This window comes from Flavobacterium sp. AC105 (genome assembly GCF_979258495.1).
In genome coordinates, this window is record NZ_OZ409860.1 from 3,459,658 (window position 1) to 3,517,328 (window position 57,671).

45 protein-coding genes (2 of these 45 only partly in view) are annotated in these 57,671 nt (G+C 34.2%); 24 read left to right on the plus strand and 21 right to left on the minus strand.

Features of this window, described 5'->3' with window-relative positions:
• The 3 genes from ACZ0AH_RS14150 to ACZ0AH_RS14160 form a co-directional block, all read right to left on the minus strand.
• Nucleotides 1-525: the 5' portion of an outer membrane protein assembly factor BamD gene (locus ACZ0AH_RS14150; protein WP_463476441.1), read on the minus strand. It extends 270 nt beyond the left edge of the window; 525 of the gene's 795 nt are visible here — the first part of the coding sequence; it begins with the start codon at nt 523-525; its stop codon lies beyond the left edge, outside the window.
• 135 nt (nt 526-660) lie between these two features.
• Nucleotides 661-1,542: a 4-hydroxy-tetrahydrodipicolinate synthase gene (gene dapA / locus ACZ0AH_RS14155; protein ID WP_463476442.1), complete on the minus strand. Its 882-nt coding sequence runs from the start codon at nt 1,540-1,542 to the stop codon at nt 661-663.
• 15 nt (nt 1,543-1,557) lie between these two features.
• Entirely contained in the window at nt 1,558-2,070 is a 513-nt protein-coding gene (locus tag ACZ0AH_RS14160) for a DUF6913 domain-containing protein (protein ID WP_463476443.1), read from the minus strand.
• Between the two features lie 47 nt (nt 2,071-2,117).
• On the opposite strand from ACZ0AH_RS14160, the gene ACZ0AH_RS14165 reads away from it, so the two are divergent.
• Nucleotides 2,118-2,897 carry a 5'-nucleotidase C-terminal domain-containing protein gene (locus ACZ0AH_RS14165; protein WP_463476444.1) on the plus strand — a complete coding sequence of 260 codons (780 nt, stop codon included), beginning with the start codon at nt 2,118-2,120 and terminating at the stop codon, nt 2,895-2,897.
• 102 nt (nt 2,898-2,999) lie between these two features.
• Nucleotides 3,000-3,911: a bifunctional metallophosphatase/5'-nucleotidase gene (locus tag ACZ0AH_RS14170; protein ID WP_463476445.1), complete on the plus strand. Its 912-nt coding sequence runs from the start codon at nt 3,000-3,002 to the stop codon at nt 3,909-3,911.
• Here ACZ0AH_RS14170 and ACZ0AH_RS14175 read toward each other — a convergent pair.
• The 9 genes from ACZ0AH_RS14175 to rpsF all read right to left on the minus strand — a co-directional run bounded on the left by ACZ0AH_RS14175 (nt 3,897) and on the right by rpsF (nt 27,573).
• Nucleotides 3,897-4,592: a lysoplasmalogenase family protein gene (locus tag ACZ0AH_RS14175; RefSeq protein ID WP_463476446.1), complete on the minus strand. Its 696-nt coding sequence runs from the start codon at nt 4,590-4,592 to the stop codon at nt 3,897-3,899. The two genes, ACZ0AH_RS14170 and ACZ0AH_RS14175, sit on opposite strands and share 15 nt — an antisense overlap.
• Complete coding sequence (gene ligA / locus ACZ0AH_RS14180; protein ID WP_463476447.1) at nt 4,579-6,585, minus strand: NAD-dependent DNA ligase LigA; 2,007 nt, start codon at nt 6,583-6,585, stop codon at nt 4,579-4,581. The genes ACZ0AH_RS14175 and ligA overlap by 14 nt, the downstream gene beginning before the upstream one ends.
• Nucleotides 6,586-6,830: 245 nt before the next feature.
• Entirely contained in the window at nt 6,831-8,765 is a 1,935-nt protein-coding gene (locus ACZ0AH_RS14185; RefSeq protein WP_463476448.1) for an OmpA family protein, read from the minus strand.
• Between the two features lie 11 nt (nt 8,766-8,776).
• Complete coding sequence (locus ACZ0AH_RS14190) at nt 8,777-9,709, minus strand: PorP/SprF family type IX secretion system membrane protein (protein ID WP_463476449.1); 933 nt, start codon at nt 9,707-9,709, stop codon at nt 8,777-8,779.
• 42 nt (nt 9,710-9,751) lie between these two features.
• A complete protein-coding gene (locus tag ACZ0AH_RS14195; RefSeq protein WP_463476450.1) occupies nt 9,752-24,574 on the minus strand; it encodes an Ig-like domain-containing protein in 14,823 nt (4,940 codons plus the stop codon).
• Nucleotides 24,575-25,810: 1,236 nt separating this feature from the next.
• Nucleotides 25,811-26,284, minus strand: coding sequence for a DUF6495 family protein (locus tag ACZ0AH_RS14200; RefSeq protein ID WP_463476451.1), 474 nt, complete (start codon nt 26,282-26,284; stop codon nt 25,811-25,813).
• A 139-nt stretch (nt 26,285-26,423) separates the two neighbouring features.
• Entirely contained in the window at nt 26,424-26,864 is a 441-nt protein-coding gene (gene rplI, locus ACZ0AH_RS14205; RefSeq protein ID WP_463476452.1) for a 50S ribosomal protein L9, read from the minus strand.
• 65 nt (nt 26,865-26,929) lie between these two features.
• Entirely contained in the window at nt 26,930-27,226 is a 297-nt protein-coding gene (gene rpsR, locus ACZ0AH_RS14210) for a 30S ribosomal protein S18 (protein ID WP_002987043.1), read from the minus strand.
• A gap of 5 nt (nt 27,227-27,231) precedes the next feature.
• On the minus strand, nt 27,232-27,573 hold the full coding sequence (gene rpsF, locus ACZ0AH_RS14215) for a 30S ribosomal protein S6 (RefSeq protein ID WP_007810575.1): 342 nt from the start codon (nt 27,571-27,573) through the stop codon (nt 27,232-27,234).
• A gap of 177 nt (nt 27,574-27,750) precedes the next feature.
• On the opposite strand from rpsF, the gene ACZ0AH_RS14220 reads away from it, so the two are divergent.
• The gene (locus tag ACZ0AH_RS14220; RefSeq protein ID WP_026729423.1) at nt 27,751-28,449 is read left to right on the plus strand and encodes a LytR/AlgR family response regulator transcription factor; all 699 of its coding nucleotides are present in this window, start codon (nt 27,751-27,753) and stop codon (nt 28,447-28,449) included.
• Nucleotides 28,450-28,451: 2 nt separating this feature from the next.
• Here the strand turns inward: ACZ0AH_RS14220 and priA are convergent, their stop codons facing one another.
• The 5 genes from priA to nadC form a co-directional block, all read right to left on the minus strand.
• On the minus strand, nt 28,452-30,902 hold the full coding sequence (priA, locus tag ACZ0AH_RS14225; RefSeq protein WP_463476453.1) for a replication restart helicase PriA: 2,451 nt from the start codon (nt 30,900-30,902) through the stop codon (nt 28,452-28,454).
• Nucleotides 30,903-31,021: 119 nt separating this feature from the next.
• A complete protein-coding gene (bla-B1-FLAV, locus tag ACZ0AH_RS14230; protein ID WP_463476454.1) occupies nt 31,022-31,780 on the minus strand; it encodes a subclass B1 metallo-beta-lactamase in 759 nt (252 codons plus the stop codon).
• An 18-nt stretch (nt 31,781-31,798) separates the two neighbouring features.
• Nucleotides 31,799-32,230, minus strand: coding sequence for a DUF2147 domain-containing protein (locus ACZ0AH_RS14235; protein WP_463476455.1), 432 nt, complete (start codon nt 32,228-32,230; stop codon nt 31,799-31,801).
• 1 nt (nt 32,231) lies between these two features.
• Entirely contained in the window at nt 32,232-33,155 is a 924-nt protein-coding gene (locus ACZ0AH_RS14240; protein WP_463476456.1) for a YihY/virulence factor BrkB family protein, read from the minus strand.
• Between the two features lie 69 nt (nt 33,156-33,224).
• Nucleotides 33,225-34,082 (minus strand): carboxylating nicotinate-nucleotide diphosphorylase, encoded by an 858-nt coding sequence (nadC, locus tag ACZ0AH_RS14245; RefSeq protein ID WP_463476457.1) that lies wholly within the window; start codon nt 34,080-34,082, stop codon nt 33,225-33,227.
• 218 nt (nt 34,083-34,300) lie between these two features.
• On the opposite strand from nadC, the gene ACZ0AH_RS14250 reads away from it, so the two are divergent.
• The 9 genes from ACZ0AH_RS14250 (at nt 34,301) to rlmH (ending at nt 42,167) form a co-directional block, all read left to right on the plus strand.
• The gene (locus ACZ0AH_RS14250; RefSeq protein ID WP_463476458.1) at nt 34,301-35,623 is read left to right on the plus strand and encodes an esterase/lipase family protein; all 1,323 of its coding nucleotides are present in this window, start codon (nt 34,301-34,303) and stop codon (nt 35,621-35,623) included.
• A gap of 175 nt (nt 35,624-35,798) precedes the next feature.
• Nucleotides 35,799-36,899, plus strand: a complete 1,101-nt coding sequence (locus tag ACZ0AH_RS14255) for a DNA alkylation repair protein (protein ID WP_463476459.1) — start codon at nt 35,799-35,801, stop codon at nt 36,897-36,899.
• Between the two features lie 27 nt (nt 36,900-36,926).
• Entirely contained in the window at nt 36,927-37,682 is a 756-nt protein-coding gene (locus tag ACZ0AH_RS14260; RefSeq protein ID WP_463476461.1) for a YwqG family protein, read from the plus strand.
• Nucleotides 37,683-37,909: 227 nt separating this feature from the next.
• Nucleotides 37,910-38,791: a pirin family protein gene (locus tag ACZ0AH_RS14265; RefSeq protein ID WP_463476462.1), complete on the plus strand. Its 882-nt coding sequence runs from the start codon at nt 37,910-37,912 to the stop codon at nt 38,789-38,791.
• 2 nt (nt 38,792-38,793) lie between these two features.
• Nucleotides 38,794-39,189 carry an OsmC family protein gene (locus ACZ0AH_RS14270; protein WP_463476463.1) on the plus strand — a complete coding sequence of 132 codons (396 nt, stop codon included), beginning with the start codon at nt 38,794-38,796 and terminating at the stop codon, nt 39,187-39,189.
• A 6-nt stretch (nt 39,190-39,195) separates the two neighbouring features.
• On the plus strand, nt 39,196-39,480 hold the full coding sequence (locus tag ACZ0AH_RS14275; protein WP_463476464.1) for a GNAT family N-acetyltransferase: 285 nt from the start codon (nt 39,196-39,198) through the stop codon (nt 39,478-39,480).
• A 230-nt stretch (nt 39,481-39,710) separates the two neighbouring features.
• Complete coding sequence (locus tag ACZ0AH_RS14280) at nt 39,711-41,129, plus strand: amidohydrolase family protein (RefSeq protein WP_463476465.1); 1,419 nt, start codon at nt 39,711-39,713, stop codon at nt 41,127-41,129.
• A gap of 166 nt (nt 41,130-41,295) precedes the next feature.
• On the plus strand, nt 41,296-41,598 hold the full coding sequence (locus tag ACZ0AH_RS14285; protein WP_463476466.1) for an antibiotic biosynthesis monooxygenase family protein: 303 nt from the start codon (nt 41,296-41,298) through the stop codon (nt 41,596-41,598).
• 95 nt (nt 41,599-41,693) lie between these two features.
• Nucleotides 41,694-42,167 (plus strand): 23S rRNA (pseudouridine(1915)-N(3))-methyltransferase RlmH, encoded by a 474-nt coding sequence (gene rlmH, locus ACZ0AH_RS14290; RefSeq protein WP_029269532.1) that lies wholly within the window; start codon nt 41,694-41,696, stop codon nt 42,165-42,167.
• Nucleotides 42,168-42,208: 41 nt separating this feature from the next.
• Here rlmH and ACZ0AH_RS14295 read toward each other — a convergent pair whose 3' ends face one another.
• Together ACZ0AH_RS14295 and folP are read right to left on the minus strand one after the other, a co-directional pair.
• The gene (locus tag ACZ0AH_RS14295) at nt 42,209-42,841 is read right to left on the minus strand and encodes a hypothetical protein (RefSeq protein WP_463476467.1); all 633 of its coding nucleotides are present in this window, start codon (nt 42,839-42,841) and stop codon (nt 42,209-42,211) included.
• Between the two features lie 155 nt (nt 42,842-42,996).
• Nucleotides 42,997-43,821, minus strand: a complete 825-nt coding sequence (gene folP / locus ACZ0AH_RS14300) for a dihydropteroate synthase (RefSeq protein ID WP_463476468.1) — start codon at nt 43,819-43,821, stop codon at nt 42,997-42,999.
• A gap of 230 nt (nt 43,822-44,051) precedes the next feature.
• Here folP and ACZ0AH_RS14305 point away from each other — a divergent pair, with 230 nt between their 5' ends.
• The 5 genes from ACZ0AH_RS14305 to tpiA all read left to right on the plus strand — a co-directional run bounded on the left by ACZ0AH_RS14305 (nt 44,052) and on the right by tpiA (nt 48,319).
• Nucleotides 44,052-44,591: a DUF1599 domain-containing protein gene (locus ACZ0AH_RS14305; RefSeq protein ID WP_463476469.1), complete on the plus strand. Its 540-nt coding sequence runs from the start codon at nt 44,052-44,054 to the stop codon at nt 44,589-44,591.
• 83 nt (nt 44,592-44,674) lie between these two features.
• Complete coding sequence (locus ACZ0AH_RS14310; RefSeq protein ID WP_463476470.1) at nt 44,675-45,796, plus strand: BT_3928 family protein; 1,122 nt, start codon at nt 44,675-44,677, stop codon at nt 45,794-45,796.
• Nucleotides 45,797-45,935: 139 nt separating this feature from the next.
• Complete coding sequence (locus ACZ0AH_RS14315; RefSeq protein WP_463476471.1) at nt 45,936-46,604, plus strand: dienelactone hydrolase family protein; 669 nt, start codon at nt 45,936-45,938, stop codon at nt 46,602-46,604.
• Between the two features lie 402 nt (nt 46,605-47,006).
• On the plus strand, nt 47,007-47,507 hold the full coding sequence (locus ACZ0AH_RS14320; RefSeq protein ID WP_463476472.1) for a TlpA family protein disulfide reductase: 501 nt from the start codon (nt 47,007-47,009) through the stop codon (nt 47,505-47,507).
• Between the two features lie 59 nt (nt 47,508-47,566).
• On the plus strand, nt 47,567-48,319 hold the full coding sequence (gene tpiA / locus ACZ0AH_RS14325) for a triose-phosphate isomerase (protein ID WP_463476473.1): 753 nt from the start codon (nt 47,567-47,569) through the stop codon (nt 48,317-48,319).
• A gap of 137 nt (nt 48,320-48,456) precedes the next feature.
• Here the strand turns inward: tpiA and ACZ0AH_RS14330 are convergent, their stop codons facing one another.
• Nucleotides 48,457-50,793, minus strand: a complete 2,337-nt coding sequence (locus ACZ0AH_RS14330; protein ID WP_463476474.1) for a hypothetical protein — start codon at nt 50,791-50,793, stop codon at nt 48,457-48,459.
• Nucleotides 50,753-51,883, minus strand: coding sequence for a hypothetical protein (locus tag ACZ0AH_RS14335; RefSeq protein WP_463476475.1), 1,131 nt, complete (start codon nt 51,881-51,883; stop codon nt 50,753-50,755). The genes ACZ0AH_RS14330 and ACZ0AH_RS14335 overlap by 41 nt, the downstream gene beginning before the upstream one ends.
• Before the next feature lie 112 nt (nt 51,884-51,995).
• Between ACZ0AH_RS14335 and prmA the strand changes: the two genes are divergently transcribed.
• The 7 genes from prmA to ACZ0AH_RS14370 all read left to right on the plus strand — a co-directional run.
• Entirely contained in the window at nt 51,996-52,829 is an 834-nt protein-coding gene (gene prmA, locus ACZ0AH_RS14340) for a 50S ribosomal protein L11 methyltransferase (protein ID WP_463476476.1), read from the plus strand.
• A 57-nt stretch (nt 52,830-52,886) separates the two neighbouring features.
• Nucleotides 52,887-53,162 (plus strand): ATP-dependent Clp protease adaptor ClpS, encoded by a 276-nt coding sequence (locus ACZ0AH_RS14345; RefSeq protein WP_463476477.1) that lies wholly within the window; start codon nt 52,887-52,889, stop codon nt 53,160-53,162.
• A 131-nt stretch (nt 53,163-53,293) separates the two neighbouring features.
• Nucleotides 53,294-54,793 carry a WG repeat-containing protein gene (locus tag ACZ0AH_RS14350; protein ID WP_463476478.1) on the plus strand — a complete coding sequence of 500 codons (1,500 nt, stop codon included), beginning with the start codon at nt 53,294-53,296 and terminating at the stop codon, nt 54,791-54,793.
• 101 nt (nt 54,794-54,894) lie between these two features.
• Nucleotides 54,895-56,193: a sterol desaturase family protein gene (locus ACZ0AH_RS14355; protein WP_463476479.1), complete on the plus strand. Its 1,299-nt coding sequence runs from the start codon at nt 54,895-54,897 to the stop codon at nt 56,191-56,193.
• On the plus strand, nt 56,171-56,857 hold the full coding sequence (locus ACZ0AH_RS14360; protein WP_463476480.1) for a lysoplasmalogenase: 687 nt from the start codon (nt 56,171-56,173) through the stop codon (nt 56,855-56,857). Before ACZ0AH_RS14355 ends, ACZ0AH_RS14360 begins: the two co-directional genes overlap by 23 nt.
• A 125-nt stretch (nt 56,858-56,982) precedes the next feature.
• Nucleotides 56,983-57,435: a 2-dehydro-3-deoxyphosphooctonate aldolase gene (locus tag ACZ0AH_RS14365; RefSeq protein ID WP_463476481.1), complete on the plus strand. Its 453-nt coding sequence runs from the start codon at nt 56,983-56,985 to the stop codon at nt 57,433-57,435.
• Between the two features lie 23 nt (nt 57,436-57,458).
• Nucleotides 57,459-57,671 carry the 5' portion of a hypothetical protein gene (locus ACZ0AH_RS14370; RefSeq protein ID WP_463476482.1) on the plus strand. The gene runs 111 nt beyond the window's last position, so only the first 213 of its 324 coding nucleotides appear in the window; the start codon lies at nt 57,459-57,461; its stop codon lies beyond the right edge, outside the window.

The following is a 57,671-nucleotide window of genomic DNA, read 5'->3' on the forward strand; positions in this document are numbered from 1 at the left end:
AATTGTATTGTATCCTTTAGCATTTTCATATGCTTTTTTCTCTAATTTACCGTTTAATACTTTTACAGCATCATTAGCCTGAACAATATATTCAGAGTTTGGATAATTATCTATAAATGTTTGTAATTTTTCTAAAGCTTTTACTGTATCAGTTTGATCCAAACTATAAACCGGAGCTAATTTTGAATAACTATAAGCACCTAAAAATGCTGCTTCCTGAACTTTTTCGCTTCGTGGATATCCGGAAACAAAACTTTCAAATTGATACCCTGCCAAATAGTACTGTTTTGTTTTATAGTAAGATTGAGAAAACATATAAAATAGCTTTTCTGCCTGAGGCTTACCTCTATATGTAGGTGCTAATTGTTCAAAAAGACGAATCGCCTTTGAATATTTTCCTGCCTCGTACATTTTTGTTGCTATATCAAACTTTGCCGCAACATCTTCATTTTTTAATGCTTTTTGGTAATCACTACAAGAACAAAAAAGGACAACAACAATTAATAGAGATACTATTTTTTTCATTTTCTTACTTTTATTATGATTTCTTAGACAATATGCCAAAGCAAAATCACACCGAAGTTCCGGTGGCAAATTTAGTTATTAATTTAGCTACTACAAAATATTTTTTGGTATAATAAAATACCGGCAATCTTACTCTTATTTAATGCTGTTTTTAACAAATTCATTCAATCTGTCTGCTAATGAATCGTCAACCGTTACTAATGGCAAACGCACTACATTCTCAGCAATACCAAGGGCTTGAAAGACTTGTTTGATTCCTGCAGGATTTCCCTGCTCGAAAATCATATCAATACAATCTGATAAAAAGTATTGTGTTTTAAATGCTTCATTTACTTTTCTGTTTAATCCTAAACGGATCATTTCTGAAAATTCCTTCGGAAAACCTTGTGCTATAACCGATATTACTCCTGCTCCACCAGCCAAAACAATTGGTAAAGCGATCATATCATCTCCTGAAATTACAAGAAAATCTTTTGGTGCCTTTTTGATCAATTCCATTGCCTGCACAACATCTCCTGCGGCTTCTTTTATTGCTACAACATTGTCAAAATCATTTGCAAGACGAATTACCGTTGACGGCAACATATTGCTTGATGTTCTTCCCGGAACATTATATAAGATTACAGGTATTGGAGATGCCTCGGCAATAGCCTTAAAATGCTGATAAATTCCTTCTTGTGTTGGTTTATTATAATAAGGAGAAACTGAAAGTATGGCATCAAAAGCAGTGAAATCACCTGTTTTTAATTCCTCAACAATCTGCATGGTATTATTTCCTCCAACTCCAAGAACCAACGGCAATCTTCCTTTATTAGTATCAATTACAGTTTTTATAACCAATTCTTTTTCGGCTTGTGATAAGGTAGCATTTTCTGCTGTTGTCCCCATAACCACAAGATATTCAACTCCTCCGTCTATCGAAAAATTAACAATGCGCTGCAAAGCTTCGATGTCAATTGAAAAGTCTTTTTTAAATGGAGTTACAAGCGCAACACCAGTTCCTATTAATGATTGCATATTTTAATTTATAATTTATTTTATACTTTTTAAATACTTAAACAATTCGAAAACGAAAAGTCTGTAATTTTCTATAGTGGTGTTAATCATCCAACGGTTTAAATTTTTATTGACTGATGCAAATCCCACTTTAAACTTCGCTTTTGACTGGCTGGTTATCATCATCAAAATTGGTTTTTCGAGATCATAATAACTAATCAAAAGGTCAAATTCTGTTTCAATAAATTCATTCAAAAAAACTTCTGTAATCTTTCCCTTCCAATTAATTTGCTTTTTACCAAAAGTTGGTCTTGAATACGTTTCTTTAATGTTAAATTTATTTCTATACGCAACAACTTTTAGGTTCTCAGGAGCTATTCCTTTTGATAATATTTCGTTTATCAAACCATTCGAATGGTTAAACTCGCTCTCATCAATCAGTAAACCAATTGTTTGTATATTACTAGTAAACACTTCGTTTTTGACATTATGCAAGTTATTTTTTAATGATTTTTTTACAAAAAATTCCTTTATATAATTTAAAAACATAGTACTTTTACCAGATTACAAAATTAATTATTTAAGTCGCATTTAAGATGGTAAAACTAAAAAAGTATAACGGATTTTTAAAACTTTTTGTTATATTCTTAACACTTTTTTTTATATTTTCTTGCAGTCAAAAAACATATAATTTGACGAAGATAGAAGGAAAACAACTTCCGATAACGGAAAAAGGTGCACAAACTCCTGAAATTGAAAAATTTATTAAACCCTATCGCGATCATATCAACAAAGATTTAGACAGCGTTTTGGCGTATTGTCCTGAAACTCTTGATAAAAGTACCGGGAAATGGCAAACAAGTATTGGAAACTTATTATCTGATGTTTGTTTGAAAAGAGGAAATACGGTTTTTAAAGCCCGTGAGAAAAAAGATATTGATATCTGCCTTTTAAATCATGGCGGAATCCGAGCTATTTTGCCTAAAGGAAATGTTACGACAAGAACGGCTTTTGAAATTATGCCTTTTGAAAACAGCCTGGTTGTTATTGCCTTAAAAGGGGAACAAATCCTGGAAATTGCTTCTTATATAATTAAGGAGAAAAAACCACAGCCTTTATCCGGAATGACTTTTACGGTTACTAAAGAAAATACGGCTAAAAATATCCTGGTTCAGGGAAAACCAATTGACACCAATAAAATTTATTATGTTGTTACCAATGATTATTTGGCAAATGGCGGCGATAGTATGAATTTTTTCCTGAAAGGTGTTCAGACCTATGATTTGAATTATAAAATTCGAAATGCCTTAATTGACTATTTCAAAGAAGTTGACACAATTCCGATGATTAAAGACGTCAGAATTACTGAAGAATAATTCAATTAAAAAATACGCCACGAATTTAAACAAATATTGATTCGTGAAACTCGCGGCAAAAAAATTAGCAAATTATAATATCGTTTCGCAAAAACACATACAATGAAAAGAAGAGAATTTATCGAAAAAACAGCTGCAAGCACTGCCTTATTAAGTTTAGGTTTATCATTAAGCAGTTTTGAAACTAACGATATTAAACACTTAACGATTCTGCACACGAATGATGTGCACAGTCATATAGATCCTTTTCCTGCAGATGATCCCCGTAATCCAAATATGGGCGGTGTATCTCGTCGTGCAACTCTTATTGAATCGATTCGTAAAGAGAATCCAAATGTACTTTTATTAGATGCGGGAGATATTTTTCAGGGAACTCCTTATTTTAATTATTACGGAGGTGAACTTGAGTTTAAATTGATGAGCATGATGAAATATGATGCATCAACTATTGGAAACCATGATTTTGACAATGGTCTTGATGGTTTGTATGCACAAATGCCTCATGCAACTTTCGAATTTATCAACTCTAATTATGATTTTAAAAATACGGTCATGAACGGACTTGTAAAACCATACAAGATTTTTAATAAAAACGGAATTAAGGTTGGCGTTTTTGGTGTAGGAATTGAACTTGCGGGTTTGGTGGATAAAAAAATGTACGGAGAAACGGTTTATAATAACCCTGTTGAAATTGCTCAGGATATGACGCAATTATTAAAGAAACAAGAAAAATGTGATTTGGTAATTTGCCTTTCGCATTTAGGATATAAATACAGGGATGAGGAAAACAAAATTTCTGATTTGAAATTTGCTGCTTTAACGCAGGATATTGATTTGATTATTGGCGGACACACGCATACTTTTCTGGATAAACCAACTATTGTTAAAAACAAAGCCGGTCAGGATGTATTGGTGAATCAGGTAGGTTGTTACGGAATTAATTTAGGCCGAATTGATTTTTACTTTGATAAAGACAAAGCACATACGCATCAGGGAAAATCAATTATTGTATAATACTTTTTTTTTGACTTTTGCTTTTACAAGAAAATATTCGACCATAAAATAGTATCCAAAAATTTGGGTTACATCCCGAATTAAAACCAAAACTATCGAGTGAGAAAAATATTCATTGAAGATGTAAAAGATGTCTGAGAAGATATAGCTAATTGCCATTAAAGACATTAATAATGTTATGTAAGTGCCTTTTGTTATATAACTTACAAAAGAAAAATAACTCATGATGCTTAAGACAATTCCGTAAAAAGTATACGTAAAATTAAACTTTCGCATATTTTCGACTTGCAAACTTAAGACCGAAACGAGTAAATAAACAATAAATAGTACAACTATAAAAACTGGCAAAATATCTTTTTTTGCCAGTTTTATTTTTTCATGTTCCCATATAAAGATTTTCAGAATCAGGATGTAAACGATTAAGAAGCTTACTACTCCGCCAATTTCTGAAATTTCAACAGCCATTAAATCAAAGACCTGACCTACAAAACAAAACAGAAAAATTAAACCTTCCGTTTTTCCTATTTTATATTCGCTGCTAATCAAAAAATAAAAAAAGATTGCCGGAAGTACGATGGCTTTGGCATAAGTTGCCAGAAAATCTTGTTCCGTCCAATCAAAAATGATTGTAAACAGTAATGCTAAAAAGAATAAAATTAACGACGGTTTATTCGCTTTCATTCAGTTTGGTTATAAATTCATCCTCAGATAATATTGGGATGTTTAGTTTACTGGCTTTTTCTAATTTGGCCGGGCCCATATTGTCTCCCGCAACAACGAAATCAGTTTTTGCAGAAATGGAACTTCCTACTTTTCCCCCGTTATCTTCGATGGTTTTCTTTAATTCATCTCTTGAAAATTGAGCAAAAACACCTGAAACTACAAATGTTTTTCCGATAAATTTCTCTGTGGCATTTGGATTAATTTTTTCTACAATTTCAAATTGAACACCATAACTTTTTAAGCGCTCAATTATTTTTTTGTTTTCTTCATTCTCAAAAAACTCGATTACACTTCTGGCAATTCGTTCTCCAATTTCATCAACCAGAATCAAATCCATTAAAGAAGCCTGACTTAATGCGTCAATATTTTTATAATGTTTGGCTAATTTTTTGGCCACGGTTTCTCCGACAAAACGGATTCCGAGTGCAAACAATACACTTTCGAACGGAATTTCTTTAGATTTCTCCACTCCGTTTACTAAATTTTCAGCAGATTTTTTTGCCATTCTTTCTAAGTGCAAAATATCTTCAACTTTCAATTCATATAAATCGGCATAATTGTGCACTAAATTATTTTTGAAAAGAAGTGCCACGGTTTCTCCGCCAAGACCTTCAATATCCATTGCTTTTCTGGAAATATAATGCTGGATTCGCCCGATAATCTGCGGAGGACATCCATAGAAATTTGGACAATAATGGTTGGCTTCACCTTCGGTTCGAACCAATTCTGTCTGACATTCCGGACAATGGGTAATATATTTTGTAACTTCTGAATCTGCTGGACGCTGTTCTAAATCTACGGCAATAATTTTGGGAATAATTTCGCCTCCTTTTTCAACAAAAACAGTATCATTTACTCTAATGTCTAATTTTTCTATCTGATCCGCATTATGCAAAGAAGCTCTTTTTACAATTGTTCCTGCCAATTGTACAGGTGCTAAATTTGCAACCGGTGTAATTGATCCGGTACGGCCAACCTGATATGTAATTGAATTTAGTTTGGTCGAAACCTGTTCTGATTTAAACTTATAAGCAATTGCCCAACGTGGTGATTTTGCTGTATACCCCAGCTCTTCCTGATGCTGAATACTGTTTACTTTAATAACGACACCATCAGTTTCATAAGGCAATTTAGGACGATGTGAATCCCAATAATCAATAAAATCGAAAACTTCCTGCATATTATTGACTAATTTTGCTTCGGTTGGTACTTTAAATCCCCATTTTCTGGCAGATTCCAGTCCTTCAAACTGAGACGAAAAAGGCAAATTGTTTCCGGTTACAAAATACAATAAACATTCTAAAGGGCGTTTTGCAACCTCAGCGCTATCTTGTAACTTTAAACTTCCGGAAGCTGTATTTCTTGGGTTTGAATAAGGTGTTTCTCCTATTTCGATTAATTCTTGGTTCATTTTTTCGAAACCGGCAAATGGAAGAATAATTTCTCCGCGAATATCAAATTTCTCCGGATAATTTCCTTTTAATTGCAGCGGAATTGATTTTATGGTTTTGATGTTGTTTGTAACATCATCTCCCTGAAATCCGTCTCCGCGGGTTAATGCCTGAACTAATTTTCCGTTTTCGTAGGTAATACTTATTGAAGCTCCGTCGTATTTTAATTCGCATGTATATTGCAGATCAACGTTTCCTAGTACTCTTTGAATACGAATTTCCCAATCCAGCAAATCTTCTTTTGAATAGGAATTATCAAGAGAATACATTCGGTATTGATGTGCAATTGTTTTAAAATTTTTGGTTATTGCTCCTCCTACTCGTTGTGTTGGTGAGTTTTCATCAAAAAATTCAGGGTGTTTATTTTCTAAATCTTGTAATTCTTTTAGCTTAATATCAAAATCATAATCTGAAATTGTGGCATTATCAAGTACATAATAATTGTAATTGTGTTGATTAAGTTCGTCTCGTAAAGCTTGAATTGTCTCTTGAATACTCATAAAATAATAAAATGATGCGGATTGTAATTTAGAATAACTGAATATCAAAATTAGAACTATTTTTTTTCAAAAACATAAAAAACCAAAAGTTTTATAAAATCAAAAATCAAGTTGCAAAAAGATGCAACTTGATTTTCTCCTTGTCCATTATTCTTAAAAAGAAATAAACAAAACCAACTTCCAAATGGTTTCTGCGTTCTATACTTTTATCCTGATTATCAAATAATTAGAACTAAAATATAAGACTATTTTTGAATAATGATAAAGTCTGAACGTCTATTTAACAAATATTCTTCCTCTGTACATTTCACCCCATTTTTACATTTGTTTATTGGTCGGCTTTCGCCATAACCAATAGCGCTTTCAATTCTTGAAGCGTCAATGTCTTGCGAAACTATATAATCGCGCGTTGATTTGGCTCTGTTATCAGAAAGTTTCAGGTTATAGGCGTCTTTTCCTCTGGAATCTGTATGAGATTCAATTTTAATTCTGATGTTAGGAAATTTTTTCATGATAAAAACCACTTTCGTCAACTCTTCGATCGCTAAAGGTGTGATGTCGAATTTGTCATAATCAAAATAAATTGGTTTAACATCGACTTTTTCAACTCCTTTCTTTTTAACTACCAAATCATCGTAATTACTAAGTTCAAAGTTTACATCTTTAATTTCGCCTTCGTTTTGCATTGTGGTTTCAACGGTTTTTTCGTCGCTGCTATAATTGGGTTTTGCCGCAATCATTTTAACTACTTTTCCACATGGAACTACTATGGCATATTTACCTTCGTAATTTGTTGTTGTCTCTCCCAGAATATCACTATACGAATTATACGCCATAACGGAAACATCAGAAAGCGGCAATTTTGTTTTTCTATCTACAGCAATCCCGGAAATGCTTTGATTGCAAACCGGTTTTCCTTTTATAAAGGAGTAAATATCATCGTCTCCTTTTCCGTCTGCTCTGTTTGAAGATACATAACCATAAGCATCTGTTTTATCAATTACAAAAGCAAAATCATCTTTGTTGCTGTTTATTGGTGCGCCTAAATTTTGTGGTGTTGTAAAGTTTCCATCTGCCAAAAATGTGCTTTGGTAAACGTCTAAATCTCCCCAGCCATAATGTCCATCCGAAGAAAAATAAAGTACTCCGTTACGGAAAGACGGGAAAACTTCGTTACCAATTGTATTGATTTTTGGTCCAAGGTTTAAAGGCGAACTCATCGTTCCGTCTGCAGCAATTTTTACAACATACAAATCAGTTTCGCCAAAACCTCCCGGCATATCTGATGCAAAGAAAAGCCACTGGCCATCGTCGCTTAAGCAAGGATGTCCAACTGAATAGTCGTTACTGTCAAAAAATACTTTCTGCGGATTTTGCAATTTATTATCAACAATATCTCCTTTTATAATCTGGAAATTATTGACTTTGTCCTGATCAATTACCAATTTATTTTTCTTTACAATATTGGTCGAATAATACATTGTTTTTCCGCTGGCATCAAAAGATGCGGTTGCTTCGTGATATTTGGTCATTACATTTGGAATAAATACTGTTTCGTTAAACAGGCTTCCGTCTGCAGGATTTCTTTCGGCAACATACAAATTCAGAAAAGGCTGATTGTTCCAGGTATATAATTTCTCACTGAATTTTGTAGTATCTCTTGCGGAAGTAAAAACAATTTTATCGCCAAAGAATGTTGCTCCAAAATCAGATTTACTGGTATTGATATCTAAATTTTTTATGGTATAAAGAGATTTTGTTTTTGCCAGACTATCCATTTGTGCTTTCTGCTCTACGTAATGGTTAATCTCTTTTTTATCTCCTTTTTTATTCAGATATTCTTTTGTGATTTTATCTGCTTCATCATAATCCATAACCGCTTTCATGGTCTGAATGTAACGCAGATAGTAAATATCAGTTAAATTATTGCCTTGTACTTCATATAATTTTTTATACCATTTTAGTGCATTTCTTGCATCGGAAATAAAATAATACGAATCGGCAGCGTTTTTTAAAGTCTGTGCTGATGGATTTTTTATGTTCTGTAAAATTTCTTCATAGGCTTTTGAAGCATCCAAATAGGAATAATTTCTGAACAAGGCATCGGCTTTCTTTAAATTAGTCTGAGCAAAACTAAACGTCATGCTCAAGACTAAACTTAGGATATATAATTTTTTCATAGGTTTTAGATTTAGAAGAATCGAGGAGATTTAATTTTGCTTTCACCTTTATTGAACTGATACTTCAAGATGATTTCGTGAGATCCATCATTGTATTTGTTCAATTCGCTTACGGTATAATCGAAAGCATATCCGATGTAGAAACTTTTTGATATTTGAAAACCTGCCAATATACTGATGGAATCATCTGTACGATAAGCGCCTCCGATAACAAATTTTTCTGCAATCATAAAATTCGCCGATACATCAGCAGTAAGTGGCGCTCCACTCACTGCTTTTACTAAAAATGCCGGTTTAAATTTCAAATTCGGACTTAAGTCGAAAACATAACCTCCCATTAAATAATAATGCATACGATCAAAATCTATAGATTCCTGAACGTCATCATAATAATCATTTTGAATAAAACTTGGAATCGAGAATCCTAAATACCATTTATCGGTATAATAGTAAATCCCTGCTCCTACGGCTAATTTCATTTGGTTATCAATGTTCTGGTTTAACAAAACATCATTATTATCATAATATCTTCCTTTTGACCAATCTATATTCAACATTCGCATACCTGCTTTTAAACCAAATGCTAATCTTTTTTCATATCCCAAAGGAATTGAATAAGAGAAGTTTCCGTCAAGATAAAGCTCGTTTGACGGACCAATTTTGTCGTTAACGACACTTAGTCCTAAACCAATCTTTTCGTTAGCAAGCGGTGCGTGAATAGAGAATGATTGTGTTTCTGGTGCCCCAGAAATTCCAACCCATTGAGAACGGTGTAAAAGTGTTGCTTCTAATGAGCCCGTAGACCCAGCATAAGCTGGATTTACGGCCATTGCGTTGTACATATATTGTGTGTACTCCGGATCTTGCTGCGCACTGGCGCAAAATGTGATAAAAGAACATATTAAAATCAAATACGTTTCTAGTGGTTTTATATATAGTTTCATAACGATACTTATTTAGTTTAATTAATTAGATTAATAGAAAGCTTATCTCATGATAGATAACCATCCTTTTTTAACCGTTCCATCTCCAATGGTAATCACATAAAAATAAGTACCTGTTGGCAACATATCTCCTCTATTAACAACTCCTGATACATTTGCAGTTCCGTTCCAGTCATTTTCATAATGTTCTTTACTATAAACCAATGAACCATATCTGTTGTAAACTTTTAGTTCATTATTTGGATAGGATTCGATACAATCGATTCTGAAAAGATCATTACTTCCATCATTATTTGGAGTAAACTCATTGTAAACTGTCAAACAAATTGGCTCTACAAAAGCAGAAGCTGAATTATTTGAAGCATCAACATCTAATGGAGTTGAGATTTCGATAGTGGCGACATTCATGTAAGTACCGCTTGATAAAACTTCTGCCACAATTGTCAGGGTAACACTTTGTCCTGCAGCCAGTGTTGGAATTGTCCAAATCTGAGTTGTTGGATCGTATGTGCCTAAAGTTGTGTTAGAGCTTACTAAATTGTATCCACTTGGAATTAACTCACTAACTAAAGTATTTATAAAACTACCTTCGCCAACATTGTTCACTGTTACCGTAAATGTTACCTCATCGCCAAAATTTGGTGCAGGATTACTCACTGTATTTGTGATCGTTAAATCTGAACATGTCGCAACAATTACACCTAATGTTTTAGTTGTAGTTTCGTTGCAGGTATTGGTATAAGTAACCGTAACGTTTCCTGCTCCAATATCAGACCATGAAACTGTTGCAGATCCGTCTGCAATACCTCCGCCAGAAATAATTGTTCCGTTGCTAACTGACCAAACATAGTTTGATTTTCCGTTTGCGATTGAATAAGTTACTCCCTGGAAAACACATGGAGTATCATCTGTAGTTGTAAGTTGTACTAAAGCGTCGTTTTCGAAACTAATAGTTATACCTAAACGTGTAGCGCTATCACAGCCATTTGTTGTATTATTCAGCGCTGCTGCATAATAAGTTGTTGCTGTAAGCGGTGTATTTGCTGCTAATGGTGTTCCGCCAGTTGCAGAAGTGTAAAACACTACGTTAGGTTCATTTACCAATATATTGGCTAATGTTGGTAATGCAGATAAACAGAATATTTGTGCTGTTCTTGGCGTAGTTACAACTAATGGTGTATTTACATTTACCACGACTGCTAATCGAACAGGATTTTCGCAACCTGCAATATTAGAAACAGCTCCATAATAAGAACCTGTAGCCAAAGCTGTAGTTGCAGGAATTATAGCTCCTCCTGTTGGAGTACTATACCAAACCACATTTGCTTCGTTTACCTGAATATCTGAAACTTTTGGACTATTTACTGAACAGAAGTTTTGAGTTGCTGCATTCGTAGTTGGTGTTGGGCTAGGATTTGTAATCGTAACTGTAACCAACAAACGAGTTGAACTTTCACATCCTAAAGGATCTATTATGTTTCCATAATAAACTCCAGAAGTCAGTGGCGTCGTTGCAGGAATCACTGTTCCTCCAGTTGAAGCCGTGTACCAAACCACATTACTTTCGTTAACCTGAATATTCGCAACAGTTGGAGCATTTACAGAACAGAAAGTCTGAGCTGTATTGTTCGTAGTAGGATTCACTGTGTTTCCTACTTTAACAGTCACTTTTAATCTGATACTGCTTTCGCAACCCGTTACCGGATCTTTTATAGCTCCAAAGTAATCTCCGTTTGCTAATGCTGTAGTCGAAGCAATTGCTGTTCCTCCTGTTGCAGCACTATACCAAACTACGTTAGCTTCATTTACCTGAATGCTGGCAACTGTTGGATTATTTCCTGAACAGAAAACCTGAGCAGCAGATGTAGTTGTTGGTGTTAACGGATTTGTTACACTAATAACAACTTCTAATCTTACGGAGCTTTCGCAATTTGTAGCCGGATCATGTATTGATGCAAAATAAGAACCGCTTGTTAAGGCTGTAGCCGATGGAATAATTGTTCCGCCAGTTGCAGCTGTGTACCAGACTATAGTTTCTGTTGCCGGAGTATTAACCTGAATACTGGCAACTGTTGGCGCATTTACTAAACAGAAATCCTGAGTCGTATCTGCTGTAGTTGGTGTTCCAGGATCAGTTACACTAATTGCGATTGCTAATCTTACGGCGCTTTCACAATTTGTTGCCGGATCAAGAATCGTAGCAAAATAGTTTCCTGTTGTTAAGGCTGTAGCCGATGGAATAACGGTTCCGCCAGTTAAAGCTGTATACCAAACTATAGTTCCCGTTGCCGGAGTATTTACCTGAATACTGGCAACCGTTGGCGCATCTATTAAACAGAAATCTTGTGTTGCATCTGCTGTAGTTGGTGTTCCAGGATCTGTCACACTAATGGCGATTGCCAATCTTACATTGCTTTCACAAAGCGTTGTTGGGTCTTTTATAGCTGCATAATACGTTCCGGTTGTTAAGGCTGTAGCATTTGGAATCAAGTTTCCACCTGTCAAAGCATCGTACCAAACTATGTTCGTAGCAGGTGTAACATCGATTGTCGCGAATGTTGGCGCATCAATTAAACAGAAATCCTGAGTAGTTTTGGTAATTACTGGTGTTCCTGGATCAGTTACGTTTATGTTGATCGCTAATCTCACATTGCTTTCACAATTTGTAATCGGATCTTTTATGGATGCATAATAAGTTCCGGTAGTTAATGCCGTTGCATTTGGAATTAAATTCCCTCCTGTCAACGCATCGTACCAAATGATATTCGCGGCAACTGCTGGAGTAACATCGATTGTTGCAAAAGTTGGCGCATTTACCAAACAGAAATCCTGAGTGGTTTTAGTGATTACTGGTGTTCCAGGATCTGTTACGCTTATGTTGATCGCTAATCTCACATTGCTTTCACAAAGTGTTGTTGGATCTTTTATCGCGGCGTAGTATATTCCTGTTGTCAATGCCGTTGCATTTGAAATTAAATTTCCACCTGTCAAGGCATCGTACCAAACTATGTTTGTCGCAGGACTTACGTCAATTGTTGCAAAAGTTGGCGCATCAATCAAACAGAAATCCTGAGTCGTTTTAGTGATTACCGGTGTTCCAGGATCAGTTACACTGATTGCAATTGCTAATCTCACATTGCTTTCACAACCTGTTGTTGGATCTTTGATCGCTGCGTAGTATGTTCCTGTAGTTAAGGCTGTAGCATTTGGAATTAAATTTCCTCCAGTTAAGGCATCATACCAAACAATATTTGTCGCTGGACTTACGTCGATTGTGGCAAATGTTGGTGCATCAACCAAACAGAAATCCTGAGTTGTTTTGGTGATTACCGGTGTTCCAGGGTCTGTTACGCTGATATTAATCGCTAATCTCACATTGCTTTCGCAACCTGTTGTTGGGTCTTTGATCGCTGCGTAGTATGTTCCTGTAGTTAATGAAGTTGTTGCAGGAATTAAATTTCCGCCAGTCAACGCATCATACCAAACAATATTTGTTGCAGGAGTAACATCGATTGTAGCAAATATTGGTGCATCAACCAAACAGAAATCCTGAGTAGTTTTCGTAATTACTGGTGTTCCAGGATCTGTCACGCTGATATTAATCGCCAATCTCACATTGCTTTCGCAAAGTGTAGTTGGATCTTTGATCGCTGCATAATAGGTTCCGGTTGTTAACGCCGTTGTATTTGGAATTAAATTCCCTCCTGTCAAAGCATCGTACCAAACTATGTTCGTAGCAGGTGTAACATCTATTGTGGCAAATGTTGGCGCATCAATCAAACAGAAATCCTGAGTAGTTTTGGTGATTACCGGTGTTCCTGGATCAGTTACGCTGATTGCAATTGCCAATCTTACATTGCTTTCACAACCTGTTGTTGGATCTTTTATTGCCGCGTAGTATGTTCCGGTTGTTAAGGCTGTAGCATTTGGAATCAAGTTTCCTCCTGTCAAAGCATCATACCAAACGATATTTGTAGCTGGACTTACGTCGATTGTAGCAAAAGTTGGCGCATCAATCAAACAGAAATCCTGAGTTGTTTTGGTGATTACTGGTGTTCCAGGATCTGTTACTCTAATGGCGATTGCCAATCTCACATTGCTTTCGCAACCTGTTGTTGGGTCTTTTATCGCGGAGTAATAAGTTCCGGTTGTTAACGCTGTAGCATTTGGAATTAAATTCCCTCCAGTCAAAGCATCATACCAAACAATATTCGCGACAACTGCTGGACTTACGTCAATCGTTGCAAAAGTTGGCGCATCAATCAAACAGAAATCCTGAGTCGTTTTGGTAATTACCGGTGTTCCAGGATCTGTAACGCTAATGGCGATTGCCAATCTCACATTGCTTTCACAACCTGTTATTGGATCTTTGATCGCTGCGTAGTATGTTCCGGTTGTTAATGCCGTTGCAATTGGAATTAAATTTCCTCCTGTTAAAGCATCGTACCAAACAATATTTGTAGCAGGACTTACGTCGATTGTTGCAAAAGTTGGCGCATCAATCAAACAGAAATCCTGAGTCGTTTTAGTGATTACCGGTGTTCCAGGATCAGTTACACTGATTGCAATTGCTAATCTCACATTGCTTTCACAACCTGTTGTTGGATCTTTGATCGCTGCGTAGTATGTTCCTGTAGTTAAGGCTGTAGCATTTGGAATTAAATTTCCTCCAGTTAAGGCATCATACCAAACAATATTTGTCGCTGGACTTACGTCGATTGTGGCAAATGTTGGTGCATCAACCAAACAGAAATCCTGAGTTGTTTTGGTGATTACCGGTGTTCCAGGGTCTGTTACGCTGATTGCGATTGCCAATCTCACATTGCTTTCACAAAGTGTTGTTGGATCTTTTATCGCGGCATAATAAGTTCCTGTTGTTAAGGCTGTAGTGGCTGGAATTAAATTTCCGCCTGCCAAAGCATCATACCAAACGATATTTGTCGCTGGACTTACGTCGATTGTGGCAAATGTTGGTGCGTCAACCAAACAGAAATCCTGAGTAGTTTTAGTAATTACTGGTGTTCCTGGATCAGTCACGCTGATATTAATCGCTAATCTTACTGCACTTTCACAAAGTGTGATCGGATCTCTTAAAGCTGCATAATACGTTCCGGTTGTTAATGCCGTTGTTGTTGGAATTAAATTTCCTCCTGTCATAGCATCATACCAAACTACATCAGCTACATTTGCCGGACTAACGTCGATTGTTGCGAACGTTGGCGCATCAATCAAACAGAAATCCTGAGTTGTTTTGGTGATTACTGGTGTTCCAGGGTCTGTTACGCTGATCGCGATTGCCAATCTCACATTGCTTTCGCAAAGTGTTGTTGGATCTTTGATCGCTGCGTAGTATGTTCCTGTAGTTAAGGCTGTAGCATTTGGAATTAAATTTCCGCCTGTCAAAGCATCGTACCAAACAATGTTCGTAGCAGGAGTAACATCGATTGTTGCAAATGTTGGCGCATCAACCAAACAGAAATCCTGAGTGATTTTGGTAATTACCGGTGTTCCAGGATCGGTCACGCTAATTGCGATTGCCAATCTTACATTGCTTTCGCAAAGTGTTGTTGGATCCTTGATCGCTGCGTAATAGGTTCCGGTAGTTAACGCTGTAGTATTTGGAATTAAGTTTCCTCCTATCAAAGCATCATACCAAACTATGTTCGTAGCAGGATTAACATCGATTGTGGCGAATGTTGGCGCATCAACCAAACAGAAATCCTGGGTTGTTTTGGTGATTACTGGTGTTCCTGGATCAGTCACGCTAATCGCAATTGCCAATCTCACATTGCTTTCACAACCTGTTGTTGGGTCTTTTATAGCGGCGTAGTATGTTCCGGTTGTTAACGCCGTTGCATTTGGAATTAAATTCCCTCCAGTCAAAGCATCGTACCAAACAATATTCGCGGCAACTGCTGGACTTACGTCAATCGTTGCAAAAGTTGGCGCATCAATCAAACAGAAATCCTGAGTCGTTTTAGTGATTACTGGTGTTCCTGGATCAGTTACGCTAATTGCAATTGCTAATCTCACATTGCTTTCACAACCTGTTGTTGGATCTTTTATTGCTGCGTAATACGTTCCTGTAGTTAATGCCGTTGCATTTGGAATTAAATTTCCTCCAGTTAAGGCATCATACCAAACTATATTTGTTGCTGGACTAACGTCGATTGTAGCAAATGTTGGCGCATCAATCAAACAAAAATCCTGGGTTGTTTTGGTGATTACCGGTGTTCCAGGATCTGTTACGCTGATCGCGATTGCTAATCTTACGTTGCTTTCACAACCTGTTGTTGGATCTTTTATTGCCGCGTAATATGTTCCTGTAGTTAATGCCGTTGTTGCAGGAATTAAATTTCCGCCTGTTAAAGCATCGTACCAAATAATGTTTGTTGCCGGACTTACGTCGATTGTAGCAAAAGTTGGCGCATCAATCAAACAGAAATCCTGAGTGGTTTTAGTAATTACTGGTGTTCCTGGATCAGTTACGCTGATATTAATCGCTAATCTTACATTGCTTTCACAAAGCGTTGTTGGATCTTTTATCGCTGCGTAGTATGTTCCTGTTGTCAATGCTGTAGCATTTGGAATTAAATTTCCGCCAGTTAAGGCATCATACCAAATGATATTCGCGGCAACTGCTGGAGTAACATCAATTGTTGCAAATGTCGGTGCATCAACCAAACAGAAATCCTGAGTAGTTTTCGTAATTACCGGTGTTCCAGGATCTGTTACGCTAATGGCGATTGCCAATCTTACATTGCTTTCGCAACCTGTTGTTGGATCTTTTATTGCAGCGTAGTATGTTCCGGTTGTTAACGCTGTAGCATTTGGAATCAAGTTTCCTCCTGTCAAGGCATCATACCAAACTATATTTGTTGCTGGACTTACGTCAATTGTTGCAAATGTTGGCGCATCAATCAAACAGAAATCCTGAGTTGTTTTGGTAATCACTGGTGTTCCAGGATCTGTTACACTGATTGCGATTGCTAATCTTACGTTGCTTTCACAAAGTGTAGCTGGATCTTTAATCGCTGCGTAATATGTTCCGGTTGTTAATGCCGTGGCATTTGGAATTAAATTTCCGCCTGTCAATGCATCATACCAAACTATATTGGCAGCAACTGCTGGACTTACGTCGATTGTGGCGAATGTCGGCGCATCAATCAAACAGAAATCCTGAGTCGTTTTGGTGATCACTGGTGTTCCAGGATCTGTAACACTTATATTGATCGCTAATCTTACATTGCTTTCACAACCTGTTGTTGGGTCTTTTATAGCTGCATAATAAGTTCCTGTTGTAAGTGCCATTGCATTTGGAATTAAATTCCCTCCCGTTAAAGCATCATACCAAACAATATTGGTCGCTGGACTTACGTCGATTGTTGCAAAAGTTGGCGCATCAATCAAACAGAAATCCTGAGTGGTTTTGGTGATTACTGGTGTTCCAGGATCGGTTACGCTGATTGCAATTGCCAATCTTACATTGCTTTCACAACCTGTTGTTGGATCTTTTATTGCGGCGTAATATGTTCCGGTTGTTAAGGCTGTAGCATTTGGAATCAAGTTTCCTCCTGTCAAAGCATCGTACCAAACAATATTTGTTGCTGGACTTACGTCGATTGTAGCAAAAGTTGGCGCATTAACCAAACAGAAATCCTGAGTAGTTTTAGTAATTACTGGTGTTCCTGGATCAGTCACGCTGATTGCGATTGCCAATCTCACATTGCTTTCACAACCTGTTATTGGGTCTTTGATCGCTGCATAATAAGTTCCGGTTGTTAATGCCGTTGCATTTGGAATCAAGTTTCCACCAGTTAAAGCATCATACCAAACAATATTTGTCGCTGGACTAACATCAATTGTGGCGAATGTTGGCGCATTTACCAAACAGAAAGCCTGAGTAGTATTGGTAATTACTGGTGTTCCCGGATCAGTTACACTGATCGCAATGGCCAATCTCAAATTACTTTCACAAAGCGTAGTTGGATCTTTGATCGCGGCGTAATATGTTCCGGTTGTTAAGGCTGTAGCATTTGGAATTAAATTCCCTCCAGTCAAAGCATCATACCAAACAATGTTTGTAGCTGGACTTACGTCAATCGTTGCAAAAGTTGGTGCATCAATCAAACAGAAATCCTGAGTAGTTTTGGTGATAATTGGTGTTCCTGGATCTGTCACGCTAATATTAATCGCCAATCTTACATTGCTTTCGCAAAGTGTTGTTGGATCTTTTATTGCGGCGTAATATGTTCCGGTTGTTAAGGCTGTAGCATTTGGAATTAAATTTCCTCCTGTCAACGCATCGTACCAAACGATATTTGTTGCTGGACTTACGTCGATTGTAGCGAATGTTGGCGCATCAACCAAACAGAAATCCTGAGTTGTTTTAGTTATTACTGGTGTTCCAGGATCTGTTACACTGATTGCGATTGCCAATCTAATATTGCTTTCACAAAGCGTAGTTGGATCTTTTATAGCTGCGTAGTATGTTCCGGTTGTTAAGGCTGTTGCAATTGGAATTAAATTTCCTCCTGTTAAAGCATCGTACCAAACAATATTTGTCGCTGGACTTACATCGATTGTAGCAAATGTTGGTGCATCAACCAAACAGAAATCCTGGGTTGTTTTAGTAATTATTGGTGTTCCAGGATCAGTCACGCTGATATTAATCGCTAATCTTACTGCACTTTCACAAAGTGTGATCGGATCTCTTAAAGCTGCATAATACGTTCCGGTTGTTAATACTGTTGTTGTTGGAATTAAATTTCCTCCTGTCATAGCATCATACCAAACTACATCAGCTACATTTGCCGGACTAACGTCGATTGCTGCGAACGTTGGCGCATCAATCAAACAAAAATCCTGAGTTGTTTTGGTGATTACTGGTGTTCCAGGATCAGTTATAATTACAGTAGCTGTTTGAAGCGTACCCGCAAGATTCTCACAAGTTGTATCACTTGAAACGCCCACAAAATAAGACATCGGACTCATGGCAAGAGTTATTCCGGTTGCTGTTAAAACACCCGTTGTACTAATTGCATAAGTTACTCCGCCAATAGTTGCGCCATTTGTAATAGGCTGCGTTTTATTCATATCTAAATACCAGTAAAATACCGGATTTGTCAATAAACTTGCTGTTGGTGTTAATACTACAGGTAAATCATGACAAATAGATACATCAGAAACTGAAAGATCATTTTGATCTGACGGTCTTAATATTGTAAACGTAATTTGTTTTCTGTCGGCTGCTGCAGTTTCACAATAGTTATCTCCGCTAACACCTACAAAATAAGTATAAGTTCCCGGAACCAAACCATTTACAACTAATTGAGCTGTTGTTTCTCCCGGAATTGCTTGTGCAGTTGTTCCGTCAAAACTATACCACTGATAAACCGGATTTGTTATTACAGGGGTTCCGCTTAAACTTGTGTTTAAGGTAACTGTTCCTGATGGAGAACAAATTGTAGTTGCTGTACCTCCGTTTAAAGTTATATTATTTAAAGTATTTACAGGGCTGGAAGCTCTTACTTCAACTGTAACCAATCCTCTTGCAAATGCTTCACAACCGTAACGTACGGGCTGAATATAATATTTGTAAATTCCGGCTGGCAAAGTCATTGGAACTGTATAAGTAATTCCGCTGGCCACTATATTTCCTCCTGTAGGAGCATCATACCAAACATACGTAGAACAAGCTTCTTCAGGTATTTGGAGCGTGACATCTGTTCCGGGACAAACCGTTACTTTGTTATCAGGATCTCCTCCTATAACCTGAGTATTTGCTACTCGTTCTACAGTATGAACTCTTAAGAAACTCAATACTCCAGCAACTCCTCCCAAACGAATTCTAACTCTGTCATAAGATTCTGATGGTGATGATACAAGTGCCACAGCCATTGTATTTCCAGGTAATAATCTTAAACTTAATAAAGTGCTTGTATTTTGAATTGGAGCTCCAACAGCAACATTACCTAAATAACGCTGAATGCTGAATCCGGTTAATAAATTAACATCTAAAAGTACTGCTGGTTTTGAAATTACAATTCTTAAAGTATCAGTTACAACAGATGGTGTTTTAAATTGTACAGTTAAATCGGCTGCAGCCAATGCGCCAACGCCACTATACATGGTAGCGAAAGTTGTAATATCATTATCTGCTACGTTGAAGGCATCACTTACTCCAACTGTTGAAGTTACTGCTCCAACAGGAAGCCCTAAGTCTATAGCTCCATAAAATATATCCTGAATATCTCCAGGTGTACAAGTTACGGTTGGAACCGATTTATTATAATAAGCTTCAAATACTTTTGTGTTTTGAGCCACACTTAAAAGTGATGCTGAAACAATTCTTATTCCATCATAATCTTGAGGACCAGTTCCGTTTGCAGGAACAAAAGTATATTCAAATGAATTATCTCCTGATAAAAGATTTAATAAAGTTCCTGAAACAGATTGCATAGTTCCAATATCAACTGGATTTCCTAAACCATCTCTTTTTGTTCCAATTACACTTAAACCCTGTCCAAGAGCTACTGCACTGCTTGCTGAACCTAATTTAATAGTTAATGGAGTTCCTTTTGGAATTGTAGTAGCCCATTGCAAACTTTGCCAGGTCGTTCCAACTCCTAAAAGTCCTAGTCCGGTTGTAATAGTTGAATAGGTTTGAGGATTTCCATCCACTGCAGCACCACCATTCGTAACTCCACCGGTTACAATAGAACCTGAAGTTTCTGAATTAGCGTATACTCTTTCTGTTAATGATTGACAAGTATTTGGATCTGTTACATTTATAGAAAGTGTTCCTGTTCTGGTACAAGTACCCAGAGTCGCAACTACAGTGTAAGTATAAATGCCAGGCGTATTTAACGGACCCGTTGTAAACACAGGACCTGTTAAAGCATTTCCTTGTGGATCAAACCAAGCTAATGTACCGTTTGATGTTGCATTTAAAGTAACATTTGTACCCGGACTTACTGATTGTGACGGATCAACAACCAAAGTTGGCAACGGATTAATCGTTACTGTTACCGGTTGTTTTACCGATGGACAAGTAATACCGTTCACCTGTGCCTGAACTGAATAAATCCCTCCTATAGTAATATTTGCTGCAGCATCTGCAGTTATTACATTATTTGAAGGATCAAAGAAGGTATAAGTCGTATTTCCAGTGGTATCAAAAGTCGGAATAGCATCTTTTAAATTTGCAGTTCCACAACCTACTAACGGAGATGTTACTGCCAGAGTACTGGTTGTTGGATAAGTAACACTTACTGGTTTTAAAGTTCCTGCCTCATTCTCGCAAGTACCTGCATTAACTACAGAAACAAAATAAGAATATGGTGCTCCTGCGGCAGTTAATCCGGTTACGGTTAAAGCAGAAGTTGTTGGATTAATAGCATAAATTTCCCCAACCGGACCTGTACCTCCATTAAGTATTGGAGTCGTTTTAGTCTGATCTGTATAATATTTAAATTGTGCTCCTGCCAAAACAGATGTTGGTAACAATACTATTGTTCCGTCACAAGCAGCTTCCTGCGGACTTGCAATTATAATATCGCTGGCCAAAGCTAAAGGGTTTACTATAACTGTAACAGGCTGACGAACACTATTTATACAGCCTCCGCGTGTTGCTTCTAAATAATAAGTTGTAGTTGCTGTTAAATTTGGTGTAGTATAAGTTGGCAAAGCCGAAAGTTCAGTTCCCGCAACCGCTGCATCATACCATTTAAATGTTTCTCCCACTACAGTCGAAGTTGCCGTTAATGCTGCTTGTTGACCAGCACAAATTGGAGATGCATTTCCTGATATTGAAGCATTTTTATATCTATAAGAAGCTCCGTAAATATCTAAATTTGTTGCCACAGTAGCCAAACCTCCCAATTGAACTTCAACATCTGTAAAATCAGCTGATGTTACAAAACTTGCTCTAAAACGAGTTGGTGATAATAATTGAACATTTACTAATGATCCAATATTAACCTGATCATTATTTGCAGTTAATCCGTTATAGCTTCTTAAACTTATATAAGAAAGAGCTGTGACATCAACAATTCCGGCTGGAATTCCTAATTCAACATCTATAATATCTCCTGCTTTTCCAGGTGTTGCAAAAGTTAGTGTTTGACGAACATAATCATCAACTAAACCAAGAACAACAGTAAGACGTGATGCAGTCGCATCATTACCGTCTGAAGCAAAAGCATCATCTGTAGAACCGCATAACAAACATCCTGTTAATCCTCCTTTGGTGACATTCTGGTCATTTACCTGTAAACAAGTTGTAATTGGTGCCGGAGGAATTACAACGACATTAATTACAGCTCTTGAACTACTGGTACAACCCGCGGCACTTCTGGCAGAAATATAAAAAGATTGATTTGCTGTTAAAGCTGGTGATGGCGTATAACTCGTAGAATTGGCTAATAAAAGTGTACCTCCCGTAGCCGCATCATACCAATCATAAATTTCGCCAACCACAGGACTTGAAACTTGTAAGGTTACAACTTGTCCTGACGGAATTACTACCGTAGATGACGCAACTGTTGGAACTGCCGGTAACGGATTAACCGTAACATTTACAGCAGTACGCGTTGCAGTTAAACAGGTTCCAATACTCGCTTCAACATAATAACTTGTATCTGCAGTTAAGTTTGGAGTTGTAAAAGAAGTACCCGTAAATACCAAATTACCGCCCGAAGCAGCATCATACCAATTATAAATTGTGCCAACAACCGGAGCCTGGACATTTAACGTTACCGTTTGTCCGCTGCAAATTGCCGGAGCCGAAGCTGTAATAGTTGGTGCTACAGGATTGTTTACCAATACTTGTACTGCGAAACGCTCACTATTTACACAACCATTTCGGGTAATTTCTATATAATAGGTTGTTGCAGTCGTTAAAGTTGGAGTTGTAAAAGCTGCCGTAGTAGCAAGTTCATTTCCTGCAGTTGCAGCATCAAACCATTTTATAGTTTCACCAACTGCAAGACTAGCCGTTAATGTAGTAGTTTGTCCACCACAAATTGTTTTAATACCTGAAACTGTTGGTGCTTTATAATGATAACTTGCCTGATAAATATCTACACTTGTTAAAACAGTTGCCAATCCGGCCAATCGAATTTCGACGCGATCAAAATTTGCACCGGCCACAATACTGGCTTTAAAACGATTACCTGATAACAATTGTAAATTTACAAGAGCATTATTAATGGAAACCCTGTCATTATTATAAGTTGCTCCGTTATAAGTTGCTAAACTAACAGAACCCAGTAGTGCCAGATCGGCAATTCCACCTGGTAATGCCAACTCAACATCAACAATATCTCCTGCTTTACCAGGATTATTAAATTGAAGTGTTTGCTGATTCCAACCGTTTATTAAACCAACCGGAATCGTAAGTCTTGCAAATGTATTTATATCTCCGTCAACAGAGTTATTTGGATTTGTATTTCCACACAACAAACACAAACCATTTTGAGTAGTTTGTTGACTATTTGCTTCCAGACAGCCACCTAATGAGGCTGGTTGAACTGTAACAAGCACAGGAACTCTTGATGTACTCACACAATTTCCTGTAGCACTTTGAGCTTCTACATAATATGTTTTTGAAGCTGTTAATATAGGTGTTGTAAAGGTTGGCGAATTAATAGCAACCGGAGTTCCGCCTGTTGCATTTTCATACCAATTTAAAACAACTCCTGGCTCAGAAGTTATTGCCGTTAAAGTTGCATTTTGACCTGATTGTATCGTTACACTTTGTGTTAATACTATAGGAATTGAAGGAACCGGTACTGATATTACATCAACTTGCGTTCTCGCAGGACTTAAACAAGTACCAATAGAAGCTTCTACATAAAAACTAGTAGTTCCAACAGGAACTGTTGGAGAATAAGAATTTCCCGTTGCTAATGCAATGCCGCCACTTGAGGCAGAAAACCATTTATAAGTCGTTCCCGGAATCGGATTAATAACAGATAAAGTCGTTTGTTGTGTTGCTCCAGTCGAACATATTGCAGTTCCTGAAGTACTTATCGCCGGCGCAATAGGATTCGACACATTAATAACAACCGGAACACGTTCGTTACTTTCGCAGCCAGCAGCTCTGGTTACTCCTATATAATAAGTTGTATTAGCTGTTAAATTAGGAGTAGTAAAAGAATTGCCACTTTGAAGCACAGTTGTTGAAGTTGGCGAATCATACCAGGTTAATGTCGTTCCTGCTACCGGAGTAGCATTTAAGGTTATCTGATTTCCAGAACAAACAGTTTGGCTTAAACCACCGGCAACTGTAGGTTTAGCAAATTCTAAACGTACATCATAAATTCTAAAATTGTTTAGTACTGAAACAACCCCTCCTAACAAAAATTGAACCTGATTCGCATCACCTGGCAAGGTAAATTTTACCACGCCAATTGAAGTACTATTTGTCAACAATGTTAAGTTCAGTAATGGATCATTAATTGGTACACTTGCCCCCACAGGTGTACCATTTAACATCGCCTGAATTCTAACAGTAGACAATAAGGACAAACTAAGTAAGCCCGGACCACTACCAACATAAATCGCGACCTGATCTCCGGACTTTGCGGTCTGGTTTAGTGTCATAGTCTCCTGAACATTACAGGTAAGGAGCCCGACATCGGTCTTTAAGTTAGTAAAGGTCAATAAATTTGGATCATTGTCGTAAGCTGATGTTGGATTATCAATGCTTGCACCAATGCAAAGACCACCAATACTATTAGTGTTGCTTATTGGTCGACAAAATGTTTGTGCGAAATTTTTATTGCAGAAAAGCAGTAAAAAAAACAGCCACAATAATCTCTTCTTAATGATGAGATCATAAAAAGTAGAATTTTTTTTCATAATTTGGAAGATTAGAAAATGGACAATAAAACACCTCTTGCACAAAGCTTGTGAGCTTTGGCAATTAAAAAATCACTATAAATCAAATAGTTAACTAAATTTAAAATCTTACCGGCTAAGACTTAAAATTTAAATTTTAGTAAAAAATCATGTTGTGTTGAGTATATTATAATATACTCCAGAGCACTTTTTATTCGATTTGAATAAAAAATATCTCAAAACTTTTGGGGAATACTGATCCGAATCAGTCTTCCAGAAGGAGTGATTTGTTGCAAGCCTAATTTTCATAAAAGAAAATTTAAGTTAGGTTCCGGGGGGATTTTTTAAAATATAGAGTATGTTTCAACACTTATAGAAAGTTGATTAGGCGATCTATAAATTTTGGTTATTTAGAATTACTTCTAAAAGTTAAAACATGAATTTTAATAAGGAGTATTATTAAGGCTTAAAATTAAACGCAAAATACTCTGACTCAATAAACCGTCAACAGTGGTTTGAAGAGAAAGACTGACGTAATACTGTTTTTTGAAAAATAAGTTTGCAATTGAGCCCGAATTAAATTTTAGAATAAATTCAATCGTATGCAAGACTATAGAATATAAAGTCAAAATAATATAAACACTTAATGCAAACTCGATAAAGAAAGTAAATGTCAACTCCATAAGCAAAACCATTTAGTTATTAAAAAACTTCAACTCTAAAAATTGTAATAAATTAAAAACAACACTTCATCTTATAATTCTTAAAACAGAAATTCAGATTGCTTTTTTTAGTTGTTTTTACAAAAAGGCAAAAACATTTTGTTTAACCTTTTGTTAACTAAAATTAAGAAAAAGTAAAATATAAAACAAGAATAAATTTCTTATTTTTTTATTTAAGAAAATTATTTTCATTAAAAAAAACAGTTAAAGCATCATAAAATCCCTTGTTATATAAGGAAAAATGAGATGTTATAAATATCACAAAAAAAATAAATGTTTTTTACGAAATTAATAAAAAGTAAGTTAATTACTACTTTTGTAACTTTGTAACCGATTTAAAACCAATACAATAGTCTTAAACAGAAAGGAAATAAGCAATTTTCACGTAAAATTCATTTTTCTTTGATTATTCTAAAAAAACACGTAGAAATACGGGTATAAAAAAATAAAGAACATTAAACAAAAGTTAAAAAAACGAAAAAAGGGTAAACAATTGATTTCACCTGTTTACCCTTTTAGAATTATTTAAAGAAACTTACGATTCAATAATCGTATTAATTTGCGTGAATAATTGTCCATCACTTAAAAAAGCGCCCTGCTGGATCAATTCAAAAATAGAAGCATTTCTATCCTCTGTAAATACCTTCTTGCCTACTTTCATCTCTATGTTCTCCGTAAACATATTATCGCTCAGCCATTGCAGACCATCTTTAGTCAAAAAGTCGGTTTCAGAAACAAGTGATTTTAAAACGATAGATTGCACATCTTTTTCAAAACATTTAAATAAGAAAATATGGTTCTTAGAAAAATGTTCTAAATATTCTGCCCTGGACAAAACACCTTCCCAGATTAAATCTGAAAAAACATCCAGTTCCTGCTCCGCAACTTCAGGTTTATTTATTTTAAGAGAATCCCATTCTGCTTTATCAATCGTTTGTGTGGCTAAAAAATTAGCAAATTCTGCATGCAATTCGTCAAATTGCTCTTTTGTTAATCTTGCGTATTTCATTTCTTATTAGGCTTTATAAGTTATATTATAAACTTTAAGCAAAAACACTTAGTGCAAATGTCCATAAGTCTAATTCATAACTTCTTTAAACAAAAAAAATCCCGATTCGCATCGGGATTTTATATAATACTTAAAACTATTACTTTTCAGCGATAATTTCGTATGGTAAATCAACGATAACATCTCTGTGTAAACGGATGCTGGCAGAATATTTTCCAGTACGTTTAACAATACCGCTAGTAATGAATTTTCTATCAATAGCGTTACCTGATTTTTCTAAAGCTTCAGCAATGTCGATGTTTGTGATAGAACCAAAAAGTTTCTCTCCACCAGCTTTTGCAGTAAGTTTAATTTCAAGAGCTTTTAAAGTTTCAGCTAATGCTTTTGCATCACCAACAACTTTAGCTTCTTTGTGTGCTCTTTGTTTTAGGTTTTCAGCCAATACTTTCTTTGCAGAAGGTGTAGCCAATTGCGCGAATCCTTGAGGAATTAAAAAGTTACGACCGTAACCAGCTTTAACTGATACTACATCATCTTTAAATCCTAAGTTTTGTACGTCTTGTTTTAAAATAAGTTCCATGTTGTTGTCCTTATATTTTAGAAGTTAGGTTCTGCTTAACAGAAACCAGCGACTAGAGTTTTTAATTATTTTAATAAATCGGCCACGTATGGCATTAAAGCTAAGTGACGGGCTCTTTTTACAGCTACAGAAACTTTTCTTTGGTATTTCAATGAAGTTCCGGTTAAACGGCGAGGAAGAATTTTTCCTTGCTCATTAACGAATTTCAATAAGAAATCAGCATCTTTATAATCGATATATTTGATTCCTGATTTTTTGAAACGACAATACTTTTTAGTTTTGTTAGTTTCAATGTTTAAAGGCGTTAAATATCTGATATCTCCGTCTTTTTTTCCTTTTGCAGATTGCTCTATTGTAGACATAATAATTAAGCTTTAGTAGATTTTAATTTGGCTCTTCTTCTTTCAGCCCATGAAATAGCATGTTTGTCTAAACTTACAGTTAAGAAACGCATAACTCTTTCGTCACGTCTAAATTCAGTTTCAAAAGCAATTAGAACTTCTCCAGCTACTTTGAATTCGAATAAGTGGTAAAAACCACTTTTTTTGTTTTGGATTTCGTAAGCCATTTTTTTCAGACCCCAATCCTCTTTCGATACCATTTCAGCTCCTCTACTAGTAAGAAATTCTTCAAATTTCGTTACTGTTTCCTTCACCTGAACCTCAGATAAAACGGGATTTAAAATGAAAACAGTTTCATAATGATTCATAAATACAATATTTATTTGTTAAAATTGGGTGCAAAAGTAACCATTAAATTTAAATATACAACATCTTTTTTCATTTATTCGATATAAAGTAAAAAATCATCGCTCAGTTTAGGTTTTTTTTCAAAAATATAATACATTTACTATTGCTATCCTGAATTTATTATAAATTTAATTGTTATGAAACTAAACTGTGTTGTTGTAGATGATAGTTCTATACAGAGGACAATTATTGCGAAATTAGTCAATAATCACCCGGGCTTGCATTTGATTGGGGACTTTTCTAACGCAATAGAAGCAAAAAGTTGTATCTCTTTGAATAATATTGATCTCATATTTCTCGATATAGAAATGCCTGTTATTAACGGTTTTGACTTCCTTGACGGACTAAAATCAAAGCCTCAGATTATTTTTATCACTTCTAAAGCCGAATATGCTTTAAAAGCTTTTGATTATGACGCTACCGATTATCTTCAAAAACCAATCGCTGTAGATCGCTTTAATGCTTCTGTAAAAAGGGCAATTGATATGCATCTCCTTAAAAAAGAAGTTAAAGAAGAAGAAGGCGAACATATTTTCATCAAAAGCAACCTTAAAAAACTTAAAATTTTTACCGCTAAAATCAAATGGATTGAAGCGTTTGGAGATTATGTAAGAGTGGTTACCGAAGATGACAGTAATCTGGTACTTTCGACAATGAAATCTTTTGAAAATGATCTCTCAAAAGATAAATTTATCCGTGTACACAAGTCTTATATTATTAATATCGATAAAGTAGAACGCTTTAACAGCAAATTTGCAGAAATAGGTATTACTAAAATTCCCCTTAGCCGAAACAAAAAAGAAGATTTAGTAAAAGCATTGTCAACCTCATCGTAATTTTAATAAAAATCGACATTGGCAATAACTTTTATAGCTCTGTAAGGAGCAACTGCTTCAAAACTATTTAACATTTTCTGAATAGTTTTTTTTGTGCTTCCTAATGGCAGATTTTGCGGAATCTTAATTAATATAGTTCTTATATATTCATTTCTGATTCTGCTGATCGCTGGTTCTTCAGGCCCTAAAACCGGCATATTCAGGTTTTGACTTAAAACCTGATACAGCCACATAGATCCTTCCTTTAATTTATCAAAATCACAGTGCTTTAAAGTCAGCTTTATAATCCTGAAATAAGGCGGATATTTATAGATTTGGCGATCGTATAATTGCTCCTTATACATACCTATATAATTATGCATTGTAACCTGCTGTATAGTATTATGATTTGGATTATAGGTTTGAATTACTACTTTTCCTTGTTTTTCTGACCTGCCGGCTCTTCCTGCGACCTGCGTCATCATCTGAAAACTTCGCTCAAAAGCCCTGAAATCAGGATGATGCAGCATATTATCAGCATTCATAATCCCAACCAGACTTACGTTATCAAAATCCAATCCTTTGGCCAGCATTTGTGTTCCTACCAAAATATCAATTTCCCTGTTTTTAAAGGAATCAATAATTTTCTCAAAACCAAATTTCCCACGTGTCGTATCCTGGTCCATTCTTCCGGTTTTCGCTTTCGGAAAAAGAGCTATTAATTCCTGCTCAATTTGCTCTGTTCCAAAACCCTTTGTAGTCAGATCGATACTCGAACAACTATGACAATGCGTTGGTTTTGCAATCGAATAACCACAATAATGGCAGCGCAATTGATTTTTATGTTTATGAAAAGTAAGACTTACATCGCATTGCTGGCAATGTGGTACGTGCCCGCAAGTCATACATTCTATTATAGGAGAATATCCTCTTCTGTTTTGAAACAAAATGATTTGTTCACCCAAAGACAAAGCTTCGGTAATTTCTTCGATTAAAAGATCGCTAAAATGCCCCGTCATTCTTTTTCTGAAATGCTTGTCTTTCAAATCAACCAAAACAATTTCAGGCATTCGAACATTATTATAACGTTCGGTTACGTTAACCAAACCATATTTGTCGGTTTGCGTATTAAAATAGGTTTCAATACTTGGAGTTGCAGAGCCTAAAAGCACTTTGGCCTTATGAAAATTAGCCAAAACAATAGCTGCATCCCTGGCATGATATCGTGGGGCAGGATCAGTTTGCTTAAAAGTCTGTTCATGTTCTTCATCAACAATTAGCAAACCCAAATTAGCAAAAGGCAAAAACAAAGCCGACCTCGCTCCTATTACAATCTGTGCTTTGTCAGCATTTTCAAGTGTTTGTTTCCAAACCTCAACTCTTTCGTTATTACTATATTTTGAATGAAAAACAGCTACTTTGTCTCCAAAATGAAGTCGCAAACGAGAAACTAATTGCGTTGTAAGTGCAATTTCCGGCAACAAATACAAAACTTGTTTTCCTGTAACTAAATATTCTTCAATTAGTTTTATATAAATCTCTGTTTTTCCGCTTGACGTAACACCATGAAGCAGGCAAACTTCTTTTTCTATAAAACTTTCTTTTATGGATGCAAAAGCTGTTTCCTGGGCTTCACTTAATTGTAACTGATTTTCAGAAGCTTTTCCTTCAAAAGAAACACGATCGTGCTGCAAAAGATATTCTTCAAAAATTTCTTTATCAATTAAAGCTTTTACGATTGCTGAAGTTGAATTTGAAAACTCAACAAGTTTTTTTACTGTAATAGGTTTCTTTTCAGAAGCCATAATCTGAAAATAAGCCAAAACTATTTCCTTTTGTTTATGGGCACTTTTCAGTACTTCCAGCAATTCTCCAAGACCATTCTCTGATTCGTATTTTGCATGCAATTTTACATACCGAACCAATTTTGGCTTGTAACTTTCTTTTATTTCTTCTTCTAAAACAATAATATCTTTTGCCAATAGTTTTTGAAGAATGGGCAGAATATTTTTTTTATTTAAAATAGAAGCAATTTCATGAACCTTAAGTGAACTTTGATGCTGCAACGCCTCATAAATCAAAAATTCATCATCAGAAAGTTCAGAATCATTTACAACAACATCCGCTTTATGCGAAATAATCGTTTCACTTTCTAACAATAATCCGCTTGGGAAAGCACCACGATACACATCGCCAATGCCACACATATAATAATTGGCAACCCAAAGCCAGTGTTGAATCTGAATTTCTGTGGCAATAGGTTTTTCGTCTAAAATTTGATGGATTTCTTTTGCATCGTAAAGCGTTGGTTCATTCTCATGTGTGTCGAGTACCAAAGCGGTGTATATTTTACTTTTTCCAAAAGGTACCGAAACGCGCATTCCTTTTTTAATGAAATGAAATTCTGCCTCAGAAACACGATATGTGAACGTTTTGGCTAAGGAAAGAGGCAAAATAACTTCGACAAAAAACATGTAAATATTTTAGAGGATTTGAATAGCAAAACTACTCATAAAATTAGATTTTTCGGTAATAAAGATAAGATCCAATATCTATAAAAAATATTTTTAATTGCATTAGAATTTAAAATAAATTACTTTTTACCTGATGTTTTACCCAAGGCTTTTGCTGCATTATATTCCTGAACCAACTTCAAAGTATGATTTAAGGATTGCGTGTTCTTCCAATCCTCATGACCCGGAATAATATAGATTGGATTTTTAAATTTTGACTTTACTTTTTTAATAGATTTCTCCCATTCTTTTACATCAGAATCAGCCAGATAACCTAAATCTTTTGCATCGGCACTTTTTATAAAACAAGCTCCGTAAAGCACTTTTTCTTTATCAAACCAAACCACAATATTATCTGATGCATGGCCTTTTCCGGGATAATAAACCTCAAAAGTATGCTGACCAACTGTAAAAGTAGTATCGTTAGGAATTATAAATTCTGCTCGTTTTTTGCCTTCTTTCTCAAGAATTTTATCCGTCAATTTAATAGTATACGTTTTGATTCCTTTTTGTCTGTAAAAGTCCAAACCTCCGGCCCTGTCATCATGCGAATGCGTGGCAAAACACATCACGACATCTTTATTGTGTTTTACTTTTATACTGTCTAATAAAGGCTGAAACTGCGTTTCATCCCAAGGAGCATCAAACAACACAACACCTTTATCTGTAACGAGATACAAAGCATTTGCAGAAATCAGAGTGCCGTTATAATCATGAAAGGTTCTATAAACATAAAAGTCACCCGTAAGATGACTTATTTGTAATGGCGAATTCTTAGATTGTCCAAAACTATTTGACAATATGGCTAAGAATAAAAATATCGATGCTAATTTTCGCATTTTATTTTATCAAAAAAATTAGTTTTTCACTCGCGTCCAATATTGTGTTCTTCCCATAATTGAAATTCCAACATAACCGCGAAGTTTTAATTTATCAGCAGAATCTAATGTGATATAACATTTGTACTTTTTTCCGTTTGTAGGATCTAAAATTGTTCCTCCGCTATATTCTGAACCGTCTTTTTTAAGACTGTTAATAATCACCATTCCTAAAATAGGTTTGTTTTTTTCTGCACCATCACAACTAGTACATATATCTTTCTTATGATCGGCACGAAGTATTTCTACAACTTTACCGTATACCTTTCCTGATTTTTCGTAAATCTCTACTACAGATTTTGCTTCGCCCGTTTCATCATCAATGGTTTTCCACTTTCCAATAACACTCTGGCTTTGAATTGTGCCTAATGTCAGAAAGAAAACACCGATCGTTAACATCCAATTTTTCATACTATTTATTTTTTTTTTGTTTTAATTTTCTGATTGTAGCGTTCAATTCGAACCCTAAAAGCAGAATCATACAGTTTATCCAAATATAAAACATTAGAATTAATAATGTCCCTATCGAACCATAAAGTTCGTTATATTTTGAGAATTTTATAACCCAAATCCCAAAAAAGAACGAAGATATAACAATTAAGATGGTTGTAAAGACAGATCCAATGCTAATAAAAGGTACTTTATTGTACTGTTTTGTTCCGTAACGCAATAATATTGAAGACGTTACAAGTATCATGCCGATAACAAACAAATATCGCCCTAAAATAATAAGCGGAATCCGATCACTCAATACATCCTGAATGATTGTTTTTTGAATAAAAACCTCAAAAACGACAATTGTTGCCACTGTTACAAACAATATAATTGTCATCACAAGAGAAATTGCCAACGCCACTAAATACTGACTAAAAAAACCTCTTTTATCAAAAACATGTTTCGAAGATTCAAAACCGCTCAGGATTCCGTTTACACCATTTGCCATTAAGAATATAGAAAGCAAAAAACCCGATGATAACAAGCCTGAGTGACTATTATTTAAAATATCGCTGATAATTTTATTAATAGCATCATAGGTATTTGGAGGCACACTTTGCTGCACAAAAAGCATAAAATCGCCCTGAAAATTATCAATAGGAATATATGGAATTAAGTTTAATATAAATAGTGCAAATGGAAATAAGGCCATAAAAAAGCTAAAAGAAACAGCACTCGCATGATACGAAAAAGCGCCCTCAAGAATACCAAGAGTATACATTTCGAGCAAATCGTACAGCGAAAAACCTTCTAACCAAGGCAGTTTTACATTCTTTAAAAGCCTTACGACAGAGCGTAATACAGGAACTTTTTCAATCCGGGCTTCTATTTCCTGAGACATAATTTATTATTTTAGATTTAGTCCCGAAGCCTCGGGATAGATTTTATATTTCATAATAAAACTCATAACTTAAAATGCCTTTAGGCTCAAATCCATATTATAAACCGAATGCGTTAATGCTCCGGATGAAATATAATTTACACCGCACAATGCATATTCACGAATCGTTTTTTCATTGATATTTCCGGAAGATTCTGTTTGGCATTTTTTACCTATTAATTCAACCGCCGTTTTGGTATCTTCATAATTAAAGTTATCGATCAAAATTCTGTGAACACCATCGCTTAAAAGAATCTCGCGGATTTCATCTAAATTTCTGGCCTCAACAATAATTTTCAAATCTAAATGATTGGCTTTCAAATAATCTTTGGTTTTCTTGATTGCCAGCGTAATTCCGCCCGCAAAATCAATATGATTATCCTTCAGCATCACCATATCATAAAGTGCAAATCGATGATTTTCTCCTCCTCCTATCTTTACCGCCCATTTTTCTGCAGCCCTAAAATTTGGAGTTGTTTTACGCGTATCTAATATTTTAGCGCCGGTTCCTTCTAATAGCTCAACGTATTGATTTGTTTTTGTGGCAATTGCAGACATACGCTGCATCGTGTTCAAAACCACTCGTTCTGCCTTTAAAATAGATTGTGAGCTTCCGGAAACCTCAAAAACAACATCGCCGTATTCTACATGCGTTCCGTCTTCAATAAACGTTTTGATTTTTAATTTTGGATCTACATATTCAAAAATCATTTTTGCAAGAGCAACACCCGCAATAATTCCCTGATCTTTCACTAATAATTTAGCTTGTCCATGTGCCGATTCAGGAATACATGCCAAGGAACTATAATCGCCCGTGCCCACATCTTCGCGAATTGCGTTACTAATTAATAGTTGTAATTCAGTTTGAAATTGTACTTCACTAATCATTTTTTCTAAATTTTATGAAATGCTAAAGTAGGACATATTTTGGGTATTTGAAAGTTTCAACTTGAAAAGAAGCAATAAAAAACCTATAATCTACACAAAGGAAATGCCTTAAATTATTTATCTAAAAACTTTTGCGGGTCGGTTTTTTTTGCACTAATAAAGACTTTTGCGCCTTTAAAAATCCATTTAATAAATTTTTTAATTTCAACTTTCTGTGTATGAAAAAAATTATTCTATTTCTATTTTGCGTAACCATTTTCTCTTCTTGTGAAAAAGAAGATTTTACTTCAGAAGTAAAGACTGAGTCTACTGCAAAAAAACTGACAACTACTGATTTATCAGCTTATCCAACCAAACGCCAGAACACGTATCCTATAGTATTAGTACACGGAATGTGTGGCTGGGGTCGTGATGAAATGTTAGGCTACAAGTACTGGGGAGGACTTGGAGATACTCAAACTTACCTAAATCTTAATGGTTATCAAACCTTTACGGCATCAGTTGGTCCATTATCAAGTAACTGGGACCGTGCCGTGGAACTTTATTACAATATCGTAGGCGGAAGAGTCGATTATGGTGCAGCACATGCTTTAAAACACGGACATAATCGTTTTGGCGAAACATACCCGGGATTTTACAAACAATGGAGCGCTACAAACAAATTACATTTTGTTGGGCATAGTTTAGGAGGAGCATCTCCAAGATTTCTAATTCAATTATTAGAAAACGGAGACGCAGATGAAATGGCTTATGTTCCTGCTAAAGGTGAAGCTCCAACCTCTGATTTATTCAAAGGAAATAAAAAGAATTGGGTAGCGAGTCATACTTCTATTGCAGGTGTACAAAATGGTGCGCTAACTGTAGATTCTGATTCTTTTAGAGAACAGCTTATGAAAATGATTCTTAGTTTGGGAGCTGTTGGAGGAATTGGACTGGAGCAAAATACTTTTTACAATTTTGACCTTGGACAATGGGGATTACAAAGACAGCCTAAAGAATCTGTAAAAGCATATTTTGACAGGATATTTGCTAAAACAGCATCTGGAGCACCAGCAACAGCTCGTTTCTGGGACTCAAAAGACAACTGCATGTATGATATGAAAGTAACCACCATGCAACAACAAAATGAGTGGGTAAAAAGCTCTCCTAATGTGTATTATGCATCATATACATTCAATGATACAAAGCAGCAATCTAACGGAAATTGGGCTCCATTACCAAGTATGAGCTTATTATTTCAACTTGAATCAGCTAATATAGGTAAAACTAGTGCAAACTTACCAGAAGGTTTCAACAGCTGGAGACCAAACGATGGTCTTGTAAGTGTAGTATCTAGTCAATATCCTCTAGGTCACGATTATGTATTAATGGATCCTGTTAACAGAAAATTAGCGCCAAAAGGAGTTTGGGATGTTCACCCTACTATTGTAGGCCAAGATCACTTAAGCGTTGTAGCTCCTGATCTTATACAATCTACAAATATTTGGTTAGATAAATTTTATCTTGGTATTGCAAAAGATTTATCTTGCCTGCCAAAATAATATTCTAAAATTTATAATATAATAAGCCGGAAAACCAATTTTAATTATTGATTTTCCGGCTTTCTGTTTTAATAAAGTTCCTATTCAATTAAAATGTTTTCTATAAAATTTTGCGGAATTAAATACAACAAAAGCGATAAACATTAGATATCTTTGAAATTCAATTTACTATAAAATGGGATTAATTAAAGATATTTATTCAGTTACTTTTTACGAAAAATTTGGTCAGGCTGTCGCCGAAGTACATCCAACTTTCAACAAACAAAAGTTCATAGAAACCATTTACGAAGGAGATTTTATCCAAAAAGAATGGAAAGACCGAATGAAACATACTACGGTTGTTTTGCATCAATTTATGCCTGAAAATTTTCCTGAAGCAGTTTCTTTAATTGATAAAATCATAAAAAATCTAAAGAAAAATCAATTTACCGAAGGAAATCTGGCCTTCATCTTTTTTGCCGATTATATCGAAACATATGGTTTAGATGACTTTAAAACTTCGGCAAAAGCCTTTGTTTCCATCACACAATTTATAAGCTGCGAGTTTGCCGTTCGCCCTTTCATTTTAAAATATAAGGAAAAAATGATCGAAGAAATGACAAAATGGTCGCTGCATGAAAATCATCATGTAAGACGATTAGCCAGCGAAGGAAGCCGACCAAGATTACCGTGGGCAATGGCGATTCCGTTCCTCAAAAAAGACCCTGCCTCTATCCTGCCCATCTTAGAAAACCTAAAAAACGATCCTTCAGAATATGTCCGCCGAAGTGTTGCTAATAACTTAAATGATATTGTAAAAGATAATCCTGAGATTGTATTAGAAATCGCTTCAAAATGGCGCGGCATCAGCAAAGAAACTGATGCAATTATCAAACACGGTTGTCGCACGTTATTAAAACAAGGACATCCTAAAATCCTGAGTCATTATGGTTTGGAAAGTACTAATATTGAACTTTCTGATTTTGAAATTAAAGCGCCTGTTGTAAAAATTGGTGATTATCTTCAGTTTCAATTTCATTTAAATAACAAAAATGAAGAAGCAAAAAACATTCGCTTAGAATATGCCGTTCACTACAAAAAATCAAAAGGGCATCTGGCTAAAAAAGTCTTTAAAATCAGTGAGAAAATGTATCAACCCAATCAATTAACTAAAGTTGATCGAAACCAGTCTTTCAAACTCATCACAACTCGTGTTTTTCATACCGGAATGCATCAATTGTCTATTATTATAAATGGTACTGAAAGTGAAGCACTAGAGTTTGAATTAATTGAATAACAAAAAACTAAGCCTAAAAAACATAAAATGATATTTCCAGATCATCTAAAAGAATTTGAAAGCGATTTATTAAAATACAAATTAGATTTTATTAAAATTGATGCAAAACCAATAGAAACAGAAACTATTTTAAATTTTACTCAAAGCAAATTTTTAGGAAAACCATATTTGCCAATCGGATTTGAATATCCAAAAGACAAGTCTGGAAAACCTATGATTTTGTTAGCACAATTAAACTTTTCAGAAATTCCACAATTAGAAAATTATCCTGAGAAAGGTATTCTTCAATTTTATATTCCATCAGAAGACTGGTACGACATGGATGATTATAAAGTTTTATACCATACAGAAATCGAAAACAATCAAACTAATTTTGATTTTCTAACGGAAGAATTATATTCAGATTTTCCTGTTTATTGTGAACATAGTTTAACTTTTTCAAAACAAGAAGAATATGGCGGAACTATGGATTTTCGATTTGATTTTGATTTCAACGGGTTAGATTATTGGGAATTTGAAGAGAAATTAAATGAAGATCAAAAAAAAGAAAACGAAAAATTATTTTCTAATGAAGGACACAAAATAGGTGGTTATGCCTATTTCACTCAAAGTGATCCGAGAGATTATGATGAAAAATCCAAGAATGATATTCTACTCCTTCAAATCGATACTGATGAGGAAATTATGTTTGGTGACAGTGGAGTTGCAAACTTTTTTATAAATAAAGAAGATTTAATCAATAAAAACTTTGAAAAGGCTTATTTTAATTGGGATTGCTGTTAATCAATTTAGCACTTTTATTATTTAAAAATTAGCACAAATTGCATTAATTTCTACCACTTAATCTGTGTTAATTCGTGAAATTCGTGTTATCTTTTTAATTCTAATGAAATCCTTATAATTCTATTTCTTACTTTTATAATGAATACCAGAAACAAATTTTCTTAACCTAAATTAAGTTACAGATTGCGACCACAACTGTAATTTTGCTTTTAACTAAAACGAATACCATGTCAAATATCAGTTTAATTATCGAAGAACGTGCTGCCAATATTGGCAATTTTATGGTAGGCAGATTATTGCCTTTCCGTGAAAAAAGAGCCGTTGGACCATTTGTATTTATCGATCATATGGGACCGGCACATTTAAGTGATCACGAAAATATGGATGTTCCGCCGCATCCGCATATCGGACTTTCGACTTTGACATTTTTGTTTGAAGGAAGCATTATGCACCGCGACAGTTTAGGAACCGAATTAGAAATAAAACCAGGCGCCGTAAATTGGATGACGGCTGGAAAAGGAATCGTACATTCTGAAAGAACGCCTGAATATTTAAGACATTCTGATAAAATGCTCCATGGATTGCAAATTTGGGTTGCGTTACCAAAGCAATTAGAACAAATGGAACCTAATTTTGCGCATGTAGAAGCTGATGATATTCCGGGTTGGGAAGAAGACGGCGTTTCCTATAAATTAATAGCCGGAGAAGCATTTGGAAAAAAATCACCAGTTCCGGTTTATAGTCCGTTATATTTTATTGAAATTAAAAGTACTGAGGCTAAAAAAATAGACATTGGGAAAGATTTATTCGGCGAAAGCGGATTGTATATTTTAGAAGGAAGCATTAAAAGTGACGGACATGTTTACGACCCAAAACAAATTCTAATTACAAACAACAGTACTTTATGCGAGTTTGAATTAGCAGAGAATACGACTGTTTATATTTTTGGCGGAATACCTTTTCCTGAAGAACATTTTATCTTCTGGAATTTCGTTTCTTCGGATAAAAACCTCATCGAAAAGGCGAAAAAAGACTGGACAGAACAAACTTTCCCAAAAGTTCCGGGCGAAACCGAATTTGTGCCATTACCAGAACCCAGAATCAAATAAATATGGATACTATAACAGCACAAATTGATACACGTTTGTATCGAACGGAAATAACCTCTGCAAGTGGAAATATTCTCATAGCCGATGAACCTCAGGAAATTGGAGGCAAGAATTTGGGATTAAATCCAACAGAACTTTTGGCGGCCTCATTGGCATCCTGCACCGTAATCACTTTACGAATGTATATCAATCGGAAACAATGGAACGTATCAGAAATCAATGTAAAAATTGATTTTGAAAGAGATTCCGAGCGAAATGTGTCCTTATTTACCCGAAAAATCAAGGTAATTGGTGAAGTCGATGAAACACAAAGACAAAGATTGGAAACAATCGCCAACAGTTGCCCAATACACAAAACATTAACACATTCTATCGAAATTAAAACCGTATTAATATAACTTATCATGGAAATAAATCAAATTAACGACATAAAAAGAGGCTATTTTGAAGCCGTAGAAGACGGAAAAGAAGCCGGAAAATTAACATACACCTGGGCTGGAGATTCTAAATTCATCATCGATCATACAGAAGTTAGTGAAGAATTTAATGGAAAAGGCGTTGGTAAAAAACTCGTAATGGCAGCCGTTGATTACGCCAGAAATAAAAATCTGAAAATTATTCCGCTTTGTCCTTTCGCGAAAAGCGTTTTTGATAAAACAGAGGAAATTCGTGATGTGTTGTATTCGTAAGGTTCTGAGGTTCTGAGTTGCTAAGGTTCTAAGATTTTTTACCGCAAAGTCCGCAAAGAATTACGCAAAGTTCGCAAAGTTTTATAGGTAAAGCTTTGCGAACTTTACGTTTGTATTAAGTATTTCAGATAAAAAATCTTGCGTTCTTTGCGGTAAAATCTACATCCGAAAATCACATTTTCAAATCTCCTCAAAAACCATTACATTTGCATGTAATTTAAACTTAGAGTATGACGAGGATAATTACACTTTTCTGTTTTTTTATAGCACAAATCGGCTTTTCTCAAACGGCTGAAAATTATTTAGAAAAAATTAGAAATAACGAAGCGCTCTTAACCGCTTTCTTTCAACAAATGCCAAAAGGCGGCGATTTACACCATCATTTTTCGGGATCAATTTATGCAGAACCTCTTTTAGAAAGAGTAATTGCAGAAGATTTTTATTTGAATTTAGAAACAATGGAAGTCGCTAAAACAAAACCTTCAAAAGGCAATTGGCAAAATTTCTCTTCTCTTAAAAACGAAGGCAAACTGCCTTTCTACGAACAACAAGTCATACAAACCTGGTCAGCTAAAGATTATAATGGATCTGTTCCTTCTGATGATTTATTTTTTGACTCTTTTCTAAAATTCGAACCTGGTATTCAAGGTCATTTTGCCGAAGGAATGCTCGAACTAAAAAAACGTGCTATTGCCGAAAATGTAAGTTATATCGAAACACAATTATCAACAATTCCTTGTGATATGAATGTTGCTGATTTAACTGATTTTAATTCGAAATTACGTCAGGCTGCAACTCAAAAAGATGAAAAAACAGTTCTGAAACTTTTAGATGAATTGTATAAAGCTATTCAACAAAAAGATGCTAAAAAATATGCAACGGATTTCAATACTAATTTCATCGCAAAACTGCATAAAGAATTAAAAATTGATGACGAAAAATTTACAATGCGTTATCAAAATTTTGTACTTCGTTTTATGGATCCTGTTGATTTGTTCAAAAACTTAACCATCGCTTTTATTTCTGCAAACGACAGCAAATTAGTTGCCGGCGTCAATATCGTTTCTCCGGAACATGGCGAAAATTCCATGAAAGATTATTGGCTTCATATGGTCATGTTTAAATATTGTCACTCAAAATTTCCTGATGTAAAGTACACGTTGCATGCTGGAGAATTGACTTTAGGATTGGTTCAGCCCGAAGATTTAACGTGGCATATTAATGACGCAATTCACGTTGCCGGTGCAAACAGAATCGGACACGGAGTTGATATTGCATACGAACAAAACGCATACGATTTGTTGCGCTATATGGCAAAAAACAACATTCCGATTGAGATTAATTTAACGAGTAACGAATTCATTCTGAAAGTAAAAGAAAACAGACATCCGTTTACACTTTACAAAGAATTTAATGTGCCAATTGCAATTAGTACAGACGACGCCGGAATCTTAAGAACGAATATGACGGAACAATATGTTTTGCTTGCCAAACGATATCCTGATGTTTCGTACGCAATTATAAAACAATACGTTTACAACAGTATCAATTATAGTTTTATTCAGGATGCGTCAGTTAAAAAACAATTATTGAAGGATTTAGACACAAGATTTAAAACTTTTGAAGATAAATTTCTAAAAACTAAATAACTACCTCTGTGTAAAAATATTGCCCACAGATTTAACTGATTTAGCTGATGAACACAGATTTTTTTAGATAAATATTAAAAATAAAATCTGCCAAATCTGCTAAATCTGCGAGAGACAATTTTTTCTCGCAGATTTAGCAGATTTGGCAGATAAAATTGAATTTACAATGATTTTAGAAGCCGCATTCCTTTATGTAAAACCAGAATTAGCAACTCAATTTGAAGCTGATTTTGCAAAAGCAAGTCAATATATTTCATCAATTGATGGTTATTTAGGACATCGTCTAGAGAAATGTCTTGAAGTCGAAAATAAATATCTTTTACTAGTAGACTGGAACGCACTCGAAGATCATACGGTAGGTTTTAGAACATCTGAAGCGTATTTAGAATGGAAAAAGATCCTGCATCATTATTATGAACCCTTTCCTGTTGTAGAACATTTTGAAACCGTTTTTGAGAACAAAAAATAGCCCATAGATTTTACGGATTGAACGGATTAACACAGATTTTTTTATTTTTTAATTTGTGAAAATTCGTGCAATTAGTGGCAGAAAAAAATAATAAAATGAACATCAAACTTATCGCCATTGGCAAAACCGACAATAAATCGCTTCAAACTTTGATTGACGATTACACCAAACGTTTGTCGTTTTATATCAAATTTGATTTAGAGATAATTCCGGATATCAAAAACGTCAAGAATTTATCTGAAAGCCAGCAAAAAGAAAAAGAAGGCGAATTGATTCTTTCAAAATTAACACCAACAGATCAGTTGATTTTATTGGACGAAAACGGAAAAAACTTCTCAAGTGTTGGTTTCTCTGAAGAATTACAAAAGAAAATGAACTCCGGAATCAAAACGCTTGTTTTTGTAATTGGCGGCCCTTACGGATTTTCGGATACGGTTTACAGCAAAGCGCAGGGAAAAATTTCGCTTTCGCTAATGACATTTTCGCATCAAATGGTTCGTTTGTTTTTTATCGAACAATTGTACAGAGGATTTACGATTTTAAGAAATGAACCTTATCATCATCAATAAAAAGGTTTGTTTCAGGTTTTCTTTGTTTAAGGTTTCAAGTTTTAATAAATGAATTCTACTGGGAGTTTATCAAGGTTGTACGACACAAATTTTTGCAGTAAAATTTTATGTTGAATGTACTCTTCATAACTCATGTTCTTATCAAATAAAAACACTAAATCTGGTACTCTTTCAAATTTTATACTATAAAAATATTTCAATATTTCTGATATTTTTATTTCCTTATTCCCCATCAAAACTTGTTCTTTTCCTTTTCTAAAATAAAAAACAAAAGTTCCTTGAGTTGGTTTTTCTGTTTTATAATACACTTTCGTGAAAGGTAAAAAGGCCATATTCTTCCCGATAGAATCTGCGTAGGAATAATAATTTTCGGCTTTTTCGTTTTTATGGGCGCTTTCTGCTCGCTTTTTTTCCTGAAGTTTCATTACTTCCGGAATTACCAATCTTAGTGGCAAACGTTTGTCGATATTGAAAATCCAGTTGGTTGAAATAATACTATTTTTTCGGTTTACATCTGCGATTGTATCTTTTCCTTCAGTTTTAAAAAAGATGTAAATTGGTGAATGATCTTCGACATTTTTTACAATTGAAACATTTGATTTTGGTAATAAAACGTCTTTTTTTTCTTCGCACGAAAAAAGAAGAATTATAAATATTAAGCTAAAGTATTTCATGTTTATTTTTAGTTAAAATATTAATTAACTCAAAGTTTGTCATTCCGAGGAACGAGGAATCTCAGCAAGAAACTCTGCAAAGAACAGCAATCCTTGTCGATTCAGCAACGGAGATTCCTCGTTCCTCGGAATGACAAACTTCACGATTATCCGCATTAATAACCCATTTTCTCAAACAAAGCAACACATTCCACAGCTTCTTTTACATCATGAACGCGCAGGATTTTTACACCTTTTGTCAATGCAATTGTGTTGAGAACCGTTGTTCCGTTTAAGGCTTCCTGCGCTGAATTACCAAGTGTTTTATAAATCATTGATTTTCTTGAAACTCCGGCTAAAATTGGCAATTCTAATACATTAAAAAGTTCCATTTTTTGTATAACTTGATAATTCTGATCAGTTGTTTTGGCAAATCCGAAACCTGGATCTAAGATTAAATCATTAATTCCAAGGCTTCTAGCGTGTTTTACTTTTTCAGAAAAATAGAAAAGCATTTCTTTGACAATATCATCATATTGTGTCAAACTTTGCATCGTTTGCGGATTTCCACGCATGTGCATCATGATGTACGGAACATTATATTTGGCAATAACATCAAACATTTTATTGTCTAATTCTCCGGCTGCAATATCGTTTATAATCGCTGCGCCACTTTCTATACTTGCTTTTGCTACCTCAGCCCTAAAAGTATCAATTGACAATAACGTTTCCGGAAAATGCTTTAAAATCAATTCGATTGCAGGAACAATACGTTCTATTTCTTCTTGTTCTGTAACAAATTCGGCACTTGGTTTGCTTGAATAAGCGCCAATATCAATAAAAGTTGCGCCTTCAGACAACATCTTCTCAACTTGTGAAACGATTTCATCTTCATTTTTGTACTTTCCTCCGTCAAAAAAAGAGTTTGGCGTTACATTCAAAATTCCCATTACTTTAGGAATCGACAAATCAATAAGTTGTCCTTTGCAGTTAATTAACATTTTTGTTTCAAGTTTTTATTTGTTTCAAGTTTCAAGTTCACACAGATTGCGCAAGTTCCAAAACTTGAAACTTCAAATCTTAAACTTGAAACCTTTCATTATTTCAAGTTTCAAATTGTCGGCATTAACACTTTGTTAAGAAAAAACTTGAAACAAAGAAAACCTGAAACTTGAAACTCTTTAATATTATGCCTATTTTTGAAGAAATTTTAGCAAATATACAGCAATAAATGAAGAATACTTCCCTTGAATATGATAATGTAATTACGGTTTGCCGTACTTTATTTATCAATAAAATGAAAGATTATGGCAGTGCCTGGCGCATTTTAAGATTGCCTTCACTGACCGATCAAATATTCATAAAAGCACAAAGAATCAGAAGTTTACAGGAAAATGAAATCCGTAAAGTTGATGAGGATGAAAAAGGAGAATTCATCGGAATCATTAATTATTCGATTATGGCTTTGATTCAGCTGGAATTGGGCGTTGTTGATCAGCCTGATTTGGATGTAGAAAAAGCAACCGAATTATACGACGCTAAAATTAAAGCAACCAAAGAGTTAATGGAAGCCAAAAATCATGATTATGGCGAAGCCTGGCGTGAAATGCGCGTGAGTTCATTGACTGATTTGATTCTGCAAAAATTACTTCGCGTAAAGCAAATCGAAGACAATAAAGGTAAAACTTTGGTTTCTGAAGGAATTGATGCTAATTATCAGGATATGATTAATTATTCTGTTTTTGCGCTCATTCTTGATTCATTAAAATAATATTTTCAGCCACGAATTTCACGAATTTACACAAATTAATTCGTGTTACTTCGTGAAATTTGTGGCAAAAAAAAACACAAAACATGAAAAACATCATTACTCAATTCTCAAGACTATTTGTCGGCGTATTATTTATCATTTCAGGATTAATTAAACTCAATGATCCTGTTGGATTCTCTTATAAACTAGCTGAATATTTTAGCGAACCGGTTTTTAATATGCCATTTTTAGAGCCATTAGCGCTGGGATTAGCAATCTTTTTAGTAATTCTTGAAGTAGTTTTGGGAGTAATGTTATTGGTAGGTTACAAATCTAAACTTACAATTTGGGCTTTGTTATTACTAATTGTTTTCTTCACGTTCCTTACCTTCTACTCCGCTTATTTTGATGTCGTAAAAGATTGTGGATGTTTTGGAGATGCTTTACATTTAACGCCTTGGCAATCCTTTACAAAAGACATTGTATTAGTTTTCTTTATTGTGATTTTATTTATTAATAAAGAATTAGTAAAACCATTATTCTCAAAACCTGTTACAAATATCATTACTTATGCAAGTGTTGTTTTGTGCATATTTATGGCAGTTTGGGTATTAAATCATAATCCGATAAAAGATTTCCGTCCTTACAAAGTGGGAACAAACATCGAGAAAGGAATGGAAATTCCGGAAGGAGCTCCAAAATCTGTAGTCGAAATGACTTTTATTTATAAAGTAAATGGCGTTGATAAAGAATTTACCGAAAAAGATCTGGCAAATATTCCCGCAGGTGCCACTTTTGTTGACAGAAAAGACAAAGTAATTACGGAAGGTTATGTGCCGCCAATTCACGATTTTACGATGACAAAAGAGGATTCTGATTACAAAGAAGAATTGTTGAAAGAACCAAAATTACTAGTTTTTGTAACCTATGATTTGACTTTATCAAATCCTGACGGAATGAAAAAATTAGAAGGTTTGAGCAAAGAAGCAAAAGCAAAAGGCTATAAAGTTATTGCGATGACAGCTTCAGGAGCTGATGAAATTGCAAAGGCTAAAAAACAATATGGTTTAGATGTTGACTTCTATTTCTGCGACGCAACAGCTTTAAAAACAATCGAAAGAGCAAATCCAAGTATCGTTGTTTTACACAAAGGAACCATAGTTCAAAAAGTACATTATAATGATATTAAGGATTTAAAATTATCTGATGTTTCGTATAGCCTTTAAAAAATAATAAATAATATAAAGAGCGCCAATATTTATTGGCGTTTTTTTTTTGCTTTGAAATTAAAAAATAAGAAAATTTAAGCGTAAACTATTTTTCTTACATTTGTTAAAAACCATTCCAAAAAAACAACCTGATTTTATGAAACAACTTCAAAGATTCTTCTTATTTTTTTTATTTACTTTTTCTAATATTTTTATAGCTTTCAGTCAGGAAAAAACACCAAACAAAGATAAAGGCTGTATATTCTTTTTGCACAATAAATTTGTTGAAGAAAATGATTTGAATACTCCACATCCCGAATATGGAAAAGCAGAATACAATGAAATTTTGGCTTCTTTCAGAAAAGATAATTTTATTGTTTTTAGCGAAATCAGAAAGAAAAATACAAATGCAGCAAAATATGCGGAGAAGATTGTCAAGCAAATTAAAAAGCTTCTTAAAGAAGGGATTTCTCCGAATAAAATTACTGTAATCGGAACTTCAAAAGGCGGTTATATTGCCCAATATGTTTCGACTTATTTAGCAAATCCGGATGTGAATTTTGTTTTTATTGGATGTTTTAGAGATTCTGATATCGAGGAAATTCCGGAGATTAATTACTGTGGAAATATTTTAATGATTTATGAAGAATCAGATATTTATGGTGTTGATGCTACTAAAAGAAAAGAAACTTCAAAATTGAAAATAAATCATTTCAAACAAATCGAATTGCATACGAATCTGAAACACGGTTTTTTATACAAAGCTTTAGATGAATGGATTGCTCCAAGTAAAAAATGGGCAAATGGCGATTATGATTTGAATTAAAAATCACAAAAAAAATATTCCAAAAAAGTCTTTAGTAAATTCTAAATCAGAATAATTATTGAAGACTTTTTTTATGCAGATCTGACGTTTTTTTGCTTCCAAAATTTCATCTTCGATAAAAAAATATCGCTTTTTTATCCTTTTAAAAAGTTGAGATTTAAAAATTCAGTCAAAATTGAAGTTTTTACGGCCAACTATTACGATTTCATTCCGCTTTTTTTAACCGAAATTTCCCGTTTTGTGATAAAATAAACGAGTCCTCAAATTTTGTTAATCTCCATTTGGCTTTCAATTTGTTTGTTTAACTTTGTTGGGAACCATAAGTTATGAAATTGCTCTGATTTGAATTTGCAGATTCAATTTAGAAAACACAATTCATAATATTTAAAATTATTATATAATATGAAACAAATAGCTTTAATTGTTATTGCATTTATTACTTTTTCATGTTCACAGGCTCAGAAAACAAGTTTTTCTAAAGAAGCTTTGTCTGAAAAATTATTAACAGTTGATGGAGGTCAGACTTCTTTCAAAAACATTTTAAAAAAATACAAAGGTAAAACTTTGGTTATCGAAGTTTGGGCGTCGTGGTGTGGCGATTGTGTAAAAGCAATGCCAAAAGTAAAAGAATTACAAGCAAACAATCCTGATGTTTCTTACTTGTTTCTTTCGGCTGATAAAACGGCTGACAAATGGAAAATCGGAATTGAAAAACACGAATTAAAAGGCGATCATTTTATGATGAACGACGGTATGAAAGGTGTTTTTGGAAAAGCAATTGATTTAGACTGGATTCCGAGATATATCATTGTTGACAAAACCGGGAAAATTGTATTGTACCGCGCTATCGAAACCGATTTTGATAAAATCAATGCAACATTACAAGAGTTAAAATCAAAATAATTGATTTTTGAACTTCACAAAAAAACAAAAAACAAAAGAATAAAATAAAAACTACCAAAATGAGAAAAAAGATTGTTGCAGGAAACTGGAAAATGCATAAAAACGCAGCGCAAACTGAAGAATTATTAAGCGAATTAATTACTAAAATACCTGCACATACAACTGCTCAGGTAATTGTTGCCCCAACATTTGTAAACTTACAAGCAGCTGTTGCGAAAGTTAAAAACACAACTATTGCAGTTGCTGCACAAAACGTTCACCAAGCTGAAGGCGGTGCTTTTACAGGAGAAATTTCTGCTGATATGTTAACTAGCATTGGTGTAAATACCGTAATTCTTGGTCACTCTGAGCGTCGTGCCATTTTTCACGAAACTGACGCTTTAATCGCTAATAAAGTTGATACTGCATTGAAACATGACCTGACAGTAATTTTCTGTTTTGGAGAAGAATTAAAAGATCGTCAATCAGGAAATCACTTCAATATTGTTGAAAATCAATTGCGTGACGGATTATTCCAAATTGCAAAAGAATCATGGTCTAAAGTTGTTTTAGCTTACGAACCAGTTTGGGCTATTGGAACAGGAGAAACTGCTTCGCCTGAACAAGCTCAGGAAATGCACGAATTCATCAGAGAAACTGTGCGTAAAGCTTTTGGAGCTGATATCGCTGACGAAGTTTCTATCTTATACGGTGGTTCTGTTAAACCGGATAATGCTAAAGAAATCTTTGGTAAACCAGACGTAGATGGTGGTTTAATTGGTGGTGCCGCTTTAAAAGCTGATGACTTTTTAGCTATTGTAACGGCAATCTAATTTTAGATTTTACTATAAAAAAAGCGTTCTTCGAACGCTTTTTTTATGCTTTTGTTTTATATGTGCTATAAATTATTCAAGCAATTATCTCAAACTGAATTTACATTTACTTATATCACTTATATGGTGAAAAAAAATTAATTTATAAATGATTCCAATAAAGGGCAACTGTACTTTTTAAAAGTTGGTGTTGTTTTGTAAACAGAATAAAAATCAACCAACTCCTTTCCTGCTTTAAACGGATTCTTTTCTTCCTCTTCTGCAGCAACAATATTAGCGTAATGATTGTAATAATTGCATTCAAAAATCATCAGACTCGCTAAGGCTTTTTCGTTATTGTTTTTAGACATTTTCAGTGCTTTTTCATAATACATTTTGGCCATTGTCAGACTGTAATAATTGCCTTTTTGATATGTTTTTTCCTTTTCAGAATTGTCTCCGTAAACATAATCAACATACGATTCTCCAGATGTCCAATCGTAGGCGACCATCATCCAGGAATTTCCTAAATACGAAACATTAAAATACGCATGCGCTAATTGCAAGTTGCTTGCCGCTGTATTTTGCTTTTTTAGCTGAATTAACTTCGCAATAAAATCGGCTTTGTTAAAACGATAATCAAATTTGCGTTCTTTATCTTTTTGCAGAATTTTTGGTGTAAACGGGTTTTCGTTTAAATAATCTGCAAATGCGTAATTCTTCTCCCAGAAATCTTTTGGCATACTTGAAAAAGTTTCATAAGCCAATTCCAGATTATTGTTTCTAAAGGCAATTGTTCCTTTCAGATCTTTATAATAATTAATGTTTGACGCCATTGTTCCGGAACAAATGTATTTTTCAAAAGGCGTTTTATCTTCTTTTTGCTGCAGCGCCATCAAACGATCTACATCTTCAACAGTTGCAGTTCGGTCAAAATAACCAATATAACTATAGAAATTCGGGTTATTGTAAACAGAATATTCACCTTCGTTTTTTATGTCAGATTTCATCGACAACAGACCTGCCGTAACACGATCGCCTTTTTTATAGAAATCTGCACTTGCAATTCGGTATAAACTGTATAAATTTTTAAATAATCCGTAATCTGTTTCTACTAAATTTTCGACTGAATCGAAGTATTTAAAAAGCTGATCCTGAACTTTCTCACTTTTTAAATCATCTTGTTTTAGAGCAACCAAAGCCAACTGAATATTTTTCTGCATTTGTATCGACGAATTCGCTTTATCAGAAATCATATTGGTATATTTTTTACCTAAATCAATTTGATCATCTATAAAACAAAGCTGTGCAATTGCTGCTGTTATATACTCTTTCTGTTCTCCTGAAGTCTGTTCACGAATCGAAATCAGAAAATATTCTAATTCCCTTAAATGCGAAATATCTTTATTGAAGTTTTCGGCTTTTGCTTTCGCATAATCTCCGTACCAATCTGTACCTTCAAATGTAACAGACGGACTTCCGTTATTGGTATATTGCGGTGTAAAAATCCAGTCTTCGAGTTTGTTGATTTCTCTTCCAATCAAAAAACTTAAATTAATACTATTGGGACTCAGTTTATAAACTTCTTCGATTGTTTTGAAATCCGGCGCAGGATTTCGGAAGCTTTCTATAGCAAGAATTACACTTCGTTCTTCGTCATTTTGTGCCAAGGCCAAAGTTTCTGTAGTTAATTTCCAATTATAATGCTGTAAAACGGCGAATGATTTTTCTTCGCAAGAAGCAAAAACTTTACTCAATAAATAATTTTGCAAAGGGAAATTATCAATACACAAAGCTTTATAATACAATGCCCAAGGTTCTAAAATGGTGCTTTTATTTTCAGCAAAATAAGTGTCGTATAGTCGAATAACCTCATCTTTATCCTGAGCATAAAAACTATATCTCAAAATCAAAAATGCGTATCGCTTTTTCAAAAAAGGATCTTTTGCCGTTTTGATTTTCTTTTCGAAATCGTCTAAATCTGCCATTTTATGATCCTGACTATTGTAGCCCACTTTATCCCAGGATTCCCATTTCACATCCGTATTGCTATTGTATTCCAGTTTTTTAGCAAACAAAATATAGTTTAGAAAAGCCTTATTTTTTGGCAGCAATAAAGCTGTTATAAAAGTGTTTTTTTCGAATGTCTTTTTTAGTGATTTGGTTTCAAAAGCCGTTTCAAATTGTTCCGAATCTGTTTCGTACAGAATCATATGAACATCTTTTGGATCAATCAGATTTCCTAATTTTTTCTTCCATTCCAAGCAATTCAATTCCTGATCTACTCCGGAAACTGTGTTTGTAGAATAGTAATAATCTGCCGAATAATAAAACGGTGTCAGTTTAAAAAAACCTTCCCGCTGTGCTTTAAACAAAGCCAAACGACTGGTTTCCGGCGAAACGCTCCAGCCACATGCGAAAGAAACCTGAACGGTTAAAACGAAAAGTAAACTACTAAAAACGCGCATAATAGCTGGATATATTTTGGGTTCCATAATCGTTGATGTATTTTTTATCGAAAGAGAAAAACGTAACCCGGGTTTGATTATTAATCTGAATTTTACTTTTTATAATCGAAATCATTTTGTCTAATTCATCATTTGAAATTTTCTCGATTCGGATTTCGTCCCCATTTCTTAAGTACGTTTGCCCCACTAAAACATCGTCTTGCAGTATATATTTAGTATTTGATACTTTCTTCAATTTAATAGAATCTTTCCGCAATTGATCGTAATCTGATAAAATTCCCTTAAACTGATTTCCTCTAAAAACAACCGCCCAACTGTACAACGGCAACGCAATATCCAGTTTTAATTTATAATCTCCGTGCGTGATATATTGTGCCAGTTCATCACTTGTTCCTATCGAATTTTTGGTTTTAAAATCATCTGGTTTTGTCAAATTATAACACATTAACAAACCTTTATCTACTGGCGGAATTCCTGCTTTTTCAGCATATTTATATTGCCAAAGTCGAATTGTAGCTGAAACTTTTGCCGTTGGAAATCCCTTTTTTACTTGTTTTAATAAGTAGAAATAGTTCTTTTTAGATTTTTCTGTCCAGTCACAATCAATCAGGATTTCCTTAAAATCAACTTTGAGTTTTGCCATTCCAATTGATTTTACAGAGTCATAATTCAGTCTTTTAGTATCTTGTTTATAATTCTCAGGATAAACAATTGAATAAGTGATTTTATCTGCTTTGGTTTCATTCATTTTAGTACCAATTTGCTGAACGCGTTTTGCAATTCTTGCTGCTAAACTGTCCAGTTGCTTGGTATTGGCCTGCAAAACAACTTCGTTCGTTATAAAAACACTTGGCGTTATTTCGGGATTACTTTCGTTAAGACTTGTATTTCTGATTGTTGCAACCGGCAAAGGTTCTTTGGCATACGGATTCCAGTCGATATCAAAAAAACGAACATACATATGTTTTACATTTAAATTTTTGATTAAAGAATCATCTTCTTTTTCAAAATTTAAATCGGTTTTCCAATAACAAAATGAGCGTACAACCTCGTGTTCTTTTTCACAACTGCCTGAACTTAACACAACAAAAAGCAAAACAAAAATGATATTTTTCATATTCAAAAATTCGGTACAATTTCACTCAAAATTAACATTAATAAGTATTAGAATCCGAATTATTTATGAACAAGTTCTGCTTTGTATTCTTACCTTTGCAAAAAATTTATTTATGTCAAATATATATTTAGGATACCATTTTACGATTGAACCAAAAGAACCGGGTTCAGAAATTTTAATTGCTGAATTAGGCGAAAAAGCGTTTGAGACTTTTACAGAAACGGAAAACGGAATTTCGGCTTTTGTAAAAAAAGATTTGTGGGATGAGCATATTCTGGATGACATTTATATTTTAGAATCAGAAGAATTTAAAATTGAATATACCGTCGAAGAAATCGATCAGGTAAACTGGAACGAGGAATGGGAAAAGAATTTTGAAGCGATTGATGTGGATGGAAAATGTCATGTTCGCGCTCCTTTTCATCCAAAAACGGATGCCGAATTTGATATTGTAATTGAACCAAAAATGAGTTTTGGCACTGGTCATCATGAAACAACTCATATGATGATTCAGCATTTACTTGAAATGGATGTTGAAGGTTTAAAAACCCTTGACATGGGCTGCGGAACTGCAATTTTAGCGATTTTAGCCGAAATGAAAGGTGCTAAGCCAATTGATGCTATTGATATTGACAATTGGTGTTATTTGAATTCTATCGAAAACGCAGAACGCAATAATTGCAAACATATTACCGTTTATGAAGGCGATGCTGCTTTATTGGCCGGTAAAAAATACGATCTAATCATTGCAAACATCAACCGTAACATTTTGTTGAATGATATGCAAAGTTATGTAGATTGTTTAAACCCAAAAGGAATTATACTTTTTAGTGGTTTTTATGAAGAAGACATTCCTTTTATTGATGCTTCATGCACAGAGAAAGGTTTGACTTATGTTAAAAAGTTTCAAAGAAACAACTGGGTTTCATTAAAATACGTAAATTAGATTGTTAATTATCTTAGATTTAAATTAGTAATTACAACAGTACAAAAACCTAAAAAAATGAGTACTAAAGAAAAAGTAAGAGAAAGAGTTTGCGAAAAGGAAGCGACGAGTTTCAATAACGAAATCATTGTTTATAACGACGATGTAAACACTTTTGATCATGTAATTGAGACTTTAATGCGTGTATGCAGTCATACGCCTGAACAAGCAGAACAATGTTCCTTAATTGTACATTACAACGGAAAATGCACCGTAAAAACGGGTCCGATGGATAAGTTAAAGCCACAATGTACACAACTTTTGGAAGCTGGACTAAGCGCCGAAATTGTTTAAATTGCAAATAAATATTTTAAAAAACATTCTATTTTATTCTAAATCAGTGTAAAATAGAATGTTTTTTATTTATGTACCTGTCTGAAATTTTTGATTTTTTATATTTCCGAAATCTGCTAAAATTAAAATTTATGAAAGTTATTAAACTTCTTCTGTTGCTATTTCCTCTAATTTTGGTAAGCCAGCAAAAATTCAATACTATTCGGGAACAATTAATCGCAAATAAAACCTATGAATACGTTTATAATTTTGAGAATAATTATGCAGTATTCAGAACCTTAAAAGGTAAAATGGGCGTAATTGACAGCACAGGAAATGTGATTATCAAACCAGGTTTTCAATATATTTACAACAAGCCGGAACTTAAAAATTTATTTGAAGTTGGAACTCCCATCGCTAAAAAATTCAAACGCGGTTATATTGATTTAAAGGGGAATATAAAAATTCCATTGGAATATGATGCTATTTTTTATTTGGAAAAAGGACTTATTAGTGTTTCAAAAAATAATAAAACGGGGGTTATTGATACTTTAAATCATGTTATTTTGCCAATAAAGTTTGACTTTATAATGAACAATAATGGTGTTTTATTTGTTCAGAATACTACTAATATTGAACTTTTTGATTTTACAGGAAAACAAATAACCAATTTTAAAGCAAAAGATATTGAGTATTTTACAGGCGACAGATCAATTGTAACACTTCAAAACAATGATAGTTTTATAATTAATAATCAAGGTTCTGTCGTTTTAAATTCTATCAAGAATCATAAGTTCGAAAGAATTATCAATTCTGATACGTATATCATTTTAAATTTACTTACTAAGAAAAAAGGCATCATAAATTCATCCGGAAAATATGAAGTTGAATGCAAATATGATGATATTTTGCCTTCAAAATCTTTTTATATGGTTCGAAACAAAGATAAATATGGTTTAATAACTAAAAGTGATTCTATCTTAAAACCCCTTATTTATGAAAGTATTTATGAGGTAAATTATAACGATGATGTTCCTTTTGAAAATCAATATTTTGCAGCTAAAGGCGATTTAAAAGGTGTGATAAATGTTTTTTCAGATCAGGAAATAATTCCGATTCGATATAAAAGCATACAAACGCTTTCTAATTATTTTATGGTTGGGAATTTGGAGCATAAAAATGGTTTATTTTCTGAAAAAGGCGAACTCATTATTCCTGAAGATTATGAATTTTATAATGCGTCACAAAATAAAATTTTTGCCAGTAAAAATGCTAAACAATACCTCATCACGGTTGCCGATAAAAACTATTCTGAAATAGAAATTCCTGTTGATGGATTTGTAAAAAACAATCTTTTTTCAGTAGGGATTACAAATAGCAAGTATCAAATATTTAAAAGCAAGAATAAATTTGGCGTTATCAGCAACGAAAATAAAATTGTAATTCCTAACGAATATGATTCGATTAACGATATCTCTTCTACTTCAGAATTTGTAGTTCAGAAAAACAAAAAATATGGTATTGTAAATGCCCAAAATCAGGTTATTATAGAGGTAAAATACGATACTTACAAATTTATGAAAGAGTCTATTGTCTTTGAAATTAAGAATAATAAGGACAAAAAAGTTCATACTATAAACTATTCGCCATAATAATTATTAAAACTTAAATACCCTCAAACTTGTTTAATTGCAAATAATTAAAAAAACATTCTATTTTATTCTATATTTGAACAAAATACAATACTTTTTTTATGGAAGAATACGGAAAGATATTAATTATCGCAACGCCTATTTTTTTAGTTTTAATCATAATCGAAAAAATATACGGCATTTACAAAAAGGACGATACTGCACCTTTGATAGATAGTGTATCCAGTATTAGTTCCGGAATTACCAATTCTGTTAAGGACGTTTTAGGTTTAAGCCTGACGTTTATTTCGTATGAATGGATGGTTTCTAAGATTGCTTTTTTTCATCTTGAAGCTAACGTTCTCTCCTATTGTATTGCTTTTTTTGTAATTGATTTTTACGGATATTGGAGTCATAGACTGGCACATCAAATTAATTTTCTTTGGAATAAACATGCCATTCATCATAGCAGTGAAGAGTTTAATCTGGCTTGTGCTTTGCGACAACCCATTGCGAGTTTAGTTAATTTATTTACTTTTTTATTGATTCCTGCGGCATTATTGGGCGTTCCTGCGACCGTAATTGCGATTACTTTGCCACTTCATTTATTTTTGCAATTTTGGTATCATACTAAACATATTAAAAAAATGGGATTTATTGAAAATATCCTGGTTACGCCTTCTCATCATCGTGTACATCATGCTATAAATCCTGAATATTTAGACAAAAACCATTCGCAGATTTTTATTTTTTGGGATAAACTTTTCGGTACTTTTCAAGCTGAATTAGATGATGTTCCGCCTGTTTTTGGTATTACAAGACCTGCACATACCTGGAACCCGATCAGGATAAATTTTCAGCATTTGAGTTTGCTGATTTCTGATGCGTGGCGCGCCGAAAACTGGAAAGATAAACTCACAATCTGGTTTAAACCAACAGGCTGGAGACCGGAAAATTTTGAAGAAAAATATCCCGTAAACAAGATTGAAAATGTTTTTAATTTTGACAAATACGGTACACAAAACTCTCAAAAACTAATTTATTGGTCGGTTGCACAAATGCTGATTACACTTTTGTTTGTGACGTATTTATTTGACAATATTGCCAAAATTGGTTTACCAAATATCTTTATTTATGGCTTTTTTATATTGGTTACCATCTACAGTTATTCTGAATTAATGGACAAAAGCAAATACGCGATTTTTTGGGAAGGTTTGCGTTTTGCAGTCGCCATTTCGATTATTTCTTATTATGGAGACTGGTTTGGTTTAAATCACGCTTTTTCAATCGCAAATTATATCATTATAAGCTACTTAAGTCTTTCGTTTCTAACCACAATTTATTTTGTAACGATCGATTTTAAAAAAGACCAAAACCTCATAACCAAACAAAATCAACATGAAAAACACATTATACCTTAAAATTTATTTGGCCTTTAGTGTTTTATATCTTCTTATTTTACTTTCGGGATATGAAAATTTAGATGTATTTTTAAAACCCGTTTTGATTCCGTTATTAGGATTTGGAGTTTACTTTCATTCAAAATTTCCATCAAAAAATACACTTTTAACTGCTTTATTATTTTCCTGGATTGGCGATGTTATTTTGCTTTTTACTGATATTGCTGAGATTTATTTTATTCTTGGATTAGTCGCTTTCCTGATTTCACATATTATATATTGCGTTCTTTTTAACAGACAAATTAAAATTAAAAACAAGAAAAATATTTTTATTTTCGGAATTGGAAGCTTAATAATTGCGTGTTATTTAATTGGAATGCTTTCGGTTTTATTACCAAGTTTGGGCGATTTAAAAGTTCCTGTAGTCGTTTATGCAAGCGTAATTTCGATCATGCTTTTATTTGCTTTTAACGGTTTTTTAATCTGGAAAAAGCCTGCTAATCAATACGTTTTTGTGGGTGCAATTGTTTTTGTTATTTCAGATAGTATTTTGGCTGTGAATAAATTCTATTCGCCAATTCAAAGAAGTTCATTTTTTATTATGTTAACGTATCTTGTGGCACAATATCTGATTGTAGTAGGTATATTAAAATTGAATTCTAAGTCTAAAATTGCACAAGAATAACATGGGTGAAAGTGGTTTAGTTTTTTCTTTTTCACGCAGATCTTGCAGATTTAGCAGATTTTTTTTTGATCTTTAAAATCTCTGGCAAAAAACCATTTACATTTGTACGACCAATATCTTAAACCATGAAAAAAATAGCCCTTTTTATTGTTTTATTAATTACAGCAACTTCTTGTATAAGCACTAAATCAACTTTGAAAAATGTTGATGATAATGCTCCGGATTTAATCTTAAAGAAGGATAATACATTTGCTATTACACTTTTTAGTAAAGACAAAAAATACGGCTACAATCCTGATTATCCTGTCAATATTTTTTATAGAAATACCAGAGACGAAGCTTTAAACGAAACTCGTTTCCTGGATGCTTTGGCGGGACCAAATGGCGAAAAAATCACTTACAAAAGATTAGAAACCTGTTGTCCTTTTCCAACCAAAAGAAGTGATATGGGAGCCGGATTTTTGAATGTTTATGAATTAAGATGGGAAGGCCAGAAAAAGCCAATTACGCTTTATTTGAATATTTATGAAAAGGGAATTTTAATGGTTCCGATGGGATTGAGTTTGAAAAAGGGGTAAAAATTTAGAAAACACAACAATCGATGTTCGGAATTACTCCTTTAATCTTAATTATTTTGCCCTTATTATTTCAACTTATATTTGGAAGAAAAGCTATAGGCGAAACAATTCCATTAAAATTTGGAACCATTTCGTTTATTAGTCTCATTTTACAAGTCATTTTATCTATTATAGCCTTTTTTGTAGCTTCCTATAATTTTACAGAAAGCCTTGAAGGACGACCATATAGATGTGGA

Excerpts from the sequence above, each read along its gene's own strand:
- dapA (WP_463476442.1), bottom strand. The coding sequence starts at position 1,542 with ATGCAATCATTAATAGGAACTGGTGTTGCGCTTGTAACTCCATTTAAA.
- ACZ0AH_RS14160 (WP_463476443.1), bottom strand. The coding sequence starts at position 2,070 with ATGTTTTTAAATTATATAAAGGAATTTTTTGTAAAAAAATCATTAAAA.
- ACZ0AH_RS14165 (WP_463476444.1), top strand. The coding sequence starts at position 2,118 with ATGGTAAAACTAAAAAAGTATAACGGATTTTTAAAACTTTTTGTTATA.
- ACZ0AH_RS14170 (WP_463476445.1), top strand. The coding sequence starts at position 3,000 with ATGAAAAGAAGAGAATTTATCGAAAAAACAGCTGCAAGCACTGCCTTA.
- ACZ0AH_RS14175 (WP_463476446.1), bottom strand. The coding sequence starts at position 4,592 with ATGAAAGCGAATAAACCGTCGTTAATTTTATTCTTTTTAGCATTACTG.
- ligA (WP_463476447.1), bottom strand. The coding sequence starts at position 6,585 with ATGAGTATTCAAGAGACAATTCAAGCTTTACGAGACGAACTTAATCAA.
- ACZ0AH_RS14185 (WP_463476448.1), bottom strand. The coding sequence starts at position 8,765 with ATGAAAAAATTATATATCCTAAGTTTAGTCTTGAGCATGACGTTTAGT.
- ACZ0AH_RS14190 (WP_463476449.1), bottom strand. The coding sequence starts at position 9,709 with ATGAAACTATATATAAAACCACTAGAAACGTATTTGATTTTAATATGT.
- ACZ0AH_RS14195 (WP_463476450.1), bottom strand. The coding sequence starts at position 24,574 with ATGAAAAAAAATTCTACTTTTTATGATCTCATCATTAAGAAGAGATTA.
- ACZ0AH_RS14200 (WP_463476451.1), bottom strand. The coding sequence starts at position 26,284 with ATGAAATACGCAAGATTAACAAAAGAGCAATTTGACGAATTGCATGCA.
- rplI (WP_463476452.1), bottom strand. The coding sequence starts at position 26,864 with ATGGAACTTATTTTAAAACAAGACGTACAAAACTTAGGATTTAAAGAT.
- rpsR (WP_002987043.1), bottom strand. The coding sequence starts at position 27,226 with ATGTCTACAATAGAGCAATCTGCAAAAGGAAAAAAAGACGGAGATATC.
- rpsF (WP_007810575.1), bottom strand. The coding sequence starts at position 27,573 with ATGAATCATTATGAAACTGTTTTCATTTTAAATCCCGTTTTATCTGAG.
- ACZ0AH_RS14220 (WP_026729423.1), top strand. The coding sequence starts at position 27,751 with ATGAAACTAAACTGTGTTGTTGTAGATGATAGTTCTATACAGAGGACA.
- priA (WP_463476453.1), bottom strand. The coding sequence starts at position 30,902 with ATGTTTTTTGTCGAAGTTATTTTGCCTCTTTCCTTAGCCAAAACGTTC.
- bla-B1-FLAV (WP_463476454.1), bottom strand. The coding sequence starts at position 31,780 with ATGCGAAAATTAGCATCGATATTTTTATTCTTAGCCATATTGTCAAAT.
- ACZ0AH_RS14235 (WP_463476455.1), bottom strand. The coding sequence starts at position 32,230 with ATGAAAAATTGGATGTTAACGATCGGTGTTTTCTTTCTGACATTAGGC.
- ACZ0AH_RS14240 (WP_463476456.1), bottom strand. The coding sequence starts at position 33,155 with ATGTCTCAGGAAATAGAAGCCCGGATTGAAAAAGTTCCTGTATTACGC.
- nadC (WP_463476457.1), bottom strand. The coding sequence starts at position 34,082 with ATGATTAGTGAAGTACAATTTCAAACTGAATTACAACTATTAATTAGT.
- ACZ0AH_RS14250 (WP_463476458.1), top strand. The coding sequence starts at position 34,301 with ATGAAAAAAATTATTCTATTTCTATTTTGCGTAACCATTTTCTCTTCT.
- ACZ0AH_RS14255 (WP_463476459.1), top strand. The coding sequence starts at position 35,799 with ATGGGATTAATTAAAGATATTTATTCAGTTACTTTTTACGAAAAATTT.
- ACZ0AH_RS14260 (WP_463476461.1), top strand. The coding sequence starts at position 36,927 with ATGATATTTCCAGATCATCTAAAAGAATTTGAAAGCGATTTATTAAAA.
- ACZ0AH_RS14265 (WP_463476462.1), top strand. The coding sequence starts at position 37,910 with ATGTCAAATATCAGTTTAATTATCGAAGAACGTGCTGCCAATATTGGC.
- ACZ0AH_RS14270 (WP_463476463.1), top strand. The coding sequence starts at position 38,794 with ATGGATACTATAACAGCACAAATTGATACACGTTTGTATCGAACGGAA.
- ACZ0AH_RS14275 (WP_463476464.1), top strand. The coding sequence starts at position 39,196 with ATGGAAATAAATCAAATTAACGACATAAAAAGAGGCTATTTTGAAGCC.
- ACZ0AH_RS14280 (WP_463476465.1), top strand. The coding sequence starts at position 39,711 with ATGACGAGGATAATTACACTTTTCTGTTTTTTTATAGCACAAATCGGC.
- ACZ0AH_RS14285 (WP_463476466.1), top strand. The coding sequence starts at position 41,296 with ATGATTTTAGAAGCCGCATTCCTTTATGTAAAACCAGAATTAGCAACT.
- rlmH (WP_029269532.1), top strand. The coding sequence starts at position 41,694 with ATGAACATCAAACTTATCGCCATTGGCAAAACCGACAATAAATCGCTT.
- ACZ0AH_RS14295 (WP_463476467.1), bottom strand. The coding sequence starts at position 42,841 with ATGAAATACTTTAGCTTAATATTTATAATTCTTCTTTTTTCGTGCGAA.
- folP (WP_463476468.1), bottom strand. The coding sequence starts at position 43,821 with ATGTTAATTAACTGCAAAGGACAACTTATTGATTTGTCGATTCCTAAA.
- ACZ0AH_RS14305 (WP_463476469.1), top strand. The coding sequence starts at position 44,052 with ATGAAGAATACTTCCCTTGAATATGATAATGTAATTACGGTTTGCCGT.
- ACZ0AH_RS14310 (WP_463476470.1), top strand. The coding sequence starts at position 44,675 with ATGAAAAACATCATTACTCAATTCTCAAGACTATTTGTCGGCGTATTA.
- ACZ0AH_RS14315 (WP_463476471.1), top strand. The coding sequence starts at position 45,936 with ATGAAACAACTTCAAAGATTCTTCTTATTTTTTTTATTTACTTTTTCT.
- ACZ0AH_RS14320 (WP_463476472.1), top strand. The coding sequence starts at position 47,007 with ATGAAACAAATAGCTTTAATTGTTATTGCATTTATTACTTTTTCATGT.
- tpiA (WP_463476473.1), top strand. The coding sequence starts at position 47,567 with ATGAGAAAAAAGATTGTTGCAGGAAACTGGAAAATGCATAAAAACGCA.
- ACZ0AH_RS14330 (WP_463476474.1), bottom strand. The coding sequence starts at position 50,793 with ATGGAACCCAAAATATATCCAGCTATTATGCGCGTTTTTAGTAGTTTA.
- ACZ0AH_RS14335 (WP_463476475.1), bottom strand. The coding sequence starts at position 51,883 with ATGAAAAATATCATTTTTGTTTTGCTTTTTGTTGTGTTAAGTTCAGGC.
- prmA (WP_463476476.1), top strand. The coding sequence starts at position 51,996 with ATGTCAAATATATATTTAGGATACCATTTTACGATTGAACCAAAAGAA.
- ACZ0AH_RS14345 (WP_463476477.1), top strand. The coding sequence starts at position 52,887 with ATGAGTACTAAAGAAAAAGTAAGAGAAAGAGTTTGCGAAAAGGAAGCG.
- ACZ0AH_RS14350 (WP_463476478.1), top strand. The coding sequence starts at position 53,294 with ATGAAAGTTATTAAACTTCTTCTGTTGCTATTTCCTCTAATTTTGGTA.
- ACZ0AH_RS14355 (WP_463476479.1), top strand. The coding sequence starts at position 54,895 with ATGGAAGAATACGGAAAGATATTAATTATCGCAACGCCTATTTTTTTA.
- ACZ0AH_RS14360 (WP_463476480.1), top strand. The coding sequence starts at position 56,171 with ATGAAAAACACATTATACCTTAAAATTTATTTGGCCTTTAGTGTTTTA.
- ACZ0AH_RS14365 (WP_463476481.1), top strand. The coding sequence starts at position 56,983 with ATGAAAAAAATAGCCCTTTTTATTGTTTTATTAATTACAGCAACTTCT.